This is a genomic window from Paenibacillus monticola, assembly GCF_009664975.1.
Taxonomy (GTDB): domain Bacteria; phylum Bacillota; class Bacilli; order Paenibacillales; family Paenibacillaceae; genus Paenibacillus_AQ; species Paenibacillus_AQ monticola.
Map to the genome: position 1 here is coordinate 576,714 of NZ_WJXB01000001.1, position 57,671 is coordinate 634,384.

Consider the following 57,671-nt stretch of genomic DNA (forward strand, 5'->3'; position numbering starts at 1 on the left):
TCCTATAATGATGCGGAACTGATCATTCTGGAGAGCCAAGCGTCTCTAAATCAAGACGCTGAGGTCAGGTATGAAGGCAAGCGGAGGTTTGTTAAACGTCTGCGGGAGTTGGAAGCTGCGGGCATTCCGGTCGCTGCTCTGCCACTTGTTGACGGTGGAACCTATATCATTACGGGTGGATTAGGCGGGCTGGGTCTTATCTTTGCCAATTACTTAACTACTAAAGTATCCTGCAATCTTGTGCTTACCGGCCGTTCTGTGTTGAACGAAACGATCAAACAGCGGTTAGCGGAGATCGGTGGACCGGGAGTGCAGCCGTTTTATATTCAGGCTGATGTGACAGACAAAGAGGATGTACGGCGGCTGGTTGCTGAGGTCAAGGAACGTTTTGGGCATATCGACGGCTTGATCCACAGCGCTGGCAATATTCGGGATGCGCTGCTAATAAACAAAAGCCGCCAAAATATGGAGGACGTCATTCAGACGAAAGTGCATGGAACTCTAATTCTGGATGAAGCTCTGCAAAAAGAACCATTGGCTTTCTTTGCGCTTTTCTCTTCCATGGTCGCTTTGCAGGGTAACGTTGGGCAAAGCGACTATGCTTTTGCAAATAGCTTTTTGGAACACTATGCGGATGTAAGAACAAGCTCGGGAAGACCCGGTAAGACGGTGGTGATTCACTGGCCCCAATGGGCCGAAGGAGGGATGAAGCCAGACGAAGTGACGATCAGGCACCTCAAGCAAGCAGGGATTTCTCCACTTGGCACGAAGCAGGGAATCGAAGCCTTTGAGCTTGCTTTGCAATCGACCGGCAGTCTGAATGTAGGAGTATTGTCTGGAAACCGCAGCCAGATTCGAGAATCCTTAGACCGCTTTAACGGTAAGGGCATCTTTGTACAGAAACCATCGAAAGCAACTGTCGCGACTGCCAGCAATACTTCGAACTTGAAGCATAAAGCAGAACAATTGCTTAAGGAAGCCGTTGCGGGTGTCGTGAAACTTCCTGTAGCCAGAGTCGATATCCGGGAAAGCTTCGAAAGATACGGTCTGGATTCCGTGATGAGCATGGATTTGACACGTGAACTGGAGCGGGTGTTTGGCGAGCTTCCCAAGACATTGTTTTTTGAATTCCGTACGATTTCAGATTTGGCTGACCATTTCGTCGAAAAATATGCCGATGCGCTGATAGTCCAGGGTCAGGTAACTGAGATACAGGGAAGCACAAAGCTAACTTCAACAGCACGCGGAACCGAAACGCTGCTTCCAGCAGCGCGATATCTGAAGGATATCCCGGCCTTACAATCTACCAAAGAAATAGCGGTATCTCAGGATATCGCCATTATTGGATTAAGCGGTAAATATCCGATGGCGGACACGTTGGAGCAGTTTTGGGCGAATCTTAAAGACGGTAAGGACTGTATTACTGAAATTCCGGCGGATCGATGGGATTATCGGCAGTATTATGATCCCGATAAGGATCGTAAGGGAAAGTCTTACAGCAAGTGGGGCGGTTTTATCAATGATGTGGACAAGTTTGATCCGCTGTTTTTTCAAATCTCCCCCAGAGATGCCGTATTTATGGACCCGCAGGAGCGGCTGTTTCTGGAAACGGTATGGCGCGTAATCGAAGACTCGGGTTATTCCCGCCAGCAGCTGGATAAGCATACCGTCGGCATGTTCGCGGGAGTGATGTATGGACAATACCAATTGCTGGGTGCAGAGGAATATGCCAAAGGCAATGATGTTGTTGCAGGCTCTTCACATGCGTTTGTAGCTAACCGGGCCTCTTACTTTTTTAATTTCACCGGCCCGAGTATTGCGGTAGATACGATGTGTTCTTCTTCCCTGACGGCCATTCATCTGGCTTGCGACAGCATCCGGCGGGGGGAATGTGAGCTGGCGGTAGCGGGCGGCGTGAACCTGAGCATCCATCCACATAAATATTTGCTGCTGAGCCAGAGCAAGTTCACTTCCAGTGATGGCAAGTGCCGCAGCTTTGGTGAGGGTGGCGACGGATACGTACCCGGTGAAGGGGTAGGAGCTGTATTATTAAAGCCGTTGCAGCAAGCGATTATGGACCGGGATAACATTTACGGCGTAATCAAGGGAACGGCGCTGAATCATGGCGGCAGGACTACCGGCGTAACTGTGCCTAACCCGATCGCGCAGGGAAATGTCATCTCCGATGCCCTGACCCGGGCCCATATTGATCCGTTGACGGTTTCTTACATTGAAGCTCACGGCACAGGTACAGCATTGGGAGATCCGCTGGAAATCAACGGACTGGTGAAAGCCTACGATGGCGACCCCAAAAAATCAACTTGTGCCATTGGGTCAGTCAAATCCAATATTGGTCATTTGGAGTCTGCTGCCGGGATCGCCGCTTTGACCAAAGTACTGCTGCAGCTCAAACACAGACAATTGGTCCCTTCGCTTCATGCCGATATTCCTAACGCTCACATCAAATTCGAGGATACCCGCTTTAAGGTGCAGCGGGAATTGGCGGAATGGGGCGGAGACGATGTAGATGGAATGGCTGCTCCGCGAAGAGCGGGAATCAGCTCGTTTGGCGCAGGTGGCTCCAATGCGCATCTGCTTGTTGAGGAGTTCATCCCTTCCAGCGATTTTGCTGGAGATAATATCCTTTCACCGCAGATAATTGTACTCTCTGCGAAAGATGCAGCCAGACTTCAGCAAAGTGCGCGGCAACTGCGGGATTATCTGGTCCAGCTGCAGGCTGGTCGGCAACCGGGAACATTGATCAGCTTGCAGGATATTGCCTTTACCTTACAGGTAGGGCGCGAAGCGATGGCTGAAAGATTAGCCATGGTGGTTCATTCCGTGGAAGAAACGGTCCAGCGCTTGAATCAGTATGTGGAGGGCTCGGCGAATATCTCGGAATGGGTGACAGGCAGCCTCACTGAAGTTGATTCTCCGTGGAGAATGGGGACGGATGAGGAAGACGGGCTATATATACAAAGTGTAATTAACGCTGGGAACTGGGATAAAGTCAGCCGGTTATGGGTAAACGGAACGGCTATCGAATGGAGCCTTCTTCATGGAAACGCCTCTCCGCGACGGATTTCCTTGCCTGGACATCCGTTTGAAGTCAAGCGCTATTGGATTGAGCAAAGCGGACCTAAAGTTAGTAGCAGCCATGCTTTTTTACATCCGTTAATTGATTCGGTAGAGGCGCATCTGAGTGTGGGGGAAGGTATTGTCTTTCAGAAATCCTTCGATGCGGGGCATCCTCTCTTGAATGATCACCAGGTTCTTGGACAATCAATTCTTGCAGGTGCGTGTTATTTGGCGATGGTGCGCGCATGTGCGGGCATCTTGGCGGAGAATCCTGAGGTGAATCTGAGTTTCTCACGGGTGGTATGGAGAGAGCCGCTGCTTGTATCAGGCCAGTCGCATAAATGCCAGATCACCTTAAAGACACAGGAGAGTGGCGGTTTTCTTTATGAAATCACCAGCTTGCTTGAGGGAAGAACAGTGGTTCATTGTACTGGCAGCTACTCTGTACAAGAGGTGGACAGCAGCGCTGCAGGTGGAAGTAATGGTCAGTCCATTGAACAATGGCTGCCAATCGAAGAGATTAAAGAGCAAAGTGAAGAGCGCATAGCTCAGGACGCATTATACCGGAACTTTTCAGATTCAGGCTTAAATTATGGCCCCCGTTATCAGACGGTGGAGCACCTATGGTGCAGCACTTCATCAGTACTGGGTCGGATCAGCTTAAACAGCGTGAATGATGAACTGGGTCAGGAGACGCTGCATCCGTCTGTTCTGGATGGCGCTTTGCAGACCATCGCCGGGTTTGCTTTTGCAGGTCCCATTGAACAGCGGACAATAGCGATGCCTTTTTCAATCGAACGGGTGGACATGATATCTCCGGTTGGAAAGAGCGGATACGCTTATGTGCAGAAAGTAGCGGAAGACAAGTATCATATCGCGATCACAGATGATGCAGGCAGGGTATGCATTAAGCTTTATGGTGTTACGGTCAGGGAACCGAAGAATCAAGCGCAGAAAGAGCCAAGCTTTTATTATGTCCCGGGCTGGAAGGAAGCTATTGAAGTGGAAAATTGTCCAACAGTACCGCGCAAGGGAGGGATTCTCATTGTATCGTCACCAGAGGATGTGACAGCGGCACTGGCCTTGAAAGGATATTATTCCGGCCTTATGCAGGAGGGAACTGTACCGCTAGTGGTGCAATTGGACTCAGGACTGGAACGTGCTTCTACTAATGAACATTCGGAACGTCAAGAAGTAAGATCCCTTGATACCAGGGATGCTTCAGAATTGGAGAAGGTACTGCGTACGTTCCGAACCTCTGGTCTGGCCACAGTGTATTTCTTGGCAGGCTTGCATCATCGCTCTGAGAATGCTGAAAGCATCCGGGAAACCGAGATCGCTGAAGAGCTGGGTGTTATCTCCTTATTCAGAATGCTGAAAGCATTGTCGGCACAAGACTATGCGTCAGAACCTATGGAGATTAAAGTGATTACTGCCAATACCTTCAAAGTGGCAGCTAATGACAAAATCAGGCCGCAATATGCTGCTTTGCACGGTTTGATCAAGTCGGCAGGCAAGGAATTCCCGCAGTGGCAGCTCAAATATATTGATCTTGATCTAGCCGAGGCCGGTCATGAGCGTTATATTCCATCGTCAGCTTGGATCTCCAGTGTTGTTTCCGAACCCCAACAGTCAGGTGATGAAGTGGCGGTTCGGCAGGGGCGGCGATATATTCGTACGCTGGTTCCGGCTGCCTTGTCCAAGGATAACCACACGCTATTCAGGGACAACGGTGTCTATCTTATTTTGGGAGGAGCCGGCGGAATTGGACTTGAGCTGAGCCGTTATCTTGCCGGGAAGCTGCAAGCTCGAATTGCTCTTGTGGGTCGGCGGAGGCTTACTAATGAACTGGCGGAACAGCTTCGAGACATCGAAGCTTTGGGCGGCGAGGTGCTTTATATTCAAGCCGATGCGATGAATCTCGAGGATATGCGGCAGGCCGTTCAGCGCACGAAGCAGAGCTTTGGAACGATAAATGGCGTCATTCATTCGGCGATTGTGTTGGAAGACCGGACACTGGTCAACCTGGATGAGCCGACGTTCAGGAGGACGCTCGGACCCAAGGTAAGCGGAAGTGTGATTCTGAATGAGGTCGTCAAAGCTGAACCGTTGGATTTCATGCTCTTTTTCTCTTCGGCCCAATCGTTCATCGGCAGCAGGGGACAGAGCAATTATGCGGCTGCCTGTACGTTTAAAGACGCTTTTGCCCAGCATTTGAATGACGTCAGATCCTATCCGGTCAAGATAATAAATTGGGGGTATTGGGGCAGTGTTGGTGCCGTCTCTGGTGAGGGTTACAGCAAGCGCCTGGAGGCCCAGGGCATATTCTCCATACAACCGGCAGAAGGAATGGCGGCGATTGAACAGATTCTGACCTCTCCGTTTAGTCAAGTGACTTATGTAAAAGCAGATGCAAATGCGGTGCGGCAAATGGGTGCTGTAATGGAACAGCAATATAAGGTGCTCCCGCAGCAGTTTGCTTCCGTGCTAACGCAGGGGGAAGATTTGCTGCCCGCTGTTCAGCCTGATCAACTGCTGTTAAACCGCCAGCGAGAGGCTTTGAGCGAGCTTGAAGCATTGGCTATAGATCTGCTTGTACGTTCACTTCGGCTGCTGGGTTGGGTCGCCGTAAGAGGACAACAGTTCGAGCAACATGAATTAAGAACCCGGCTCGGCATAGATTCCCGTTATTTCCGTCTCTTTGACAGCATCATCGCCATGCTCAGCGAGCGGGGGCTGCTGGAACAAGCGGGGACGTCGCTAATCTGGCGGGGGAGTACTTATGCGCAAACGGAGGATTCTTCGCTGGACGAACAGAAATTAGCCTCCAGACGGGACCAGCTGCTGGACGGCTATCCTGAGTTCGGTGCTTTTACACGATTGCTGTGGGCGTGCCTTCAAAGCTATCCGGGCATTCTGAGCGGGCGCGTTAATCCTGTAGAGATTATGTTCCCCAAGGGGTCCAAATCGCTGGTGGAAGATATTTATAAAGGTCATTATGCCGCAGATTATTATAACCGCTTGGTTGCGGACACAGTAGAGCGGTTTGTGCAGCTGCGCAGCAAAGAGCATACTGGCAGACCTATCCGTATTATGGAGGTCGGTGCAGGTACAGGGGGAACTAGCCGCTGGGTATTTGAGGCTCTAAAATCATGTCAGGCCCAGGTTCAATATGTATATACGGATATTTCACCGGGCTTTCTTGCACATGGAAGACGGGAATATGCGGATCTGTACCCATTCATCGAATTCACTCTATTTAATGCGGAGAATGATCCACAGCCGCAGGGTTTCGAGCCAGGAAGTATAGATCTTGTTGTGGCTACGAATGTACTTCATGCCACCAAGCATGTCGGGAACACGCTCCAGCAGTTAAAAAATCTGCTTAAACGGAACGGGCTAATTGTCATCAACGAACTGACTGCAAATCAAATCTTCTCCACTCTTACCTTCGGTTTAACCGATGGATGGTGGCTGTTTAACGATGCCGGGCACAGGCTGCCTGGGTCCCCTTTGCTGAGCGTTTCCTCATGGAGCAAACTCTTAGCCGAGCACGGGTATACAAGCGTAAATGTGCACGGATTCACCGATACCCAGCCGGAACGGCTGGAGCAAGCTGTTATCATAGCTGAAAGCGACGGTGTTATGCAGTTAAGCGCGGAGATTAAGCGTGTGACACCTTTGGCTCCTCTATCAAAGGCGGAGGGAAAGGAAGCGTCGGGCAATATCCTTAAGGATCGCAATGATCGCAATGATCGCGATGTCCGCGAGGAAGCCCTGTTGTATGTAAAGCGGGTCTTTGCAGAGGTATTGCACATGAACGAGGCGGATTTTGACATTCAGGCTACATTCGAGACCTACGGAGTCGATTCGCTTGTCGTGATGGACATCAACAAACAGTTTGAACAGCAACTGGGAACGCAGTCATCGACCCTTCTTTTCGAGTATAAAACGATTGACGCTTTAGCCGGGTTCTTCAGTACTAAACATGCTCAGTATTTCACGGGTCATCCGCCCCAAGATGCTCGGGAGAAGGCAAAGCAGCCGCTTTTGGAACAAGATCCTGCTCAGCTATTCAGCGATTATCACCACGAAGATGCTGTCAGCGCCGAACCTGTAACTATATCGACTGAAAATGAGTCGAAGAGCTCACCACAGGACATAGCGATCATAGGCTTAAGCGGAAAATACCCTGGAGCGGAGACGCAGGAGCAATTTTGGGAGCTATTGCGGCGGGGAGACAGCGCGATTCGGGAAATTCCCCATGAGCGTTGGGACTCTTCCTTGCAATTTAGCCCGGACCGCCATGAAGCAGGCAAAAGCTACAGCAAATGGGGCGGATTTATTGAGGGTGTAGATACCTTCGATCCGTTTCTTTTCAACGTCACACCAGCGGAGGCGGAAACGATGGACCCGCAGGAAAGACATTTCCTGCAAACCGTCTGGTCGCTCTTTGAGGATGCCGGATATACAAGCACAAGAAGGGCAAAGGATGAACATCGGGTCGGTGTCTTTGCCGGGGCGATGAATTCGCATTATGAGTGGCTTGGCGGGGCGGCTACAGCAAGCGGCAGCAAGACCTTTGCCCGCTCCTCCTACTGGTCCATAGCCAACCGGATCTCATACTTTTTCAACCTTTCGGGGCCCAGTATGGCTATTGACACCGCCTGTTCTTCATCCCTGACAGCCATTCATTTGGCCTGCGAGAGCATCCGTCGGGGAGAATGCCACACGGCAGTTGCGGGAGGCGTTAACCTAATCCTGCATCCGATGCATTATGAGCGGTATTCCATGATGAATATGATCTCGGGGAACGACGAATGCCGAAGCTTCGGCGAAGGCGCGGATGGCTTTGTGGATGGAGAAGGGGTGGGAGCGGTACTGCTGAAGCCTCTGGAGGAAGCCATCGGCGATGGAGACTATATCTATGGAATCATCAAAGGGTCGACAATCAATGCCGGAGGCAAAACAGGCGGTTATTTAGTGCCTAACCCATCTGCCCAAGCGGGTGTTATCCGTGAAACGCTGCTGAAGACGGGGATAGAACCGCAGTCTATCAGCTATATCGAGGCGCATGGAACGGGGACTGCCCTAGGAGACCCAATCGAAATTGCGGCCTTGAGCGAAGTGTTTGGAAAAGCCGACGGGATGGTGAAACATTGCGCGATTGGCTCCGTGAAGTCAAATATCGGGCATCTGGAATCTGCATCAGGGATGGCCGGATTAACCAAGGTATTGCTGCAAATGAAATACAGATTGCTTGTGCCTTCCCTTCATTCCGGGCAGATGAATCCCCGGATTAACCTGGAGGGAACGCCCTTCACGGTGCAGCAGAAGCTGGAGGAATGGACAACCCCGCAGCAGGAGCAGGACGGAAGGATCACAGCATTTCCACGAAGAGCCGGACTCAGCTCCTTTGGCGCGGGCGGGGCTAACGCCCATTTAATCATTGAAGAATATGATAATCGCGTTAGTCGGAAACAGGCTGCAGTTGAAGAATCTGGAGTGCCGCATGCGATCATCCTATCTGCAAAAAATGAAGAGGGATTAAAGCGGTATGCCAGCAGTCTTGCGGATTATCTGCGGCAAGCTTTACAAGCAGAGCTGATTACTGACAGTAATCAAGCCGGAGTATTGGCCGACCGGAGAGACATTCTAACGCTGCAGAATATTGCCTATACATTACAGCTAGGCAGAGAGGCAATGGAGGAGCGTCTAGCTTTTGTCGTGTCCGATAGGGAGCAGTTGCTCCAATATCTACAGCATTACATCGAAGAATCCAATCCGCCTGCCGGAATGTATTCCTCGAATATCCGCAAGGCCAAACCGGTTACCAGCAGACCGACCGGAGATCTGCATGTATCTCAGTGCATCCGGGAGCGAAGACTTGATGAACTTGTTCAGTTATGGACGGAAGGTGCAGCCGTACCTTGGGAAGAACTGTATGCTGCGTTGGTGGGGGCGAATCAACCCATCTTCATCACTCTTTCGCCATATCCTTTTGCCAAGGAACGTTATTGGATACCTGATTTTGATGTCAATTCCATCTATCAAGATAACAACAAGCAGACCCGACAGACTGTGCTGGGCGAAGAAGATTTGCTTAAGCTGTTTACTGAGGTTAGCCAAGGAACACTTGACCTAGTTCAGGCTGAACAACGGATAGGAGGCGCGGCTCGTGGATAAACCGGATATTCAGCACATTCTGCAAATGATCCAGAATAAAGAAATATCTCCCGAAGAAGGCGTTAAACGTTTCAACAACCTGCCTCTTATGGATTCACTCGCCGAACAAACCATTGGCGTGAGCCGGACGGATGTGGACAGCAGTCTGCTGACAACGCATATTGAGAAGCTGTTGAAGGAGCTTTTCGGGCAACTGATCAAGCTCCCGGTATCGAGACTTGATCTCGACACGAGTTTTCAGGACTATGGTGTCGATTCGGTGATGGTGAAGCGGTTTAACGATTTGCTGGAGCAGCAGGTTGGACCGGTCTCCACAACAATGTTGTTCGAATACCGGACGCTACGGGAATTAGCGGCTTCTTTGGCCGTGACTCACAGGGGTCCACTGGCAGAGCTGTTCAGCCTTCGTGCGAATCATGAGGCAACGGAGCAAAACGCTAAACAAGCCAATCAGGCGATTAATCATACCGCAACCTTGGCAGTACCGGAAGAAACGGGCTCTATAACCGGGAATGTGGCCATTATTGGAGTTAGCGGACGATATCCGCAAGCAGCAGACCTCTCCGCCTTTTGGGATAATCTCAAGGAGGGTAGAGACTGCATCGGCGAGATCCCGGCTGAACGCTGGGATTATCATTCCTATTATGACCCAGACCCAGAGGCTGCGCTTAAGGGGAAAATGTATTGCAAGTGGGGAGGATTTGTAGAAGACGCCGACCGTTTTGACTCGTTGTTCTTCAACATTTCACCCAAGGAAGCAAGCATTATGGACCCGCAGGAGCGCCTGTTCCTGGAGACGGTGTGGAGCACGCTGGAAGATGCGGGTTATACCCGGGAAGAAATCGCTGCGCGCATTCTGGAGCGGCAGCTCCCGGGTGTAGGCGTATTCGCTGGTGTCACTACGAATTCGTATCAATTATGGGGACCGGAACAACTGCAGCAGGGAGCAGCTTCCTTATCTACCTCGTTCCCTTGGTCTATAGCCAACCGGATCTCTTATTATTTTGATTTCACGGGGCCTAGTATTCCTGTGGATACCGCCTGTTCCTCCTCTTTGACGGCCATTCACATGGCTTGCGAGAGTCTGGCTAAAGGTGAATGCAGTATGGCGATTGCCGGTGGGGTAAACCTGTATCTCCACCCGCTGAAATATATAGTACCCAGCCAAAAAGGGATGCTGTCTGCCAGCGGGAAATGCAGTAGCTTCGGGGTTGACGCAGATGGGTACGTGCCGGGAGAGGGCGTAGGCGCGGTGCTGCTTAAGCCTTTGGAGCAGGCCGAACGGGATGGCGATTATATTTATGGCGTCATCAAGGGAACCGCAATCAATCATGGGGGAGCGAGCAACGGATATACTGTACCCAGTCTCAGTGCACAGGTGGAGCTAATTCGGGACACGCTGCGGAAGGCTGACATCGATCCACGGACGATTAGTTATATTGAAGCACACGGAACCGGCACCACTCTGGGGGACCCGATTGAAGTTAATGCCCTTACCAAAGCATATGGTGAATACACACAGGATCGTCAATACTGCTCCATCGGTTCGGCCAAGTCGAATATTGGTCATCTGGAGGCAGCGGCGGGAATTGCGGGTTTGACCAAGGTTTTGCTGCAAATGAAGCATGGGCAGTTGGTGCCGTCTCTGCACGCAGAAGTTACGAATCCGAATATCCGGTTTGAGGAGTCTCCCTTTTATGTACAGCAGGAATTGGCGGATTGGCAGCCGCTGCTGGATGTGCAAGGGAAGATGTCCCGTATCCCACGCCGTGCAGGAGTCAGCTCCTTCGGTGCAGGAGGTTCCAATGCCCACATCATAGTCGAAGAATACAACGCTATGAGACTGCCGGTGAACACGGGAAGTGCTGAAACGCATATGCATATCGTGCCATTGTCGGCCAAAAATGAGAAACAGCTGCTGGACTACGCGCAAAGGCTGTTTCAATTTTTGGAACGGAAGAAAGCAGCAGAGGTTCATGTGACTGAACTCGAAGCCGTATTCATGGAGAGATTGTCTTATACGTTGCAAACATGCCGCGAACCGATGGAATTCAGAGTTGCTCTGTTAGCGGGTAACCTGAGGGAGCTAAGCGACAAGCTGCAGTCTTATATCAATGGAGACATCTATGAAGAGGGCATCCTGCAGGGCAATGTCCGCCATTCAGCTTTAAGCAAGCTGCCGCAAGACGAGGAGATGAACGGGCTGGTTCGCAATTGGGCAAACAAAGGCAAGCTGATCCCAATCGCTGATTTTTGGGTGAATGGCGGAACTGTGGATTGGCGCGGATTAAGCGGTAAAAGAGTGCAGAAGCTCCCGCTTCCTGCCTATCCTTTTGCCGGTGAGCGCTACTGGCTGCCTCAGCCAAGCAGCAGCCCGGTGCGGTCGCTGGGAACACAGAGATTGCATCCACTCGTCCATAACAATGCTTCGACGCTGCTGGAACATAAATACACCACCATCCTTGAGAACAAGCAGCCAATTGTCTTCGGCCATGGGCTTATTGCGGGTTTTGCTTTTGTAGAAGCCGGGCTTGCCGCAGGTGAGCTGGCAGCAGAGCAGCATATCCAGAGCATACGGAATATTCAGTGGTCTGAACGTGCAGCCCATAACGGGGATGTCGAGGAGCTGTTGATCCGGATTTATCCTGCCGGAGAAGAGCTGCAATTTGAGGTAGCCACGAAGGATAACCAGGCCGAGGAAGCTGTACTTTCCCAAGGAGTACTGCTGTTGAATTCGTCCTCCTCAGGATCTTTTGGCAGCCAAGCTGCCCTGGATCTGCAGAGAATTAAGCAGCGCTGCGGGAAGTCCTGGAAAGGCGCACACTGCTATGATCGGTTCCAGACAGCCGGTATGGAGTACGAAGCTTCATTCCGTTCCATTCAAGAAATGGTTATAGGGGAGAATGAAGCGCTGGCACAGCTCAGCTTGCCAGCCGATCAGTTGGGTTTCACCCTTCAGCCAGAGCTGATGGACGGCATTCTGCAAAGTATTGCAGTATTGCTTAGTGCCGGTGATGAGAACCAGCTCTTTGTATATAGTCCGCAGCATCTGGGCCATTTGGAGCTTATTGGGGTCTTGAAGGATTCATGTATGGTCTATGTTGCGAAGTCTTATGAAGATAGAACCGCTACCCGCCAAAGTGATTTAATCTTCGATATTCAGCTAACGAATCTGGATGGGGAAGTACTGCTTCATTTGGAGCAGCTGCAGGTGAAACGATTGGAAAACAGCCAAATTTCCAGTCTGTCGAGCAGCGTAAATGTCCGCAGGGAGAGTGCAGCACCTGACGATGCCGCACTCTCTTCTCTCCTTTGCTGTACCGAAGCATGGGTGGAGCGGAAACTGGATAGAGCTGTACGGTCATCCGGCGTGACAGGTCATGTTCTGCTCTTTGATGTGGGTACCGAGGGTTTCGAGTATCTGCAGAGCCGCCTGCTCAGCGAGCGCCAGACTGGCCGGCAGCTCAGTCTGGTTATTCCCGGTACAGCCTATCGTGAACTGGGGAATGGCATCTATCATATTCGTCCGGATCAGACTGCTGATTACGTGGCCTTGTTCCAAGCTTTACGGACACGCGGAGCTTGGCCCGTCACCGTGCTGCATCTCTGGTCATGCAGCGGTATAGAGGATGGGAAGCATGACAGTGGCGAGAGCTTGCAATGGCAGCTGCAAAGAAGCCTTTATTCCCTGTTCTGCATCGGAAGGACTTGGCTGCAAGGGGCAGGAGAATCCTCAACGAAGCTGATTTATATGCATACATCCGGCAGCGAAGGCGCCCAGCCTGCCTATGCAGCAATAAGCGGTATGGTCAAAAGTGTAATGATGGAGAAGCCCGGCTGGTTATGGAAAACGGTTGAGGTTCGTTCCGAGCGTACGGTTGATAACCGATACGCCCAAGAGGGGGAATTATCCACCGCAGGGGTGCGGCTGTTAGATATCGCCTGGCAAGAGGCGGAAGAAAGCTCACCTGCCTCAACCGACATCCGCTATGCCGGGGCGCTCCGCCAGGTTAGAGTCTTCCAAGAAGCTTCTTCGGAGACGGAGAGCGAGAATGCACTCTTGCCATTAAAAGATGGAGGCATTTACCTGATTACGGGCGGACTGGGTGGACTGGGTCGGATTATCGCCTTGTCTCTGACCGGGTTGGTAAAGCAGCCCAAGCTTGCGCTTAGCGGCCGTACCAGCCTGAATGCAGATGGAGAAAAGACCATCCGCGAGTTGGAAGGGCAAGGAGCGGAAGTTTTTTATGTTCAGGGAGATGTATCAGACAGACAGCAGACGCTGAACCTGTTAGCTGCAATCAGAACACGTTGGGGAGAAGTGAATGGTGTAATCCACTGCGCCGGTGTGAACAGGGACTCCCTGCTGCAGCGGAAGACAGATGCCGAGATCGAAACGGTGCTTGCAGCGAAGGTGCATGGCACCCTTCATTTGGATGAGGCGACTGCGGGCATGGGTTTGGAACTCTTCGTATTGTTCTCTTCTATTGCCGGAATTGCCGGCAATAGAGGACAAAGCGATTACGCTTACGGAAACAGCTTTATGGACCATTTCGCCAAGGCGCGCTCATTGCGCAGCGGCGGACGGACCTTGGCGCTAAATTGGCCGCTGTGGGAAGAAGGCGGCATGCAGCTGCAAGCCGCAGAGAAGGCAATGCTAAGAGCCATGTCCGGTTTGGAGCCCCTGCCGACAGTCCACGGCCTTCAGGCCTGGGAGACGGCTTTGCGGCTGGACGGCACGCAGTATGCCATTTTTTATGGAGATCGGGAGCGTATCGTCAAACTGCTGGAAAGTACACATGAAAGTACAAAGATGCTCAGCCATAAGCCAGTCATTGCTGCACCGGCAGAGGTCGACTCAGGACGCTTAAGAGAAAGCACCGAAGAGCTGCTGAGAACAATCTTCGGTGAAGTCATCGGCATGCCGGCAGCCAGAATCGACATAGATACCCATTTCCAGGATTACGGCGTCGATTCGGTAATGGTCAAGCAGTTCAACGCGTTGCTGGAACGGAAAGTCGGTCCGGTCTCCAAGACGCTGTTATTCGAATACCGGACGATAAGAGAATTGGCCCGATATATAATGGCTAATCACAGTAGCATAGTGGCAGAAACAAAGCCAGCTCTATTCAATAGCATTAGCAATAAGAGCGCGGGCTGGGAGAAGCTTAGTCCTTTAAGAGAGCAGCAGGCTAAACAGCCTGACCGAATCCGCGAGTCGATCCGGTCGTTCCAGACCTCCCGCAAGGAGAGCCCGCACCGGTCGGGCGATGTTGCCATAATCGGCATCAGTGGAAGATATCCGCAGGCAGCGGAGCTGTCCACTTTTTGGGACAATCTGAAAGCCGGTAAGAACAGTATCAGCGAGATTCCCGGTGATCGCTGGGATTACCATTCCTACTTTGATGCCAATACGGATGAGCTGCCAGAAGGGAAAATGTATTGCAAATGGGGCGGCTTCGTTGAAGGCGTCGAACGGTTTGATCCGTTATTCTTCAATATTTCCCCGAGAGAAGCCGAGAATATGGACCCGCAGGAGCGCATATTCATTGAGACGGTTTGGAGCACTTTGGAAGACGCAGGTTATACAAGAGGCGGGATCTCCCAAAGGATTCGCGAGGAACATTTGCCGGGGGTGGGCGTATTTGCCGGGATTACTACGAACTCCTACCAGTTGCTCGGTCCGCAGGAGTGGAGTAAAGGCAACATGATTACCCCAAGCTCTTTTCCGTGGTCTATTGCCAACCGGATCTCTTACTTATTTGATTTCAATGGTCCAAGCATTCCTGTGGATACGGCCTGCTCTTCTTCGCTTACGGCCATTCATTTGGCTTGCGAGAGCCTGTCAAAGGGAGAATGCAGTATGGCGGTTGCCGGTGGCGTCAATCTCTATCTGCATCCGATGAAATATGTAATGGCTTCCCAGCTCCGAATGCTATCTGCCAAGGGCCGGTGCAGCAGCTTCGGGGCTGAAGCAGATGGTTATGTGCCTGGAGAAGGCGCGGGCGCTGTACTGCTGAAGCCTTTGGAGCAGGCTGAACGGGATGGAGATCATATTTATGGTGTCATCAAAAGCACTTCAGTCAACCACGGCGGGGCTACCAACGGTTACACCGTCCCTAGCCTGAACGCGCAGGCTGATCTGGTAAAGGATGCCGTTCGCAAAGCTGGAATTGATCCGCGGACGATCAGCTACATTGAAGCCCACGGGACGGGAACCGTACTGGGTGATCCGATAGAAATCAACGGTCTGACCAAGGCATTCAGGGAATTCACCACAGATTCGCAGTATTGCGCGATTGGCTCTGCCAAGTCGAATATCGGACATCTGGAAGCCGCAGCCGGGATAGCAGGACTGACCAAGGTACTGCTGCAAATGAAACACAAGCAGCTTGTACCCACTCTGCATGCCGATGTGACCAATCCCAATATCAGCTTTGAAGAGACACCGTTCTACGTACAACAGGAGCTTGTGGATTGGCTGCCAGTGCTGAATCAGAACGGAGCTGCACACCCTATTCCGCGCCGGGCGGGCATCAGTTCCTTCGGCGCAGGTGGGTCGAATGCGCATATCATCGTAGAAGAATACAACAATGATAGACAGGTTGACGAAATCTCAGCCGGGGAAGATGCGCCGCTCTATATCGTACCGTTATCGGCCAGAAATATTGAAGAGCTGCAGGTGTATGCCCATAAACTGGCCGCCTTTGTGGATCAGAATCCGTACAGTACTGCTGCCGCAAGCGTTGAAGAGCATGTTACTGTCCGTAATGCAGAAATCGGTGATGAAGCAGCGGTCATAGCTGCTCTTTCCGAAATTACGAGAGAAGTATTCGGAATAGAGCATCAAGATATGCAAAGAGATGAACCTGTAGCCGATTACAGCAGCGATCCTCTAGTTCTGTCCGAATGGCTGAGCCGGATCAACCGTACCTACCGAAGAGAGCTGGATCACACGGTTTTGGATCAATATCCTTCTCTTCAGTCGTTGGGAGAATACCTGTATACAACAGATAAAGCAGCAATAGAGATTAAACACAGCTTGCAGGAAATTAAGCCAAGCGGAGAAAAAACTGCGAATCGTGCCGCTGTACTTGAAGATCTGGCGTACACCCTGCAGACAGGAAGGGAGGCTATGGCGTACAGAGTAGCCTTGGTTGTGCGGAATCTGGAAGAGCTGTCTGCTGGTCTGCATGCCTATATTCATGATATACCTTCCGTAAATGTACATTACAGTGAGTCATTACCGGCAGGAAGCGCAGCAGAAACCTTACTTAAAGGCAGCATCGGCGATATCGTCACCGCTGAATTAATCAAAGGCAAAAAGTTCGCTGATATCGCCCAGCTATGGGTAGCCAACGTAAACCTGGATTGGAACAAGCTATATAACAACAGACATCCGCACAAGATACCGCTGCCATCTTATCCCTTCTCCGGCAGCCGTTATTGGGTGGAACTCACCGACGAAGCTGTGATTAGTAGAAGCGCAGCCGAACAGAAGAATAACGAGCTTGTTAGAATGGGGGGTGACGGTAAATCTTTTGCCGACAGCAATCATAATTCATCACTGTCAGAGGGGCTGCTGTACTTTCCGGGCTGGTCCAAAGCCCCTTTAAAGGATGAACCAAGAAGCGCAGCTGCAGCAGTGCCGCAGCATATCGTTATTGTCTCGGCACGACAAGGAGAGCTGATTAGCACTGCATTAGCAGAAGTTCATAGTCGTGATAACGTTGTATCGCTTATTATGGGGGATTCAACGTTTCCGCGATCCGCACCTGACCGTACCGGACTTGTGTGGGACATTGATCTTACAGATTCAAGTGCCTTTGAACGCTGCATCGGCACTTTACAGAAGATTGATCGTCTTTATTTTATTAATATCAATGCAGCGGCTGAACCTGATGAGGCCCAGGAAGCGCTGAGAATTAGCCAAGAGGAAGGGGTATTGGCTTTATTCCGGCTGTTCAAGGCGCTTGATAAATTCGGCTTTGCCGAAGAGGAAATGACGCTGAAGGTCATCACCAACAATGTGTGCAGTGTTCATCCGTCAGACTCGGTTATTTCTTACGGTGGAAGCATTCATGGCTTCATCTATTCCATGACCAAGGAATTCATGAATCTCAGCATCAGTTGTGTGGATGTTGATATCGCTGAGCTGGATGCCCTTCGTTATTCTGGTGAGAACCAACTCATGGATGACATCTTGAACGAACCGCCTCATCCGATCGGCAAAGTGACAGCTTTGCGCCAGAAACAGCGGTTTATACCCACGATGTACCCGCTCTCACTGCCGGAAATTACTAAGACACCTTTCAGAACCAAGGGTGTCTATTTTATTTTGGGAGGTGCAGGCGGCATCGGGATGGAGCTTGCCAAATTTCTGGCGAAGAAGGTGAGTGCCCGGGTGGTCCTTGTTGGCCGACGCGAGCCTGGCCCCGATCATCTGCAGAAGATCAAGGAGATTGAAGCTTATGGCGGCGAAGCCCTGTACTTAAGTGCCGATGCAACGAGTCTTGTCAGCATGCGGGCCGCAGTAGCAGAGGCGAAGTCGCGATTTGGCGACATTCACGGGGTTGTACATTCAGCAATTGTATTACAGGACAAAACATTGCCGGGCATGGATGAGGAGTCCTTCAGAAGAGCGCTTGCTCCGAAGGTGCAGGGCAGCGCGGTGCTCGCCCAAGCCTTCGAAGATGAACCGCTGGATTTCATGCTATTCTTCTCATCTGCCCAGTCTTTTACGGGCAATCCGGGCCAAAGCAATTATGCGGCCGGTTGCACCTTCAAGGATGCCTATGCCCAATATCTTAGAAATAAGTTGCCTTATCCGGTCATTACCTACAATTGGGGATATTGGGGGACCGTCGGCGTTGCCGCCTTCGACAATTACCAGGAACGATTCGCCTCGCAAGGCGTCGGTTCGATCGAACCGGAGGAAGGCATGTTTGTGGTGGAGCAGGCGCTGGCCTGCCGTGTCGGTCAGGTTGTACCGCTGAAGGCGGATGAGCAGGTGCTGGAAGCCTTCGGGTTTGAGCTTCAGTACCGGATTGAGCTGTGCGCAGAGGAGGCACCGTCCATGCTGGAACGCTGGAGATTGGAGGCTGCGACTCCTTTTATTAGCTGGTATGTACAGGAACGCTTGAATACCAAGCCGCACCTGCTTGTGGGTAAAAGCGATGGAATGAACTTTACTGCCCGGACTCAGACCGAAAAGGAAAGCCGTCCAGTTCTGCTAAACCAGTCTCAACGGGACAACGCAGAAGGCCGACCGTCCATCAATGAATTGGCAACCGACTATATCAAGACTGTATTTGCCCAGGTACTCAAGCTGAATAAGGGGGATATAGACCCCAAGGCCAGCTTTGAACGGTATGGAGTGGATTCAATCATGGTAATGGAGCTGAACAGGCATTTCAAAAAAGATTTCGGCAAGCTCCCGTCAACGCTGCTGTATGAGCATACAACGGTTGAACAGCTTGCCCGTTATTTCGAGCAGGAGCAGGCATCCGGCCTGCTGCAAATTAATGGGGAGCCGGAAGAAAGCCGTCCCAACCCTTCCTGGGCCGAAATTGCCGCTGGCGGCAGCACCGCTCAGGAGGAGTTGCCTGAAGCGGTGCTGCCTGAAGAATACCTGCGTGATGCTTCCGCCGATGCAGGGGAATCCGAAGTAGACAGTCTGGTTGATGAAATGTCCGACGATGAAGTGGATGCCCTGTTGGAACAGTTATTGAAACGTTGAGCTGGCAATTTGGACTGAACATTGCAGAGGCAAAATTGAAGCGGGAGTTGAGAGTATGGAAAGCAGTCTGAAGGCGCATAATCAAGGCTCCAAATCGGAACGTGATAAAAAAAGAAAACTGCTGAAGCAGCTGTTGCTTGAACGTGAGCCGTATGAAACCGATATCGCCGTGATCGGAATGAACGGAAAGTATCCTGATTCGGCTAATCTGGAGGAGTTCTGGAGCAATTTGAATGCGGGAAAGAATTGCATTCGCGAGGTTCCCAAGGAACGCTGGGATTGGAGGGAGCACTACGATCCGAGTAGAAAGGACAAGCAAAAAAGCTATACCAAATGGGGCGGGTTTATTGAAGACATCGATAAATTTGATCCCTTGTTTTTTAGTATTTCTCCTTTTGAAGCCGCAGGCATGGACCCCAATGAACGGCTCTTTCTGGAGACGGTCTGGTCTACTCTTGAAGATGCGGGCTACACAGGAAAAGAGCTTGCCGCTGCCAATCATAAGGTTGGCGTCTTTGTCGGCAACAATAATTCCAGCTATGAATGGCTGAGTGGTGAAGCGTCAGCCCGGGGGATATTTACGCAAGCCCATTCCGCCTATTGGTCGATCGCCAACCGTGTTTCCTACTTTTTCAATTTTCAGGGTCCCAGCCTGGCGCTGGATACGGCCTGCTCCTCCTCTCTCACCGCGATTCATCTCGCTTGCGAGAGTCTCAAGAGAAAGGAGTGCAAATTGGCGATCGCGGGCGGAGTTAATCTGATCCTGCATCCGGTTCACATCGCTAGACTATGCTACTGGAACATGGTGACTGCGGATGACAAGTGCAAAAGCTTCGGGGAAGGCGCGGACGGCTTCGTGGATGGCGAGGGCGTAGGAGCCGTACTGCTGAAGCCTCTGGCAGATGCGGTGAAGGACGGGGACCGTATATACGGAGTTATTAAAGGCTCCGCGATCAATTCCGGCGGCCGAACGAACGGCTATACTGTTCCGAATCCCAATGCACAGGCGGAGGTGATTCTCGATGTGTTGAACAAGACGGGCATCGATCCGCGCACGATCAGCTATATTGAGACACATGGCACAGGCACCTCAATGGGCGATCCCATTGAGGTTGCAGGTCTTAGCAAAGCGTTTAACCAATACACCCGTGACAAGCATTTTTGTCCCATCGGGTCTGTGAAGTCATCCATAGGACATCTGGAGTCTGCGGCAGGAATTGCCTCGTTCACCAAGGTGATGCTGCAGCTGAAGCATAAGCAGCTTGTACCCTCTATTCATTGCGAGACTTACAATCCCGCGATCGATTTTACTGAGACGCCATTTTATGTTCAGCGGGACAGCACAGCCTGGGAACAGCCGTATATTGACGGCCCGGATGGACGCAAGTCTTACCCGCGGCGCGCAGGCATCAGCTCCTTCGGTGCAGGCGGCACCAATGCCCACCTGATTGTGGAAGAATATCAAGCTGACGTTCAGAACCGTTCCGGCGGCAGGGGTCATAAGGGTCCAGCTATTTTTGTGCTGTCTGCCAAGACCACAGACAGACTTCAGCAGCAGGTAGGGAATCTGCTGAGCTATTTGCGCAATAACCGCCCGGACACATCCGTTGAGCTTGAAGATATCGCCTATACGCTGCAGACCGGAAGAGAAGCCTTCCCCGAGCGCTTGGCCGTAGTAGCCTCCGATGTAGAGCAGTTAATGGATGCCTTGGCAGCCTTTCATGACTCTTCAAGCTTAACGGGATCAGCTTATAGCGGCAGCGTAAAGACAGCAAGTGCAAAAGGCTCCCTCAGCAGCGGAAATGCAGGCAAAGCATTTATGGAAGCAGCCATAAAGGAACAGGAGTGGGAGCAATTGGCCCGGATGTGGACCCTGGGGGCCGATGTGGATTGGCATGTTTTGTACACACACCATACTCCATCCACCCTTTCGCTGCCGACGTATCCTTTTTTGCGGGAGCGCTACTGGATTGATGAAGGGACGGCTAAAGCAAACCTGCCGCATATGGAATATACAGCTGGAGTTGGAGCGCCATTCAATGTTGCATCAGCTGTTATTGGATCTGGAGCACCAGCAGCCATTGCCGGGGAAGTAGAGGCTGAACAAACCCTACATTATTATGCACCCAAGTGGGTGCTTTCGCCTTTAAGTTCCGTATCTTCAGCCCCAGCCGTACAGCAGGGACAACCAGCATCAGTACTACTGGTTTATCCGGTCAATCATGGAGGTTTAGTCCGCGGCCTTACTGACTTTCATCAGGACTGTGACGTTCGCAGCATTGTACTGGGAACGGTCAACCGGCAAATGGATCTCCATACGTGGGAAGTCGATATCTCCAGTGCCGACGGACTCTTTGGCTGTATGGAGCGGTTCCCGGCGTTTGATACCGTGTATTTTATGGGTGGCATTCAGCCAGAGCCTTATGCACTGGATGATTTCGGACAGTCGGAGTTACTCCATAAGCAAGGAGTACTTTCTTTATTCAGGCTTGTCAAAGCCCTGTCCAAGCAATTGGAGAGCCAGGATCAGGAAATCCGACTCAAAGTAGTGACAAGCAATCTGCATGATATTCTGCCGGGAGAGTTGAATCAGCGCCCGTTCACAGGCGGGCTCACCGGACTGGCAAGAACGATGTCCAAAGAGTATCCTCGCATCAAGATCAGTAATGTGGACATCTCCATGCTCTCCCGAGACAGCCAATGGAGCAAGGATGAGCTGGCTCTGATTGTACGTGAACTTGCGGAAGCGCCGTTAGTTAGAGATGGGGAAGAGTCCGCTCTGCGAAGCGGTAGACGTTACGTCCGCAGACTGTTTCCGGCTGTACTGCCTACGACCTCCGCAGATCCTTATGTAACAAATGGAGTGTACGTCATTATAGGCGGCTTGGGTACGATAGGTTATGAAATGGCCCTGCATCTGGCAGGCACAGTCCATGCCCGCTTGGCCATTATCGGCAGAAGTGAGCTGGATGCCGGGAAGCAGCAAAGAATATCTGCGCTGAAAGAACTGGGCGCAACTGTGAATTATGTCAAAGCAGATGTTTCGCAGGTGGACAGCCTTGCCCAAGCTTTTGCCGGAATCAAGCAGAAATGGGGCAGCATCCAGGGCGTGTTTCATTCGGCAATGACCTATGGAGAAGAGCGCCTGGATGGGATGAGCGAAGAGACGCTGCAAACTGCCGTTGCTCCCAAAATAGCCGGAAGCTTAGCGCTTTATCATGCCTTGAAGCATGAAGAACCGGATTTTGTTGTCTTTTTCTCCTCGGGCCAATCCTTTACCGGCAATGCTGGCAGAGGCCATTATGGGGCCGGGTGCAACTTTCAGGATACCTTTGCCGCCAGTTGGAATCGGGAGGCCCATTATGACGTCAAGGTCATTAACTGGGGATTTTGGAGGAACAACGACCCGGAGCTGCGTGACGAAATCCATCAGACACTGTCCCAAATTGGTATTTATCCCATCTATCCCGCCGAGGGGTTGCAGGCAGTCAAACAGCTTATCACCAGCGGTGCCGGGCAGATTTTGGCTTTCAAAGTAAAGCAATTTGTGCTCGATTTAATGAACGTTGATATGCAGGAGAAGATCAATTATGGCAGCAGCCAAGAGAATGACGGCTTTGACAGGATCAAGGAGCTGGCAGCTGGCATCGTGCCTCCGCAGGATAACATTGAAGATGCCGAAGCGGCGATGGCAGCGATCAATGAATACTCGTTGTTATCTGCCTTTCAGCGTATGGGTGTGTTTAAACACAGCGGAGAATATTATTCCAAGACCCGTTTGTGCGGGCACTTAGGCGTAACCCGGGGATATTCGCGCCTGTTTAGCGCCTTGCTGAACATTCTCAAACGGGGCGGTTATCTGGAAATCTCGGAGGATGTCATCCGCTGTACTGATCAAATAGCTGCCCCTAAGACCATACGGGAATTAGAGCAGCTTGAAGCGAGAAAAGAATATCTGACCTTTGTCTACCCAGAAGTAAAAGCGCTGGTTGAGTTGGCATGGATATGCCTGAACAATGCTCCGGCTCTGCTGCGGGGAGATATCAGCGCTGCTGATTTCATGTTTCCGAATTCGTCCATGGAGCTGGTTGAGGGGGTATACAAGGGGAATGCGGCAGCCGATTATTTTAACGGGCTAATGGTGTTGGCGGTCACTGAAGTTGTGGAATCTGCTCTGCCGCAGCTGCGTGAGGGTGAACAACTAAAGATTATCGAGGTTGGAGCAGGAACGGGAGGAACCAGTCAGTTGGTGTTGAAGGCTCTCGCGAAATACGGCGAACGGATCAGTTATCTCTATACCGATGTCTCCGGAGCTTTTATTCAGCACGGCAAAACCGTGTTTGGCCCAAGCTATGACTTTATGGATTTTAAAGTATTGGATGTGGAGAAGGATGTTCGGCAGCAAGGTTTCTCGCAAGGGGAATATCACTTGGCCATCGCTGCCAATATCCTGCATGCTACTGTCAATATGAGCGCCACGCTCGAAAACGTGCGGCCCCTGTTAAAAGAAAACGGCTGCATCATTCTTAATGAAGCGACAAAGGTGAATGACTTTCTAACGGTAACCTTCGGCATGCTGGAGGGCTGGTGGCTGTATGAGGATGAGGCCGACCGGCTGGAGGATTCTCCGCTGCTGAGCGAAGAACTCTGGGCCAATACGCTTGTCTCTGCCGGATATAGTTTGCCAACGGCTCTGGTTGAAGCCAGCAGCAGCAAACGGGGCTTGTTCCAAAATATTATACTCGCCCGCAGAAGCGAGGGTCTGAAGAAGGTGGAGGGTTCGCAGAAACAGCAGCTGCCGGGTATTCAAGCCACTGCCAGCACCGGCGGCGGAGTTGGAAGTCACAGTGCCCAAACCTATGTGTCAGGTAAAGAAGTTAACGAGCTCGATGTGCTTCAGCAAGCCGTCAAGGAATTGATCTCAGGAGTTATTCAAATCCCGCCGGACAGGCTTGATTCGGAGCTTCCGCTGGTGGATTACGGTGTTGATTCTATTTTTGCGGTCAAAATTGTCGATCTGATCAACGAGCAAATGGGCTTGCACCTGAAATCAACGGTGCTTTTCGACCATCCAACGCTCAAAAAGCTGACGGGCTATATTTTTCTGGAAAAGGAGAGGGATATTCAACATGCATAATGAAGAATCCGCAAATATCCGTGAACTGATCCGCAGCAAGCAAGTCTCTGATGAGGAAGGCTTTAAGCTGTACCAGAAGCTGATAGCCCGAACGAAATCAACGGCGGTGTCAGGCAAGTCGAAATCACAAGCACCAGTAGACAACAATAGTAATGAAAAGGATATCGCAATTGTCGGCTTATCCGGTGTTTTCCCGAGCGCCGGGGATGTCGAGCAATTGTGGGAAAAGCTGGTGAATGGCAAGTCCGCCATCACCGAAATCCCCTCCTCCAGATGGAAGCTGGAGAAGTTCTATCATCCGGATCCCTCAACCGTCAACCGGAGTTACTGCAAGGACGGGGGGTTCATGCCGGATGTGGATAAATTCGATCCCTTTTTCTTTAACATTACACCGAAGCATGCCGAAATCATGGATCCCCGGCAGAGAATCTTTTTGCAGGAGGCTTATCGCGCGTTTGAGGACGCTGGATATTCAAGCCAAGCGCTGGAGGGCCAGCGGTGTGGGGTGTTCGTGGGCTGTGAAGGAAGCAGTGATTATTTCACAGGCATTAATCCCGAGGGAATTGAGCTGAGCTCACACTATTTCCTGGGGGATTCCAACTCGGTGCTGGCTTCCCGGATCTCTTATTTTCTGGACCTGAAAGGACCGAGCATCACCATTGACACCGCCTGCTCTTCCTCTCTGGTAGCGATCCATCTGGCCTGTGAGAGTATCCGCAGCGGCGACTGCAGCATGGCGATATCAGGCGGGGTCACTTTGATGACCAAACCGCTCGGTTATTTATTGCTTAGCCGGATGGGCATGCTGTCTCCGGGCGGAACCTGCAAAGTGTTCGATAATTCGGCCGATGGGTTCGTTCCCGGTGAAGCAGCGGGTGTCGTGGTACTTAAGCTGCTAAGTGATGCGGTCGCTGACGGGGATTATATTTATGGTGTTATCAAGAGCTCAGGCATTAATCAGGATGGAAAAACGAACGGTATCACTGCTCCGAGTGCGATTTCCCAGACCGCTCTGGAGACGGAGGTCTACGAAAAGGCAGGCATTCATCCAGAGAGCATCAGTTATGTGGAGGCCCATGGGACAGGCACAAAGCTGGGTGATCCCATTGAATTCAGTGCTTTAACGGATACGTTCAGAAAATTCACCGACAAGCGGCAGTTTTGTCCACTCGGTTCCATTAAGAGCAATGTAGGACACACCGGAGCGGCTTCAGGCGTGACCGGGCTGATTAAGATTTTGCTGGCGCTCAAATATGGTACCATTCCTGCATCGCTGCACTACTCGGTACCTAATGAGCATATTTCCTTTGCAGACAGCCCGTTCTTTGTAGTTGCAGAGCCATTGCCCTGGAGCCGCGGAATGGACGGAACGCCGCGCAGAGCGGCATTAAGCTCCTTCGGACACAGCGGCACAAATTGCCATATGGTCATCGAAGAGGGGCCGGTACGTGAACATGCTTCTGCATCCTTTGCTCCAAGTTATCTGATACCTCTGTCCGCCAAGACGGAGGACGGGATATTGCGTATCATGCAGGAGTTGTTGACCCGGCTGGAATCCGGCAGGCTGCAGCATACCCTTGCGGAGATTGCCGGCACACTCCAGACCGGAAGAAGTCATTTTGCGAAACGTGCAGTTCTCTTTGTCCAAGACACTGCCGAGCTGAAGCAGCAATTAAAGCGCAGTATTCAAGAATGGGATAAACGTGCAGCAGCGGTCACTAACAAGAAAGACTTCCCTGGGAGCGACGGGGTACAAACATCCCACGCACTGGAGGATATCTGGCTGGGACTGCGGGAAACACGGCAATCAGACAGCCTTGCTTACAAGCAAAATCTGGAGTGGCTTGGCGAATGCTATCTGGATGGAGCTGCTGTTGAATGGGAACGGCTGTATGCAGGGAGCATACCTGGCCCTGTGCCGCTTCCCGGCTATCCGTTCGCCAAAGAGCGCTACTGGATGACGGAGGCAGACGCTAATGACCCTGTTTCTGAGCCGAAGCCAGCCTACACTTTTCTGGAGAAACGCTGGAAGGAAGCAGAGCTTGAGACTGTAGCAGCGGGAAACCCGCAAAAGGAACAGATGCAGGGAACCGTGCTTGTTTTGATAAATAAAGAGTCGGAAGCTATAGCAATAGCTTTGCAGCAGCAGTTACCCCATGTGAGAACCGTAATTGTCCGTGATCTTGGGGCAAACCCTCCCTATGCAAGTGTCGGAACTTCCCCAGCTGCAAGCGGCAGGGGTGTTTTTGATTTCAATATCTTCAGCGAAGGTGCTGACGCTGCGGGAAATCTTGTGAAACATGTGGAACGGGAAGCCATAACCGCTATAATCGACCTGTCTGATTGGGGCATAGGGCAAGATGGAGCGGGAGTTATGGGGCGGATCGGCTTACTCCAGCAGGTTATTAAGGATTCATATCCTGCACCGGGAGAACGCCGGACTACGCTGCGGCTGTTCCATCTCACACAAGGCTTGCAGACGTTCGAGAACGATAAGCCTGCTCTGGCCGGGGCGCAAATGGCGGGCTGGGTACGAATGCTGAGTGCGGAATACAGCCATGTGCAGGCCAAAACCCTTGACATGGAGATGGGAAGTCCCGATCCTACAGCTTTAAGCACAATTCTCAACCGCGAATGGCACAGTCCCGATATCCACAGCGAGCTGTGTTATCGGAATCAGCGGCGGTACGCGCCCTATTTGCAGGTGCAGGCGAAGAATGCAACCAAGACAATTGAACGTGGAAGCCACTGGATTGGCGATAAGGCTAAAACAGTCGTGATTACCGGTGGAACGCGGGGGCTGGGAGCACAGCTGGCTGCATCCCTGGTCAAACAGGGCGTGCGCAGACTTGTGCTGATGGGCGTAAGTGCGCTGCCGCCAAGATCGCAGTGGGACAATCTCGTTGCAGATTCCGGGGATTCCGCCGAGAAGATCCGCAGTATCCGTGAGCTGGAGCGTAACGGAGCTGAAGTAGAGCTGTATACCGGACCGCTGACGGATGAGGCTTCATTGATTCGCTTTTTTGCCGGAATCCGGCAGCGGTGGGGTGCCATCGGTGGAGTCATTCACTGCGCCGGTCGAAGTCATCACCGCAACCCGGCCTTTATCCATAAAACGGCGGAGGATATCTTGGATGTTTTGGCTCCGAAAGTAACAGGACTGCAAGTGCTGGACCGGGTTTTTGCCAAGGATGAACTGGGCTATTTCATCTTGTTCTCGTCGATATCGGGGATTGTGCCAACGCTTGGAGCAGGCGTCAGTGATTACGCGGCAGCCAATGCATATATGGACTATTTTGCCTCCTGCCGGCGCGGACAGGGGGACCGGAAATATCAGGCAATCTCGTGGACCCATTGGCGCGGAGCAGGCATGGAGGGTTTGGAAAGTCCGGCGTATCAACGGCTTGGACTGCGTACGCACTCGGTAGAAGAGGGACTGGAGCTGCTGGACAGCGTGATGGAGAGCGGCTTGGCATCCACCTTGCCGTGTGCAGCAGAATCCGCAGCTTTCGATCCGGCGGAATGGCTGAAGATTAAGCGAATACAGCCGGAGGCTGACAAGCAACCAGCGCAAGGGCTTCCTCCTGATAGCAGGAAGCAGGAACAGCAGGATCAAGAGAGACGGGCTACGGAATCTGGAGCTTCCGGGAAGATGCTGCCTGCGCTTAAGGATTTATTTTGCCGGGAATTAAAAATTCCGCTGGATAAGCTGGAGCCGAATATCCCGTTTGGTGATTTCGGGGTCGATTCGATTCTGCTGGCGGAACTGGTCACTCGGATTGAGGAGATGATCGGGCAAAGCCTGGAGCCGACAGTTGTGCTGGAGCATCCGACACTGGCCAAGCTTGCGAGCCATTTGGAGACGTTCGCGATGCCTAAAGCTGCTGAACAGAAACTGGAAATCAACGTGCCGGACATCAAGACACAGGAGAGCGCCTATTCCTCCGAACCGCGCGTTATTCATCTGCAGGAAAGCTTGGCGAAGGAGAACTTAAGCCAGAAGATTGCTGTAGTGGGCATGGCTTGTCATTTTCCCAGAGCGCCGGACAAAAATGCTTTCTGGGATCTGCTCACCGAAGGGCGGAGTGGGATCACTGAGATACCGGCAGGTCGCTGGGATGTGGACAAATACTATTCGCCGCAAGCGAGCCCGGGCCGCAGCATGAGCAAATGGGGGGGGTTCATTGAGGATATCGAGCAATTTGATCCGCAATATTTCAACATCAGCAAGGAGGATGCTCCATATATCGACCCGCTCATGCGCCAGTTCATGGAAGTAAGTGCGGAGACGCTGAGAGATGCCGGATATGAAACCAAGGAACTTTGGAACAAGAAGGTCGGCGTTTTTGTTGGGGCCCGTGCCGGTGCATTTTCGCCCAAATTGACCAAGGTAACCAAAAAAAGCATTATCGGCATCGGGCAGAATTTTATCGCGGCGCATATCTCGCATTTGTTCAACTTTAGGGGGCCGAGTCTTGTGATCGACAGTGCCTGTTCCTCTTCACTGGTCAGCCTGCATCTGGCTTGCCAAAGCCTGCTGCTGAATGAATGTGAAGCGGCGCTTGCTGGGGGTGTGGATATTCTGCTGGATGAGAAGCCTTATCTGATCTTAAGTGAGGGTGGAGCGTTATCTCCAGATGGGCAATGCCATACCTTCGCTGAGAGTGCTAATGGATTTGTACCTGGAGAAGGATGCGGTGCGGTTTTGTTGAAACGGCTGGAGCAGGCGATAGAGGACGGGGATCAAATCTATGCGGTGATCGAAGGCTCCGCTGTGAATAATGACGGCCGTACGATGGGTATTACAACACCCAATGCTGAGGCGCAGGAAGAGGTCATTCGCGAGGCCGTGCACAAAAGCGGGGCTGACCCTGCAACAATTAGCTATGTTGAAGCGCACGGAACAGGCACAATGATCGGTGATCCGATTGAGCTGCGGGCCTTAAGCAACGTATTCAGATCCTATACGGAGGAACGGCAGTACTGTGCCGTGGGCAGCGTGAAATCCAACATCGGTCATTTGCTCTGTGCAGCGGGAATCGCCAGTTTCATTAAGGTCGTCCTGTCCTTGAAGAATGGACAGCTTCCGCCAACGCTGAATTGCCAAACGCCAAATCCGCGCTTTAAATTTCAGGAATCTCCATTTTATCCGAACACCGCGCTCAAGGCATGGGAACCGCGCCAAGGCTACCGCAGAGCAGGCATAAGCTCATTCGGCTTCGGAGGCACCAATGCCCATCTGATTGTGGGCGGATATGATGTGAAATCGGCACAGAAGTATAACGCTGCCAGAGCCCCACTCCCGAAGCTGGAATATAACCGCAGCCGGTACTGGCCCGAAACACAGCCTAGCGTTCACTCCAGACCCGGGAAATTATTAATTTTGGAGAAAAGCGGCTCATATAATTAATGATTAATGCAACGAACTATAGGTGTGAGGGGGATATGCATGGAGATCAAAGATTTTAAATACGTCACCGTAATCGGGAATGACGACTACGTGGTCAGTGACCACCGGGTTCATGGTGTGCGTATCATGCCCGGCGTAACCTTTCTGGACATGCTGCTGCGGATCTTGAAGTCTGAGGGCATTGATGAGTCAACGGTTGAACTGCGCAATATTATTTTTCAGGAAGCCATCGCCACCACGGAGGATTACGACCGCAGAATTGAAGTGAGTCTCGTAAACGAACACAGCAGATTGACCCTTACAGTAAAGAGTCAACGGATAAGCAGCCGGTCCGCTGAAGGTGTAGACAGTCCATGGGATACCAACTTCCTGTGCGAGCTGCATATAACAGTGCCGGCTATTCCCCGCATGATTAATATCAATCAGCTGAAAGCGGATGCTGTTGCAGTAAGGGATCTGGATGAAGCTTATGCCTATGCGCGCCAGGTTAACATTACTCACTATGAGTTCATGAAAGGCTTGGGCCAAGTCTACGAAGGCCAAGGATATATCCTGGCAGAGGTTCACTTGAGTCCTTTGGCGGCAGAATACAGCGATTCTTTTTATATTCATCCGGTGTACCTGGACTGCTCTACCCTGGTGCCTGTTCTTTTTATGTTGAAGACCAAGACGCTTGCCGATATCAGCGAGCAGCAGGACAAGCCGTTTATTCCAATCTTCGTGGAGTCTTTCCGCGCAGCAGGTGAAATACTTGATAAAGCATACGTATGTGTGCGGGAGGATGGCATCAGCTTGTCAGCCTCCAAGGATATTATTTATTTCGATATTGAGCTGTACGACGGGCAAGGAAATCTGGTCGCTCTGTTTCAGCGGTTGGCTTCCAAGCAGATTCGTTCGGAAGGGTTAATGCACAAGCACGAAGAAGTGGCAATACCTCAAGTACAATCACCGCGCAGCAGCATAGAAGTACAAAGGCATATAACCATTCTTCCCGAACCACAGCTGGAACCACAGCTGGTGGAAGAGCAGCAGACAGTCAGGCTTCAGCGCCTGGAGCAAGAGATTCAGGGAATGATTGGCGAAGTAGCCGGAGTAGCAGCGCGCAGTATCAGCTTGGAAGAGGGCTTTTATGATCAGGGGCTGGACTCTTCCCAATTGCTGCTGCTGGTGCGGAAGCTGGAAGACCGGTTGCAGATGCAGCTCTATCCTACCCTGTTATTTGAATTCAGCAATATTAAACAATTGGCGTTGTACCTGGCCGAGAACAGCAAGGAAAACTGGAATGTTTCCAGTAGTCCGGCGCAGCAGGTGTTGCAGAGTAGTGAAGCTAAACGTTTTTATTATAGTCACAATTGGGTGCAAGCTACATCGCTCCCAGAAAAACAACAGGTAGAGGGAAGACTGCTGATTTTCACGACAGGTGCTGCACTTGGCAGCAGTGTTGAGCGCGTTCTCGCCGCACGTATGTCTGCTTCTACCATAGCTGTTCATCCCGGAGCGGGCTTTGAACAGGTAGATGACTACGTGTACCGGGTACGTCCTGGCAGTCGCGAGGATTACAAAGCTTTAATACAGCATTTGCACAACATCCAGCAGCTCCCGCAGTTCATTATTCATCTATGGGAAAAGAGTACTGTCGCAAACGCAGACATGCAGAGTCTGATTTCGGACAACCTGGAGTACGGGCTGTATTCGCTGCATGCGCTCACGCAAGCACTGCTTGAACAGAAGCTTCAGCAAGGCGTAACACTTATTTACGCGTTTATTAACGATGGAAAATTACAGACCACTCTCGACTCGGCAATCTCCGGTTATATGCGCTGTGTGACTCGGGAAAAGAGTGATTTCAGATATAAAACCCTAGAAATGGGCGCAGGAAGTGACTTGTCCGGACTTGCCTTGACCGAAATTCTGCTGCGGGAGCTGACCCCGCAGGCGATGAATGAATCGGAAATCAAGTATGTCAGCGGTCAGCGTTATGCCAAGCATTACCTTCCGTTTGCAGAATCAACACAGAATCCTGACGCTGTCGCAGATTCGGGCGCTACACTGGGGGCGATCATCAAGAAGCAGGATACTATCCTGATCACTGGCGGGTTGGGCGGGCTGGGCTGGATTTTTGCCAGGTATTTGGCGGTCCATTATCAAGCGAAGCTAATTCTGGCCGGCAGATCGAAACCGGGAAGTAAAGAAGACAAACAGCTTAAAGAATTGGAGTCGCTGGGTGCGGAGGTTCTATATGTCCAAGCCGATATAGGTATCCGCCAAGAGGCAGAGCAGTTATACAGGGCCGTCAAACAGCGCTATGGACAGGTTAACGGGATTATCCATTGTGCCGGAATTGTGCAGGATGGTCTCGTTATCCAGAAGGACAGAGCTGTAATAGAGAAAGTGCTGCGGCCTAAGATTCAGGGAACCCTGCTGCTGGATGAGCTGTTTCAGGAAGAACCACTGCGTTATTTTGTGCTGTTCTCCTCCTTTTCAGCGGTTGCGGGCAGTCCTGGTCAAGCTGACTATGCCTATGCCAACTGCTTTATGGATGAATATGCAGAACATAGACAAGGAACCGCGCGTCCCGGAAAAAGCCTGTCGATCAATTGGTCCCTCTGGAAGGAGGGTGGCATGCAGATTGATGTATTCTCCCAGGAGCATATGACCGCGACTACGGGCATCGTTCCTCTGGACACAGAGAGCGGTCTGCGGGCTTTTGAAGAGGCGCTGCTGTCGTCCTATTCCCGTGTGATCGTGCTGGAAGGCGATGAACACAAAATCGCAGGCGTTATGCCTGCTTATGAGCAAGCACGGGAGGTCAAGCCCGCCGCGGAGAAATTGCAGCAGCAGGAGCAAACGAAGCCAATCGAGCGGACAGATTTGCCCCATTCACTTCACTCATCAGCAGACGAAATGGCCATTATTGGCTTAAGCGGCCGGTATCCGATGGCAGAGAACGTGGCTGAATTCTGGGAAAATATCAAAGGCGGAACAGACTGCATCACCGAGATTCCCAAGGAACGCTGGGACCTTGCTAAAGATTTTGATCCGGATATTCATAAGCAGGGCAAGTCTTATACCAAATGGGGAGGCTTCATGGACGACGTGGATAAATTCGATCCGCTGTTCTTTAATATGTCGCCCCGGGAAGCAGAGTACGCCAGTCCGCAGGAGCGGTTGTTCCTGCAGACCGTCTGGCATGCCGTAGAGGATGCCGGGTATACACGCAACGAATTATCCAAGCGTAAAACCGGGGTATTTGTAGGGGTCATGTGGGAGCAATATCAACTATATGGAGCAGAACAGTCCATGTATGGGAATGTTATGGCGCTGAGCTCCTCCTACGCCAGCATTGCTAACCGCGTATCGTATGTTTTTAATTTTTGCGGACCTAGCCTGGCGATCGACACCATGTGTTCTTCTTCACTATCAGCCATTCACTACGCCTGCGAAAGCATCCGCCGCGGAGAATGTGAGGTTGCTGTGGCCGGAGGTGTGAATGTAGCCGTACATCCCAATAAATATATCCTGTTAAGCCAAGGCAAATTTGCCTCTACCGACGGCAAGTGCCGTAGCTTCGGAGAGGGTGGCGATGGTTACGTGCCGGGTGAAGGCGTCGGTGCCGTTATTATAAAACCTTTGCAGCAGGCGCAGGCGGATGGAGACCAGATCTACGGGGTGATTAAATCCAGTTCCATCAACCATGGTGGCAAGACGAGTGGTTTTACCGTACCTAGTCCGGCTTCCCAGTATAGTGTAATTGCGGACGCGATTAAAAAAGCTGACATTGATCCACGCTCGATTTCTTACATTGAGGCGCATGGAACAGGCACCTCTTTGGGTGATCCTATCGAAATTGCCGGACTTTCCAGAGTGTTCAGAGAGTACACGCAGGACAAGCAATTTTGCTCGATCGGTTCGATCAAATCTAATATAGGGCATCTGGAATCCGCTGCGGGCATCGCCGGAATTACCAAGATCCTGCTGCAGTTCAAGCATCAGGCCCTGGTGCCGTCCCTGCATTCGGAAATCCTGAATCCCGGGATTCCGTTTGAAAGCTCACCCTTTTATGTGCAGCATGAACTGGCGGAGTGGAAGCAACCGGTCGTACGCTCTGGAGAAGGAGGAGCGGTTACCCGCTATCCACGCAGAGCAGGGATCAGCGGATTTGGCGCCGGTGGAACCAATGTGCATCTCATTCTGGAGGAGTATCAGGCTCCACAAGTCCGCCAGCCGTACGACAAGGAGAATGAACCGCAGATCATTCTGCTCTCCGCCAAAACCGCAGAGAAGCTGAGCGAAACCGCCAGCCAGCTTCTCCTTTATCTGCGTCCTGAGCCAAAGGAACAGGAGCCTCTACTACAGCAGGAGGAAGAAGAACGAACAGTAGCCAGTATAGATGAAGATAACTGGCAGCTGCAGATCCGACTAGACGTGTCAAAGCTATTGGCTGATGTCCTGCAAGTAGATGTGAGAGATATGCTGGAGGACGAGAATCTGCTGGAATATGCAGCCTCACCGCTGGACTATTCTATTTTGTTTCAGCAAATTGCAGCCAACTTTCACTTGGAGCCGGATCAGGAACGTTTCCGAAACCATCTGACGTACTCTCAGCTATGTGATTATATTATGGAGTTGAAGAAGCACGGGGAGCACAGTCTCAAGGAAGCCAGCGGAGGAGATATATCTGTTCAATCCTCTTTGTTGGAGGATGCCCCGGTTTCTTTATCGGACATCGCCTATACTTTGCAGACGGGAAGAGAAGCGCTCACGGAACGAATCGCTTTTGTGGTCTCCAGTATAGAGGAGTTGTTATTGAAGCTGGAAGACCTGGTGGCAGGTACGTCGAAGAAAGTGGATATTTACCGGGGCCAAGTGAATTCCGGCCATTCAGGGCTAGGATTGCTGGTCGATGGAACTGCTGGAGAACGCTTTCTGGAAGCCGTTGTGCAGAATCAGGAGCTGTATAAGCTGGCTGAGCTGTGGACGCTGGGAGCCAAGATTGATTGGAACATTCTTTACAAAGGGCATCGTCCAAGACGTATTTCACTGCCGGGTTACCCCTTTGCCAAAGAACATTATTGGGTCCCGGTGGTACCCGCAGATTTCCTGAAGCATGCACAATTGGCAGCCTCACAAGTGCTTCACCCGCTGGTTGACAGCAATACCTCTACATTCTCGCAGCAAAAATTTGCGAAGCGGTTTAACGGGGAGGAGGGTTGGCTAAGGGATCATGTTCTGAATCAGCAAAAGCTTTTGCCAGGAGCGGCCTATTTGGAAATGGCTTGTGAGGCAGTCCGTAACTCTATAGATACCCGGTTCCCGGTGCTTCACAATATTGTGTGGGCCAGACCGCTCATCGTGAACTCTGAGCCTGCGGACATGCAGATTTATCTGTATCCCGAGGAGCAAATGGCCGAATTCGAGATTTTTACGGAGGAACAAGGCCGTAAAATTGTCTACGCCCAAGGGCACGCGGGTTTTGCCGGAACGCAACTGCCGGAGCCGGAAGCTGTGGATCTAGGGGCTATACAGGCACGCTGCAACAGATACGTAACGGGCCAAGACCATTATGCCGAGCTGGATAGCAAAGGCTTCCGCTACGGCAGTCTTTTTCAGACGATTACCCATCTATACTGCGGCGATACAGAATCACTGGCTTTATTGGAGCTGCCTCAGGAGGCTGGAGAGGAATTCAGCCGTTATACCCTGCATCCTTCCCTGATCGATGGAGCCTTTCAATCGGTAGCCGGTCTGGAAACGGGGGAACAGCCGGAGGCTTTTTCTATGCCTTTTTCGCTAGGTGAAGTCAGAGTATGGAGTGAACTCCCACGCCGTTGTTATGCGTATTGTGTGCTTGCTGACGGTCAGAGTCATTTCGGCAAAGGAATTAAGAAATACAATGTGGCGATCTTGGATGAAGCAGGACATACACGAGCCTTTTTGAAGGATTTTGCCGTTAAGGAATTCGCCCTTTCACCAGCCCCGGAGCCTTCGTCAACGGATCTGTTGTCCTTACTCCAAAAGCTGGAGACGGGCGAGCTAACTGCACATGAAGCGGAACAACGAATGGAGGTTCTTAAATCGTGATTAACAATCCAGAACGCAAACATATATTGGAATCCATTCAGGCGGGCCGGATCACGGCACAAGAAGGTTTGGAACGTCTGAAGACCCTTTCTTCAAATGAAGTACACTACTTCCAAAGTTATTGGGAGGAAAATGCGCTAACCCCTTCTATGCGCACTGAGCCGAAGACTATCCTGATTTTTGGCAACAGGGGGGTGCTATCCCGGAGTATCGAACAGGAATACCGCTCGGTTGGCAGCGAAGCGATACTGGTTGTTGCGGGTGAAGATTTTGAAGGGGAACCTAGTGATGCCTACTGGGTAAATCCTGAACAGGCGGAGCATTACGATTTTCTGTTAAAGGCTTTGCAGCAACGGGGGATTATTCCCGAGCATATTCTTTGGTTATGGCCTGGTGAAGATTTATCGGAACACGGGGACAACAAGAATTTGGCTGCCGAAGCATTGCTGGCGCATAGCATCAAAGCGTTAACTCTGTTCAGCCAGTCGCTGATGAAGCAACATCCCAGAGGAGATTTCCGGCTGCTGTGTGTATACAACTCGTTGACCAGTGCGTATCATCCATTTCAAGCTGCCATTAGCGGCTTCATCCGCAGCCTTCGCCAAGAGAACCCGCGCTTCATCTATAAATCGGTAGCTTTAGCTGCACCTAATGCCAAATTGGACGGTCGACAAGTCCGGCACATCGCGGAGCAGGAATGGTCTGTACTAACAGATGAGGCCATCGAGGTCAGCTATGAGGGAAAGAGCAGATACACTCAGGCTGTGCGGGAAGTTGAACTGCAGCAGCTACAGCCCCAAGAGTCCCCTTTTAAACAAGGAGGCTCTTATTTAATTACGGGCGGACTAGGCGGACTGGGATATCTATTAGCTTCCCATTTGGCCCGCAAGGTTCAGGCTAAGCTGATACTCACCGGCAGATCTGCCCTGGATCAGGAGAAAACGCGTAAATTGGACGATTTACAAGCCTTGGGTGCGGAGGTGTTGTATATCCAGGCGGACGTCTCTATTTATGAAGACGTTAAACGTGTTGCCGATGGAATCAAGCAGAGGTTCCACAGCCTGCAGGGAGTTATTCACAGCGCCGGAAATCTTAGAGATGGGCTTATTTACGGCAAATCCAGCGAAGATATAGACGCTGTAGTTCGCCCCAAGGTACTGGGGGCACTCCATCTGGATCAGGTATTCAAGGATGAGAACCTCGACTTTTTTGCCTTATTCTCTTCAACGGCTGCTTTAACGGGCAGCATTGGTCAGACTGACTATGCGTATGCGAATCGCTTTATGGATCATTTTGCTGACTTCCGGGCCAAACATCGTCCGGGCAAAAGCTTGTCGGTAAACTGGCCGCTATGGAAAGAAGGCGGGATGAGCGCGGATCAGAGCATGATTAACCAGTTATCTGCTAATGGAATTGACCTGCTGGGGGAGCAGGAGGGTCTCTTGGCCTTCGAACGCTGCTTGAATACAGAGCTGACCAGTATGGCCGTTCTGAAGGGTGATCCGCAGCGGATGAAGTTATCCTTTGGCGTGAAAAGAAGCCCAGCCCCCGCGCCCAGCCAGCCAGTGCAGCTTCCGCCAGCGCAACAGCCAGCAGTACCTGAAGGCAGTCCACAAGAAGCACAGCAGCAAGAACGAACGGCAGTATTGATCAGAAATAATATTGCCGAGGTGCTGCGACTAAGCCCAGAGCGTATCAGTCTGCAAGAGCCTTTCGAAAGTTATGGCATCGATTCGGTTGTCATTATGGAAGTCACCCGAAGATTGGAGCAGCTATATGGGCCTCTCTCCAAGACTTTGTTTTTCGAATACGGAAATATCAGGGAGCTCACTAGTTATTTCTTGGCCAATCATCCGCTTCCAACAGTGCTCATTGATGCAGTTATGTCTGCCCCTAAGCCTTTGCAGCCGGAATCGTTAGCCAATATTGCTATTCCCGTTACGGGCAAATCCCGCAGGCTCGTCGCAGCCGCAGCCGCTGCCGCAGGGCAGGGAGATTTGCAAGGACATGTAAAGCATAAGAATACCGGAGGCGATATTGCCATTATCGGTCTGGGCGGCAGATATCCGCTGGCGGCCAATGTGGAGGAATTCTGGAACAATCTGAAAACAGGCCGGGATTGCATCACCGAAATTCCCCAGGATCGCTGGAATCATGGACAATACTTCAATCCTGAGAAGGGAGTAAGAGGTAAAACCTATAGTAAATGGGGCGGCTTTATACGTGACTACGATAAATTTGATCCTTTGTTCTTTCATATCTCGCCGCGTGAAGCAGAGTTTATGGACCCGCAGGAGCGCATCTTTCTGGAAGTGGCCTGGGAGACGATAGAAGACGCAGGGTACACCCGCAGCAAGCTGAAAAAGGGCAAAACGGGCGTCTTTGTGGGTGTGATGTATGGACAATATCAACTGTATGGCACGGAGTATTTCAGTCAGGGCGAAGGCATCGCTTTAAACTCATCCTTCGCTTCCATAGCGAACAGAGTGTCCTATACTTTGGATCTGAATGGTCCAAGCATAGCACTGGATACGATGTGTTCTTCCTCACTGACTTCCATTCATTTGGCTTGTGAGAGTATCCGCAGCGGCGGATGTGACATGGCTCTGGCTGGTGGAGTAAACCTGAGCATACATCCGCATAAATATTTGCTCCTCAGTCAAGGCAAGTTCGCCGCGAGTGATGGACGCTGCCGCAGCTTCGGGGAAGGTGGAGACGGCTATGTTCCCGGAGAAGGAGCCGGAGCGGTGCTGCTGAAGCCGCTTGAACAAGCGATTCAGGACGGTGATCTTATTTATGGCATCATCAAGGGCAGCTCGCTGAATCATGGTGGCAAAACGAATGGTTATACCGTTCCGAGTCCCGCAGCTCAAGCCTCCTTAATTAGCGAGGCCATGCATAACGCGGGTGTAGAACCGAACGAAATCTCTTATATTGAAGCCCATGGAACAGGCACCTCCCTAGGAGATCCCATTGAAATCAACGGATTAAACAGGGCATTTGGCGGATCTGCCGGGTCTATTCGGGAGATGGGGCACTGCGCTATCGGGTCAGTGAAATCGAATATTGGACATCTCGAGTCTGCAGCGGGTATTGCCGCCGTTACGAAGGTGCTGCTGCAGATGAAGTTTCGGACACTGGTACCCTCCATTCATGCGCAGAGTCTGAACCCCAACATTGATTTCCAGAACTCGCCTTTTCGGGTTCAGCGTACTTTGGAAGCCTGGGATCAGCCGGAGAGCAGCTTGCCGGACAACGCCCGGGAGCCACGGAGAGCCGGTGTAAGTGCTTTTGGCGCAGGCGGATCCAATGCCCATCTTGTTCTGGAAGAGTATCCGCTCAGACCGAATGTTCTGCGCAACGCTGCGCCGCAAGTCATAGTTCTATCTGCACGAACGGAATCCAGTTTAAGAGCTTATGCAGAACGTCTGCATGAGTATATTCAAAAATGGTCTATCAGCGCCGGAACGTCTGCATTACAAGATTCTGCGGATCTCGGGCAATACCGGAAGGGTGTTGTGGACATTGTAAACGAAGTCTGGAATATCAACATTGGTGACATCAACCTCGATGATCCTCTGGTGGATGTGCTGACTGATGTGGTTAAAACCACGGAAACCACTGTGGCTATTCAGAAGAAATTTGGTGTATCTTTACCGCAGAATACGCTTGAAGATTTCACAAGTTTGGAGGCCTTGGCTGCTTACCTGTGGGAAGAATCTGAACGACAAAGTGCTGCGGCAAGCAGGCTGACAGCGGTCAGAGATTATGGGAATGACGATATTCCGGCCATCGCGGATATTGCCTTTACGCTGCAGATCGGTAGAGAAGCTATGGAGGAACGCCTCGCGTTTATTGCCACTACACCTCAGGAGCTGCAAGAACTGCTGGGTAAATGGCTTGCGGGAGAAGAACATACAAGTGTTCTATTCCGGGGCACCGTAAGATCCCTTTCTGGCAATACATTGTTTGAGGGGGAAGATGGCAAGGCCTTTGTGGAGCAAATGATCCGTAAAAAGAACCTGTCCAAACTGTGTCAACTATGGACAACCGGAGTGGATATAGACTGGGATTTGCTGCACGAGCCCGCTTCAGCCCAAAGAATCAGTCTGCCTACCTACGCTTTTGCCAAAGAACGGTATTGGCTGCCGGATATGTTTGCACAATCTCCAGAGGTGAACATTCACAGCCAGGAGCTTCCGCAGTCTTCCTATCACCTGCTGGAAAAAGCCTGGGAGGAAGCAGTGATTGACCGTGTTAACTCTGCGAGGGAACAGGCTGAGCCGATTAAGGGAACCGTTATTGTCCTGGCGGGCCCTGATCCTACGGATTCAGCGGCCGTCTCCTTGCTGAAGCATCTACCGGATGTGAAGACGGTTATTGTGCATCAGCGGCAGAAAAGCGACTCTGGCAGCTTGGCATTCGACTTTAACCTCTTCGGAGAGGGTATCGCTGCAGCAAAGACCCTTATGGAGCGGGGAAAATCCATTATTGCCGTAATCGATCTCTCAGATTTCCACACAAGAGAGCATGGAGCTGGGCTTATGGGCCGGATCGGCCTGCTGCAGGAGCTTATTAAGGATAGCTATCCTGTACCGGGAGAACATCGGACCACACTTCATTTATTCCATATAACGCAAGGCTTGCAGCCCTTTGCGAACCCTGCGCCTTCACTGGCCGGAGCGCCAATGGCAGGCTGGATACGGATGCTGGGAGCAGAATACGGACATGTCGAGGCCAAGACGCTGGATGTAGATGAGGGCAGTGCTTTAAACGAAATTATTACACTGGAGTGGGCAAGTCAGGACCGGCAGAACGAGCTTTGTTACCGGAACCAGCGGAGGTACGCACCTTATTTGCAGGCACAGTTGCCGATGATGGCACAGGCGCATAAACGGCAGGGTCACTGGACCGGAGATACATCGAAAGCCGTTGTTATCACCGGAGGCACACGCGGACTGGGTGCACAGATGGCCGCTTATCTGGTGAAGCAGGGTGTGCGCAAGCTGGTTCTAATGGGAGCTAATCCATTGCCGCCAAGGCAGCAGTGGGACAGTGTGGCTGCCGGGACGGCTGAAGCAGCTGAGAAAATCCGTAGCATCCGCGAGCTGGAACGCAGTGGAGCTGAAGTAGAACTGTATACCGGACCGCTGACCGACGAAGCTTCCTTAAAGCAGTTTTTTAGCAGCATAAGGAACCGTTGGGGAGCTATTGGCGGAGTGATTCACTGCGCGGGACGGAGCCATCACCGCAATCCGGCCTTTATTCATAAGACGGAAGAGGACATTATGGATGTGCTTGCGCCCAAAGTAGCAGGTTTACAGGTATTGGAGCGGATTCTTGCAGAAGATGAGCTGAATTACTTCATTCTGTTCTCATCCGTCTCTGGAACAGTTCCGCGCCTGGGGGCGGGTGTCAGTGATTATGCGGCAGCTAACGCCTACATGGATTACTTTGCCCAGTATCAACGTGCGCAAGGGAAGCAGAACTATCATTCCATCGCGTGGACGCATTGGCGCGGCGCGGGAATGGAAGGCATGGAAAGCCCGGCCTACCAGCAGTTGGGACTGCGCACGCACACGGTTGCTGAAGGCATCGCGCTGCTGGAGCGCGTCATGGAGAATGGCGCTGCCTTCAGCTTGCCGTGCATAGCGGATGCGGCGAGCTTCCAGCCCGGCAACTGGCTGCGGGCAAAACAAGCGCAGCCGCTTAAAGAAGCCCGTAAGCCAATGCACCAGGTTACAGAAAGCTCTAATTCATCCCCGGCACAAGCCAATATAAAAGGGAACCGAACCGCTGGCAGCCTCAAGATGCTGCCAGCACTGAAAGAGCTTTTCTCAGAGCAGCTGAAGATTCCTTTGGACAGACTGGATGAACATGTATCTTTCGGGGACTACGGGGTGGATTCCATTCTGCTGGCAGAGCTGGTCAAACGGATCGAGGAAATGATCGGGGAAAGTCTGGAGCCGACAGTGGTGCTGGAGCATCCGACCTTAAGCAAGCTGGCGAGACACCTGCAGACATTTGCAACCTTGGCTTCTTTCGATTCTTTGGAAGACAAAATTAGCGAAAGTGATTTTATTTATCCAGATGAACGCACAGATCGCACGGTGGTAAGCCATAAGATCGCGGTCATCGGAGTCGCTTGCCACTTTCCCGGTGCACCTGACAAGGAGGCCTACTGGAGGCTGCTCGCTGAAGGACGAAGCGGTATCCGGCAAGTACCGGCCAGCCGCTGGGACATAGACAAATATTACTCTGCGCAAGCAAGCCAAGGCCGCAGCATCAGCAAATGGGGCGGGTTTATCGAGGATATCGAACAATTCGACCCGGAATATTTCAATATCAGCAAGGAGGATGCTCCATTTATCGATCCGCTGATGCGCCAGTTTATGGAGGTGAGCGCTGACACCTTAAGGGATGCAGGATATGAATCAAAAGAGCTATGGAATAAGAAAATCGGCGTCTTTGTCGGTTCCCGCTCGGGAACCTTTGCCTCCAAGCTGAAGCAAATCCGCAAAAATGACATTATCGGCATTGGGCAAAATTTCATCGCGGCTCATATCTCGCATTTATTCAACTTTAAGGGTCCGAATCTCGTTATTGATACGGCCTGCTCCTCTTCGCTGGTCAGTCTGCATCTGGCAAGTCAAAGCCTGCTGCTGGGTGAATGTGAAGCGGCGCTTGCTGGAGGTGTGGATCTTTTGCTGGATGAGAAATCTTATCTGATCTTAAGCGAGGGTGGCGCGTTGTCTCCGGACGGTCAATGCCATACCTTTGATGAGAAAGCCAACGGATTCGTGCCGGGAGAAGGCTGCGGCGCAGTTCTGTTGAAGCGCTTGGATAAAGCTCTTGCCGATGGGGATCAGATTTATGCGGTAATTGAAGCTTCGGCGGTGAACAACGATGGCCGCACGATGGGGATCACCACTCCGAATGCCGAGGCGCAGGAAGCTGTGATTCGGGAGGCCTTAGAGAAAAGCGGGGTAGATCCTGATACGATCAGCTACATTGAAGCGCATGGGACGGGCACCATGATCGGCGATCCGATCGAGCTTAGGGCGTTAAGTAATGTTTTCGGTTCCTATACGGAGGAACAGCAATACTGTGCGGTGGGCAGTGTGAAGTCGAATATCGGGCATTTGCTCAGTGCAGCAGGGATTGCCAGCTTTATTAAGGTGGTTTTGTCCCTAAAGAATGGCCAGCTGCCTCCGACGCTGAATTGTCAAACGCCGAATCCGCGGTTTAAGTTTCAGGAATCTCCATTCTACCCGAACACCTCGCTTAAATTATGGAACCCACGCCAGGGTGTCCGTAGAGCGGGTATTAGTTCATTCGGTTTTGGAGGCACCAATGCCCATTTTATTGTAAGTGAGCCTGGAGCTTATCCAAGAGCTGAGAATCAGACGGTTAGACAGCCGTTATCACCCGCAGTTTTTAATAAACAGTATTATTGGATCGATGAGCTCGCTTTGGACGAGGTGGCCACTCCGTTGGCCCAAGTCGGTGCAGCCACGGAACTTGAGGTAGAGCTGCCGGACAGCAGCGAATGGGTACTTGAAATCGTTGACGAGACACTGTAGTGATCAGCTCGACCAAGGAGGCCACTCATGGATTTTAAAAATAATTATAAATTCACCATGTTGATGAAGCACGACAATCTGTTCGTCAGGCATCACCGGATCAACGGCCAGCATGCTGTTCCCGGTGCAGTTTTCCTCGACTCCATATTTCGGGCGTTAACCTCCAGAGGCTTCGATCCGGCTTCCTTGGAGCTAAGAGACATTCTGTTTCTGGAGCCGGTAATGATCAGTAAAACGATGGACAAAGCGGTCCAGATTGTATTGGAGCGTACTGCGGAGGATTGGAGTTTCAAAGTACAATGCCGAGATGAGAAAAATGGGAACGTCATGGATCCCGGATGGAAAGATGTGCTGGAAGGAAAGGTATGCCTGAGCGGCGAGCCGGAAATCTATAAGATAGACATTCCGCAATTAAAAATCCAGGCCACCCAGGTAGAGAATATCGAGCGCTCCTATGCTCAAATGCGCAAGGCAGGATTGTGCCACTATGATTTTATGAAGCTGCAGGGAGAGGTTTACATGAATGCCTCCTACCTGTTGGCAGAGGTTTCGCTAAGCAGTCTGGCCGAGCGTTATTGCCACCAGTTTTTTATTCATCCAGCTTTTCTGGATGGGGCTTTTCTCGTTCCTGGAGTGGTGTCCGCCGATTCGGAAAGTGCTGAGCAGCCCTTCATTCCGATGTATGTTCAATCATTCAGAGCTTTTGGCCCCATTCGCGGCAAGGGCTATATTCACATTAGCGAGGACAGTGTCAAACGCAGTCCGGCACAAGACATCATTTATTTCGACGTTCAGCTCTATCATGATAATGGAGAAGTCGCTGCCTACTACAAAATGTTCGGTGCCCGCCGGATCGATTTCACAGACCGGAAGGGTGGAGCAAAGCCTGCGGGTGACCCGATCCTGTCCGAGATGAAGGGAGGTACCGAACCTGCTGTTATACCAACGCCGGCAAATACTGCCAATCCAGCGCTGGTTATTGTTCCTGCTGCATCCAAAAGCGCCACGCGCAGCCATATCGAAAAGATGCTGGCCGAGGCAATTTCCGCAATCACCGGCAACCTGCCGGCAGAGACGAGTCTGACAGATGATTTCTACAGTCAAGGACTGGACTCCAAAAACCTGCTTACCCTTGTGGGCAAGCTGGAGGGTGAGTTTGGTATAAAGATGTATCCGACGCTACTCTTTGAATATACCAATATCAAAGCTCTATCCCAATATATTGAAAAAGAGCAGCGAAACACTGTGAATCAAAACGTCAAAGCGATAGCCAATAAAAAAGCTATTACGGAGTTGTCTCATTCTGTACATGGATCAGAAGCGTCTGCCAATATTAAGGTAATGGCCGTCAACTCACTGCGCCATTCCCAAGCTGTCGTTAATTACTGGAAGCAAATGAGAATTGGTAAAACACCGGACCGGGAAGGAGTGCTGTTAAACAGGGAACAACTGGAGCTCATTCTGGATTGTGACCCTTCTTTGCTGGTACATTTGACGGTTCAAACCAAGGAAGACACCGCAATCGAGATGGCTGTATCCGGCCAGGGAGAGACTGTTCTGCTCATCCCGGGATTCGGATTCACAGCTTCCCAATGGGTGTCGCAAATGAAAGAGTGGTCTTCTTCTTTTCGTCTGATCGCTATCCATATGCCCGGCACAAGCCTGAGTGAGAGCACTCATGATTTGTCCATGGAAGGAATCAGCAATACCTTTATGGAGGTGGTGGAACAGCTGAGCCCAAGCGGACCCATTCATATTGTCGGCTCCTCCTGGGGTGGCATGCTTGGACAATATATTTCGGCACTTCATCCTGAAAAGGTCGCTTCTTTAACCCTGGCGGGCAGTTTTGCTCAAGGCGTGGAGAAGCTGTATGAGATTGATATGAGAGAGCGGCTGCGACAGGATTTTGACAATCTGGGGCGCAGTAAGGATTATTTGAAAGTGCTCGACAGCGAATTCGTCAATTATGCGATTCTGTCTGAGTTTGGAGAGCATATGGGGAACTCTACTTCATCTGTGAAAATACTCAGTATGATCAAGACGCCTACCTTGATCGTTTCCGGAAGAAAAGATATGGTGTTTGATACGGATGAATCCCGCTTCCTTCATGAACGCATTCCACATTCAGAGCTGCTTGAGATTCCGACTGCCGGACATTTGCCCAATATCACACACTCGAAGCTATTCACTGAGAAAGTACAGGAATTTATTCAATCAAAGAGTATTCGAACTCGAGAAATACCTCTACTGAATTACTAACCTTAGGGTTTCAAAAAAACTGGCAACACCCCCAAGAACCACAGCTGGATAAATAATCCGGGGCTGTGGTTCTTTTGTTATGCAGACGTCTGTGCCATGATAGCTATGGGGGCGATTGCAGGATGTTTAAGGATTTCGAGCTTATAGCCGGACGTCCGGTATATATTCAAGTGAAAGATTACATGAAACGTTTAATTATAAAGGGTGCCCTGCAGGGTGGGCAAAAGCTGCCCTCCACACGGGAGCTCAGCATATTGCTAAAAGTTAGCCGCAATTCCATCATTGCCGCCTACACAGGGCTTGAGGATGACGGCTTCGCTTATACGGTGCAGGGGCAAGGGAGCTATGTTGCACTAGAAGCTAACGCTTCGGTCAATGCGGCGGACTCCTCTTGGAGCATGGATTGGAAAGCACGCATGAACGGGCATGCCCGACTGGCGGAAGAGCTGGATATCATGAAACGCGGAATACGCGCGGCGAAGGGAACGATCTCTTTTACCAGTATTGCTCCAGATGAGAGCCTGTTTGATCTCGATAATGTGAAACGGGCTTTTATGGACCGCATGTCCGTGGAGGGAAACGTTCTGCTGAATTACGGCTACGCCAAGGGGTATAAGCCATTAATAGATTATTTGCGGCAGTATATGGAGCACAAGGGCGTGGATATGAAGGGCAAGGATATTCTGATTACGAACGGGTTTACAGAAGGTTTTGATATCGTATTATCTGCCTTAAGCACGGGGAACAGCTCGGTGATCTGCGAGAATCCAACGCATCATACGGCGATTAAGAACCTCAAGCTGCATGGCTTTGATATTACGGGAATTGCTATGGAGCGGGATGGAATCCATCTGGGAAATCTGGAGCAGGCTTTATCGGAAGGCTCCTTCGATTGTGCTTATCTTGTCCCTTCTTATCATAATCCCACCGGGATCGTGATGTCTCCTGAGAAAAGACAGGGCCTGATGAAGCTGATGGCCAACTATAAGATACCGGTCATAGAGGATGGATTCAACGAGGAATTGCGGTATTCAGGGTCGCATGTGGCGCCATTAATCGCAACGGCGGGTGCCGGCAATAGTGTCGTTTATCTCGGGAGCTTTTCCAAGGTGCTTTTTCCGGGATTGCGGGTGGGCTGGGTGCTGGCGGATCAGGAGCTGATCTATTATCTGGAAAGCATCAAAAGGGCGCGCAGCATTCATACCTCAACGCTGGATCAGTCCATCCTTTACCAATATCTATACAACGGCAATCTGGAGAAATATTTAAAAAAAGCCAAAGCGGAATATAAACGGAAATACGAGCTAACCCTGCAATGCTGTAAGGATTATATTCCGTATACGACGTTGTCGGGGGACGGAGGATTGCATCTTTTTGTAACGTTTCCGGAGGGCTTTAATACCAGAGTGCTGCTTACTGCCTGTCTTGCGCAGGGGGTTATTTTTACAGCGGGAGATATCTTCTTCACAGATGGCAAAGGTCAGCATACGCTGCGGCTGGGTTTCTCCAGAGTAGCGGATGAGGATATCCGCAAGGGGATTGAGATTATAGGCAGGACGGCACGGCAACTAATGGGATGAAGGGGTGCGGATGATGATGAAGGTAGGCGTAATTATGGGCGGCGTTTCATCCGAAGCTGAGGTGTCGCTGAACACAGGCAGAGAAATGCTGAATCATTTAGATCCGGCCAAATATGAAATCACTCCGATCGTGTTAACGAAGCGCGAGGAGCTAATTGATGAAGTTAAAGGCATAGACCTTGCGCTACTGGCGTTGCACGGAACGTATGGCGAGGACGGTACCGTTCAGGGGACATTGGAAACGCTGGGGATTCCATATACAGGGTCTGGAGTACTGTCCAGCAGCCTGTGCATGGATAAGCATCTTTCCAAAAAACTGTTGCAGAGCGAAGGTGTACAGACACCCGACTGGTTGTGTTGGAGCAGCATGGAGGAATTCTCGCCGGAGGCTGTGGAACAGCTGGGCTATCCGGTTATGGTGAAGCCATGCTCAGGCGGTTCAAGCATCGGAATGGAAAAGGTGAGCGGTGGGCAGGATCTGCTGAGCGCTGTGCAGAAGGCTTTTGACTATGATCAGTCGATTCTGATCGAACGTTACATTCAAGGCCAGGAAATCACCTGCTCCATTCTGAACGGAGAGCTGCTGCCTATCCTTGGGATCACTTCGGCACAAGCCGAGTGGTTCGATTATAGTGCCAAATATAAGGATGGTGGAGCCGTGGAGCAGGTAATTAAATTATCCCCTGAGGTAGATGAGCGGGTGCGTGCTGCGGCCTTCACCTCCTACCATACGCTGAAATGTTCTGTCTACGCGCGGATTGATATGCTGCTCAGTGACGGCATTCCTTATGTGCTGGAAGTGAATACCCTGCCCGGGATGACGATGACCAGTCTTCTGCCCAAAAGTGCGCAAGTCGCAGGGTTAAGCTTCAGCAGTTTGCTGGACAGAATTATCATGTGTTCATTGGAAGAGCGGAGTAAGGAAAAAGGGGGATACGTTTATGCTAAGTGAACATATTTCCCCACGGGTAAGAGATATTCCCCCTTCAGGAATACGGGCTTTTTTTGAGCTTAGCGCAGGCAATAATGATATCATTTCTCTCGGAGTAGGAGAACCCGATTTCGCCACACCGGAGCATGTCAGAGCGGCATGTATTGGCGCGTTGAACAGAGGGGAAACGAGATATACACCGAATGCTGGACTGCCGGAGTTAAGAGAAGAAATCGCGGTTTATCTGCATAATAGCTTCAATCTCTATTATGAGCCTGCTGATGAGGTTATTGTAACGGTGGGGAGCAGCGAAGCGCTGGATCTGGCACTGCGGGCATTCATCGCGTCAGGCGACGAGGTGATTATTCCTTCACCCAGCTATATTGCCTATTCTCCGATGGCCCATTTGAATGGTGGAGTGATCGTGGAGGTTGAAGCAGCGGCAGAGCAGGGCTTCAAGCTTACTGCAGAGGCTTTGCAGAAGGTTATTACTCCTCGCTCCAAGCTGCTGATGGTGAACTTTCCGAATAATCCGACAGGGGCGGTGATGACCTATGAGGACTGGCTGCCAATCGCGGACATTGCCAAAGCTCATAATTTAATCGTCATTTCAGATGAAATCTACGCCGAGCTTACTTATAACGGAAAGCACACAAGTATTGCTTCGCTTCCCGGGATGAAGGAGCGGACGATTGTGATCAGCGGCTTCTCCAAAGCGTTTGCCATGACCGGCTGGAGAGTGGGTTATGCCTGCGGCAACCGGGAACTGCTGGCGGCTATGCTGAAAATCCATCAATATACGGCCATGTGCGCACCCGTGCTCGGGCAGATCGCTGCTATAGAGTCCTTGCGGAACGGACTTCCAGATAAGGATGTCATGAAGGAATGTTTTGATCAGCGCAGAGGGCTGCTTATTGCCGGACTTCGCAGCATCGGATTGCCTTGTCATGAGCCGCACGGTGCGTTTTATGCCTTTCCTTCAATCGCGCATACCGGGTTGAATTCAGAGCGGTTCGCCTTGCAGTTGCTACATGAAGCGGGGGTTGCTGCCGTGCCTGGCCATGTCTTCGGTGCGGGCGGTGAGGGGTACATCCGCGTCTCCTACGCGGCTTCAATCCAGAAGCTGACCGAGGCGCTGGAGCGCATGGAAGGGTTCATGAAGGTAAAAATGTAATTGTAAGATTACTGGTTTTCACCTATAATCCTTAAAGGAAGAAATAGGGATATGCTATATAATTGGCCTTTGGCCGCAGCAGTTGGGAGGCCCCGCTCTTTCGAGATGGGGCTTTTTCTTTTATCTTTGGAATAGACAAATACTTAGGCATGAAACAGGAGGATATACTTATGATTTCAGCGATTGAAGAAGTAACAGGAGTAATTGCCCCACCCGATGAACAAGCGACACTGCAGGCTGTGCTCCGCCTGAACAACCTGACCAAGCCGCCAGGCAGCCTTGGGCAGCTGGAGGCACTTGCTGTACGGCTGGCTGGTATTTCCGTAACGCCGCAGCCAAGCTACACGAAACGCATGGTGGTAGTAATGGCTGCTGACCATGGCGTTTGCAGCGAAGGCATCAGTGCTTTTCCGCAAGAGGTTACGCTGCAGATGGCCCACAATTTCCTCAGCGGTGGAGCGGCAGTAAATGTACTGGCTCGTCAAGCTGGCGCAGAGGTGAAGTTTGTGGATATTGGGATTAACGGGGACCTCACTCATCCGGATCTGATTGACCGTAAAGTACGCCTAGGCACAGATAATATGGCACAGGGACCGGCCATGAACCGCGATGATGCGCTGCGTGCAATCCTCGTGGGTGTAAAGGTAGCACAAGACGCGGTGAGCAGTGGGACAGAGATTTTTGTCACTGGTGAAATGGGTATCGGCAACACCACGGCAAGTGCGGCAATTCTCTGTGTTCTGGGTAATGTATCCCCTGAGACGGCTGTAGGCCGAGGAACCGGTATTACCGATGAACGCCTGCTACATAAGATAGCCGTAGTAGAACGGGCTTTGAATGTGAATCAGCCCGAAGCCGCGGACGCACTGGATGTGCTGTCCAAGGTTGGCGGATTGGAAATTGCCGGTCTGACCGGCTTGATCCTTGGTGCGGCAGCCAGCCGGACACCCATTATTCTTGATGGCTTTATCTCGGGAGCAGCAGCGCTTGTGGCAAAGGCATTGGCACCGGAATCGACCGCTTATATGATTGCTTCCCATGTCTCGGGAGAACAGGGGCATAAGTTAATGCTGGAGCGGCTTGGACTTGAACCGCTGCTGAATCTTGGACTACGACTCGGTGAAGGAACTGGCGGAGTGCTCAGTCTACATCTGATTGAAGCGGTATGCCGCATTATGAGCGAGATGGCCACTTTTGATAGTGCAGGAGTATCTGGAGCAGAACAGAAATGAGCATTCTTGTAACGGGAGGCGCACGCAGCGGGAAGAGCAGGTTTGCCGAGAGGCTGACCCTGTCGCTGGCCGGGCGGGCGCTGTATGTAGCTACCGGACAAGCTTTTGATGAAGAGATGAAGGAACGGATAGCCCTGCACCAGCGCCAGCGCGCGATGGGGGGAGAAGCCTGGACAACGGTCGAGGAACCTCTGGATGTACCCGGTCTGCTGGAACGATACTCCGGCAAGGAGACGGTACTGGTGGATTGTCTGACCCTTTGGCTGTCCAATGTGTTGCTTTCTGTTGAAGATGCTAAAGATAGACAGGTGCTCGTTGAGCATGAAATTACCAGACTGGAGCACAGTGTGCGCTCTTTTCAGGGAATCCTTGTTATGGTCACGAACGAAGTAGGGGACGGTATTGTGCCGGAGTATGCACTGGGGCGGCTGTATCGTGATTTGGCTGGGCGCATGAATGCGCTTTTGGCTCGGCACTGTGCTCAGGTATTTCTGGTTACCGCTGGTATTCCAATTGAGCTGAAGAGTAGGGAGTATCTGTTATGAGCGCGCGCAGAGATGCGGTCGCTTCCGCTTTTCAGTTTCTGTCGCGTTTTCCAGTAAAGAACGACCCAGGCTTCTCCCGTGACTTGCTGCGCCGCAGTGTTGTTTATTATCCGCTGGTAGGAGCAGCCATCGGGGGAAGTGTTGCGGCAGGTGCTGCTGCTGCCATATTGCTGCTGCCGCCTATGCCAGCTGCCGTAATCACCCTCATTCTATGGGTGGCACTCACCGGGGGGCTGCATCTCGACGGCTGGATGGACAGCGCCGACGGGCTGCTCAGCTATCGGCCACGGGAGCGGATGTTAGAGATTATGAAGGACAGCCGTGTAGGAGCCATGGGCGTGCTGGCCTGCGTGTTGTTGCTGCTGATGAAGGCCTCCTTGCTGTCCGCATGGCTTGATGGCGGACAGTATTATGAGCTGCCGCTGCTGCTGCTGCCGCCGATCTGGAGCCGCTGGTTCATGGTGCGGGCGATGGTTCGCCTGCCCACCGCCCGCGGCGATGAAGGCCTGGCCGCGAACTTCGCCGGCCTGGGCCTTATGCATGAGCGCCGCGCGTTGGCGCTCGCGGCGCTGCTCTCGCTGGCCGCCGCCGCTGCGCCGCTAGCGCTCGGCGCAGGCTTGGCCGCATGGCCGCAGCATCTGGCGGCAGCTGTGCTGCTGCCGGTGGCTGCCCTGGCCTGCGGCACCTGGGCTGCGCGCCGGGCGAGCAGCCGGATCGGCGGGCTCACCGGCGACATCTACGGCGCGCTGAACGAGTTGCTGGAGACCGTGCTACTGCTAGCGCTGGTGTTGCTTCAGCATAACCTGATGTAATATAGCCCATTGAATCGGGCTAGGGGAGAGTGGGTCACTTACTCTTCTCTATCTCTATAGCAACCTGCAGGAAGAAAGCGAGGAGAGTTACACATGGAAGATAACGATGCAACATCAGCCAAGTCCAAGGTAAAGCCTGCGGCTGTACTGATGATACAAGGAACGGCCTCCGATGTGGGCAAAAGCTTGGTTACTGCTGCCCTGGGTAGAATTATGACCCAGGATGGATACCTTGCATCTCCTTTTAAATCACAAAATATGGCACTGAACTCCTACGTCACTGTTGACGGCAAAGAAATCGGTCGTGCCCAGGGGATGCAGGCGGAAGCGTTCGGCATAACGGCTACCACGGACATGAATCCCATTCTGTTGAAGCCTTCAGGTGAGATGACTGCCCAAATCGTTGTGCACGGAGTACCGCATGCGGCGCTGAGTGCACGGGAATACCGTGAGGAATTCTTGCCAGAAGCCAAAAGTACAGTGATGGATGCACTCGATCGGCTGCGTGAAACTTACGAGGTTGTGCTGATGGAGGGTGCGGGCAGCCCGGCCGAGATTAATCTAAAGTCACGGGATATTGTGAATATGAATCTGGCCGGCTGGGCGGATGCCCCAGTGCTTTTGGTCGCCGATATTGACCGTGGTGGCGTATTCGCCTTTCTGGTGGGTACACTGGAGCTATTAGAACCGCATGAACGGGCCCGTGTCAAAGGCTTTATTATCAATAAATTCCGCGGTGATCTCTCCTTGCTGCAGCCTGGACTTGATTGGCTGGAACAGCGTACGGGCATTCCTGTGCTGGGTGTGCTGCCCTTTCTGCCACAGCTTCGGATTGAAGCAGAGGATTCCGTAGTACTAGAAGGAACGTCGGGTCAACATCGTGCTGATAAAGACAAAGAACTAGACATAGCCGTGATCCGCTACCCGCGAATTTCTAACTTCACAGACTTTGATCCGCTGGTCGATGAACCCGATACCTCCGTGCGTTATGTGACGCGTGCAGAGGAGCTGGGGATGCCAGACGTTATTATTTTGCCGGGAACGAAGAATACGGCAGCCGATTTGGCTTATCTAAGAGAACAAGGTTTTCCAGCAGCGATTACGCTTGCGTTGAAGGATGGGGCGCATCAGCTGGTCGGAATTTGCGGTGGCTATCAAATGCTGGGGGTCAAGCTGCTCGATCCAGATGCGGTAGAGAGCAGTGAACCGAAAGAAACTGCAGGTCTGGGATATCTTCCGCTGTCAACTGTGTTTCTACCGGAGAAGACTACGGTGCGTGTTAATGGCGGACTGGCCATGGATCATCCCCTTCAACTGCATGGCAACTTCTTGGAGATGGCATCAGACCTCCCAGTTGCCGGCTATGAGATTCATATGGGCACAACTACGAACCATGGTGAGGCTTCGGTGCGCAGTCTGTTCAATCTGACCGAACCGGAAGGGGCGATACAGTCGGAAGGCTGGGGTACGCTGGATGGAAAAATATGGGGGACCTATCTGCATGGTCTGTTTCATAACGACGTTCTGCGCAGAGCCTGGCTGGATGGATTACGGGTAGCCAAAGGACTAGAGCCGCTAGAGCTGACCTTTTCAGCGGCTGATCTTCGCGAGCAGGAGTTCGACCGTCTGGCTGCTGCCGCGCGGGAGAGCTTGAACATGAGTGCTATCTATGAAATTATGGGTTTATCTAAAGAATCAAGCTAGCCCAAACAGGAATGAGGAATCTCAATGGCAGTCGCGGTTCTGCTGTTTATTATTGCAGGTCTTGCTGAGATTGGCGGTGGGTACTTAGTCTGGTTATGGCTAAGAGAATCGCGTCCGCTTTGGTATGGTTTGGTGGGGTCTTTGATTCTGATCGGTTACGGTATTATTCCCACCTTGCAGAAGTTTCCTTCTTTCGGAAGAGTGTATGCAGCTTATGGTGGTGTATTTATCGTACTTGCGGTGTTATGGGGTTGGCTTGTCGATAAAAAGGCGCCAGATATTTATGATTGGGTTGGGGGCATAATCTGCGTGATTGGCGTATCCGTTATGCTGTGGGCTCCAAGACATTAAGGAACATCATTGTGAATATCAATTGTTAAAAGAAAATAAAGTTGTAGACTGGGAACGGCATTAAGCTCCCGGGCAGGATGATGCAGGTAGATGTCTGATTTACATATATTAACAATGGTTAATAGGGGGCAGTCTGTGCAAGGAAGCGAATTGTATGTTTATCACATTGTCACTAGGAAAAAAATGGACCTTGGGCAGATAATTAGCTTTGACAAAAATAAAAGAAACACCTTATATCACTTCTTTTTTGAGAAGGAACAGATGAATTCCAAAGGTGAAGACTTTATTCAAATTTTGCATGATCATTATACAAATGACGGCTTAACGATGGATAAAGAGAATGCAGATGTAGCTATTAAATATGTGGGGCAAACAATCAGGGCTATTAGAGAAGTAATAGTTGAAATGATTAGACTGCAAGAATATCCTGAATATCCTTCACGATTGTCTTGCTTATATGCTGCGAAAAGCTATGAAGACGCTCTGAAATGGAAAGAACTTTTTGATTCTTACTATCGAAAAGTTTTGCAGATCGTAAAACTTCGGGTTATTGGGAATATTTTTGAAGGTGATGGTAATCTTTTACCAAAGGAAGATGGAATTCCTTTCTCCCGAAAAATCGAACAAGCCAGAAAATATTGGAAAGGCAATATAAATAACGAACTTCCTGAGCTGTTGATTAACGGAAAAATTGAAGTAGTAGAAATTATTGATGAATTCGCTACTTAATTTAAACAAAAGCGCTTGGAATAACGCTAAACGGAGAACGACAGCGTAAAAGGCAGACTGCTACCGCTATTATCCAGGCAAACTGAAGACATCAGAATAACAAACAAATAAAGGTGGTTCGCATGATTAAACATAGGTGGCTGTAGATCGGAACATTCATGGTCTTTTTTTGGTTCATGGGATCTTTGGCATTTGCGCATAACGTTGAAGCCGGAGATCAACGAGTGAGTATTCAGTTTGATTTTATTGGTGAAACAGGGTCGACTATGATTGTGCCAAAAGTAAGAGTGAACACGATAGAGCTTTCCACAGGAGAACGAAAGGAAGAGGTATTTCTTTTTGAAGACCAGGCGTTTAATCTGCCACAGGGGTTTCAAATGAAGAGCAGGTCTGAAGCGGAGAAGATCAAGAAGGATTCACCCCAAGAGGTGATTTTTCAATGTGGCGCCAAGAGCTACACGGTTAACTCCTCTGAGGGGGTAAAGGGATACGCCTTATATAATGGACAATCTTATGAAGATAAGGTGATAGATGAGTGGACTACACTCTGGGAAAACAAGGTTAATCGGGAGAGGCTGTATTTGTTTGATTATGCAACTAAAAAGTTAAGCTTATTAAAAGAAGCCACTTCGACAGAGAAGCTACCTCCGATTACTTATTCATACGTTACCGACATAAAAACAAAAAAGAAATACAAAGAAATGGACTATTGGGATTATATTTACTCAGGCACGAGTATAGGGGAATTGTTTTTAAAAGATGATTTATATGAATTCTCCGATCAGGCTTCCAAAACAACGAAATTGTTTTCTTTATCTAAAAATACATATATTACGACTATTCCTTTCAGTCAAGAAGGGTTAATTACTGAAAAAAACCTCCTGTTATGTGAGCGCGGCAATAATTGCTTCCAATCGGAAGAGAGCATTTCATTTAATGATAACGTGGTGTTTATGAGGGGCGGAAAATATTATGAAATCCTCAAAAACCATTCCATAAAAGAGATAAAGAAAATAAAATATGATTGGTCGCAGTACCAATGGAAAATTACGGTCAATAACCGTGTGTTCGGACAAAGAAGGATTGATGGCTGGGATTATCTTATTAGTACGGATGGTGACAAGATAAAGAAAATATCTGAACGATACACTTTTGTGCGTGATGTAACGGTTTCGCCCGATCATAAATATTTGGCTATCTTTGAAGCGGCCTATAATAAGGAGAAGTCGAATCATCTATACGAGAATGAGCAATTACGTATCTATGATATCAACAAGCAACAAGTGGTCCGGATTATTAAACTACCGTATCTTAAAATGGCACCTCAAGACATCATCTGGCAGTCTAATACTGTCCTTCAATATAAGCCGAACGCTGCCAGTAACGCGGTCTATATTCGAACTGTCAACGTAGAGATTCTTACTGGAATTATTACTAAGGATCTCTTGGAAGCTTACGATTTTAAGGATGAATATGCCATTAATGCATCCGATAATAGCAATTACTTTTCCTTCGTAAGGCCACTGGAGATCCGTTATCAAGGAAAGCCGATTAAGTACTCCAAACAGTCTTCTTTTGAAGGAGAGAATGGGCTAGTATATTGCTCGCTGAAGGATTTGGCTACCGGGATCGGTGCAGAGATTAAAGTCGAGCCAGGTGCGGTGAAACTCACCTTAAACGGAAAAACAGCTACCGTGGATTTAAAGGATAAACAAGTAATCACCTATGCGGGTACAGCCTATGCACCGATCAAAAGCATAGTGCTTAATTTAGGTTTGCAATATAAACGGAAAGATCAATTTGCAACCCAAATCAATCTGGAGTAGACAGAGGTAACCTGATTGTAAACCCAGACCCGGTTCGCAGTTCCCTCACTTGTTCCCCCGAAATGGCAGGGATTTGTTGAATTGTTAAACTAATGAGAAACGATAGCTCAATGAAACATCGGCAGTCCAGGACTTAATTTTCTCGCCCAAGGCTTACCGCAACGAGTATTCAAATCATACGAGTGGGTCTCGGATAGCACCAAAAAAAGAAGCAGTCTAACACTTTCGTGTGTAGGCTGCTTCTCTTCATGTATGGACTACATCTTGTTGATTGCAATACGCTTATCCAGTTAAGCTAAATTTTAAATTGCTGCACGGCTTCCTGCAGTTTCACTGCCTGTTCGTGCAGATCCTCTACCGTCTGGGAATGACCTTCGAGCTCTACACGTTGACGCTCGGAATTCTGTGTAAGCATATCCGCGCTAACCTGTGACTTGGCGGTAATTTGGGCGGTTTCCTCAACCGAAGCACTAACTTCTTCGGTTCCTGCCGAGATTTGTTGGGTGGCTGCTGATACAGATTGAATGCTGTGATCGATGCTTTGAATGAGAATCAGCAGATGATTGAAGGCATCCCCTGCTTCTGCTACCTTGCCTACACCAGAAGCAACTTCAGAATTCAAATGGTTGATCTCGGTAACAGAGCGTTCCATATCTTCTTGCAAACCCAGTAGGAAGTCGCGGATCTGTTCAGTAGAGTTCTTGGATTGTTCGGATAGCTTACGAACCTCTCCTGCTACAACCGCAAAGCCACGTCCATGCTCTCCGGCACGTGCCGCTTCAATCGAAGCATTAAGCGACAGCATTTGAATTTGTTTGGTGATTTCAGTAATACCTTGTACAACCTCACCGATTTGTAGAGAACGTTCATTCATAATCTTGAATTGTTTCAGCGATTGCTTGGAAGTTCGCTCAACTTGGCGCATTTGCTCAACTGCGATTTGGGCAATGTCATTGCCACCCACGGCTTTTTCGGAAGCTTCGCCAATCTGCTCAGTAACCTCGCCAGCAGCGGAAGCAATATGCTGAATACCCAGATTGATTTCATCCATCGCTCTTGAATTGTCTAGCGCACTGCTTGCGATCGCAACGCTGCCCTTGTCAATTTCTATAACCGATGAGGATGAACGTTCTGCCATATCATTCATGATAATTACACGTTCTTTCAAATCGTTGGAATTTGCAACTACAGTGCTTGAGGTATCTAGAACCTGGCTGATCATTTCCTTCAGCCGCAGGGTCATCGTCCGGAAGCTTTCGGAGAGCTGTCCTACTTCATCGGTACCTTTTATGGTTAGTTCTTGTGTGAAATCCC

Annotated in this window: 17 protein-coding genes and 1 pseudogene (2 of these 18 cut by a window edge); 17 read left to right on the forward strand and 1 reads right to left on the reverse strand. The window is 50.9% G+C overall.

What is annotated here, in order from left to right; genetic code table 11:
- The 17 genes and pseudogenes from GJB61_RS02485 to GJB61_RS02565 all read left to right on the forward strand — a co-directional run.
- Nucleotides 1–9,264 carry the 3' portion of an SDR family NAD(P)-dependent oxidoreductase gene (locus GJB61_RS02485; protein ID WP_195724204.1) on the forward strand. Its footprint begins 5,802 nt before the window's first position, so the window shows 9,264 of its 15,066 coding nt (coding positions 5,803–15,066); its start codon lies beyond the left edge, outside the window; the stop codon is at nt 9,262–9,264.
- The gene (locus GJB61_RS02490) at nt 9,257–19,003 is read left to right on the forward strand and encodes an SDR family NAD(P)-dependent oxidoreductase (protein WP_154116771.1); all 9,747 of its coding nucleotides are present in this window, start codon (nt 9,257–9,259) and stop codon (nt 19,001–19,003) included. The genes GJB61_RS02485 and GJB61_RS02490 overlap by 8 nt, the downstream gene beginning before the upstream one ends.
- Before the next feature lie 55 nt (nt 19,004–19,058).
- The gene (locus tag GJB61_RS02495) at nt 19,059–24,140 is read left to right on the forward strand and encodes an SDR family NAD(P)-dependent oxidoreductase (RefSeq protein ID WP_154116773.1); all 5,082 of its coding nucleotides are present in this window, start codon (nt 19,059–19,061) and stop codon (nt 24,138–24,140) included.
- On the forward strand, nt 24,133–29,550 hold the full coding sequence (locus tag GJB61_RS02500) for a type I polyketide synthase (RefSeq protein WP_154116775.1): 5,418 nt from the start codon (nt 24,133–24,135) through the stop codon (nt 29,548–29,550). The genes GJB61_RS02495 and GJB61_RS02500 overlap by 8 nt, the downstream gene beginning before the upstream one ends.
- Nucleotides 29,551–29,643: 93 nt before the next feature.
- A pseudogene (locus GJB61_RS02505) lies at nt 29,644–35,496 on the forward strand (SDR family NAD(P)-dependent oxidoreductase); the annotation flags it as partial.
- A gap of 131 nt (nt 35,497–35,627) precedes the next feature.
- Complete coding sequence (locus GJB61_RS02510; protein ID WP_154116780.1) at nt 35,628–43,214, forward strand: SDR family NAD(P)-dependent oxidoreductase; 7,587 nt, start codon at nt 35,628–35,630, stop codon at nt 43,212–43,214.
- Between the two features lie 27 nt (nt 43,215–43,241).
- Nucleotides 43,242–45,473, forward strand: a complete 2,232-nt coding sequence (locus GJB61_RS02515) for an alpha/beta fold hydrolase (protein WP_154116783.1) — start codon at nt 43,242–43,244, stop codon at nt 45,471–45,473.
- A 122-nt stretch (nt 45,474–45,595) separates the two neighbouring features.
- Complete coding sequence (locus GJB61_RS02520) at nt 45,596–47,053, forward strand: aminotransferase-like domain-containing protein (RefSeq protein WP_154116785.1); 1,458 nt, start codon at nt 45,596–45,598, stop codon at nt 47,051–47,053.
- A gap of 16 nt (nt 47,054–47,069) precedes the next feature.
- Nucleotides 47,070–48,005, forward strand: a complete 936-nt coding sequence (locus GJB61_RS02525; RefSeq protein WP_154117287.1) for a D-alanine--D-alanine ligase — start codon at nt 47,070–47,072, stop codon at nt 48,003–48,005.
- Nucleotides 47,995–49,158 (forward strand): aminotransferase class I/II-fold pyridoxal phosphate-dependent enzyme, encoded by a 1,164-nt coding sequence (locus tag GJB61_RS02530; protein WP_154116786.1) that lies wholly within the window; start codon nt 47,995–47,997, stop codon nt 49,156–49,158. Before GJB61_RS02525 ends, GJB61_RS02530 begins: the two co-directional genes overlap by 11 nt.
- Before the next feature lie 170 nt (nt 49,159–49,328).
- The gene (gene cobT, locus GJB61_RS02535) at nt 49,329–50,390 is read left to right on the forward strand and encodes a nicotinate-nucleotide--dimethylbenzimidazole phosphoribosyltransferase (protein ID WP_154116787.1); all 1,062 of its coding nucleotides are present in this window, start codon (nt 49,329–49,331) and stop codon (nt 50,388–50,390) included.
- The gene (cobU, locus tag GJB61_RS02540; protein WP_154116791.1) at nt 50,387–50,935 is read left to right on the forward strand and encodes a bifunctional adenosylcobinamide kinase/adenosylcobinamide-phosphate guanylyltransferase; all 549 of its coding nucleotides are present in this window, start codon (nt 50,387–50,389) and stop codon (nt 50,933–50,935) included. The genes cobT and cobU overlap by 4 nt, the downstream gene beginning before the upstream one ends.
- On the forward strand, nt 50,932–51,747 hold the full coding sequence (gene cobS, locus GJB61_RS02545) for an adenosylcobinamide-GDP ribazoletransferase (protein ID WP_154116793.1): 816 nt from the start codon (nt 50,932–50,934) through the stop codon (nt 51,745–51,747). Before cobU ends, cobS begins: the two co-directional genes overlap by 4 nt.
- 93 nt (nt 51,748–51,840) lie before the next feature.
- Nucleotides 51,841–53,451 carry a cobyric acid synthase gene (locus GJB61_RS02550; RefSeq protein WP_154116795.1) on the forward strand — a complete coding sequence of 537 codons (1,611 nt, stop codon included), beginning with the start codon at nt 51,841–51,843 and terminating at the stop codon, nt 53,449–53,451.
- 24 nt (nt 53,452–53,475) lie between these two features.
- Nucleotides 53,476–53,802 carry a YnfA family protein gene (locus GJB61_RS02555; RefSeq protein ID WP_154116797.1) on the forward strand — a complete coding sequence of 109 codons (327 nt, stop codon included), beginning with the start codon at nt 53,476–53,478 and terminating at the stop codon, nt 53,800–53,802.
- A 90-nt stretch (nt 53,803–53,892) separates the two neighbouring features.
- Nucleotides 53,893–54,531, forward strand: coding sequence for a DUF2441 domain-containing protein (locus GJB61_RS02560; protein ID WP_229521417.1), 639 nt, complete (start codon nt 53,893–53,895; stop codon nt 54,529–54,531).
- A gap of 176 nt (nt 54,532–54,707) precedes the next feature.
- On the forward strand, nt 54,708–56,357 hold the full coding sequence (locus GJB61_RS02565; RefSeq protein ID WP_229521418.1) for a hypothetical protein: 1,650 nt from the start codon (nt 54,708–54,710) through the stop codon (nt 56,355–56,357).
- 295 nt (nt 56,358–56,652) lie between these two features.
- Here GJB61_RS02565 and GJB61_RS02570 read toward each other — a convergent pair whose 3' ends face one another.
- Nucleotides 56,653–57,671, reverse strand: the 3' portion of a protein-coding gene (locus tag GJB61_RS02570) for a methyl-accepting chemotaxis protein (RefSeq protein WP_154116800.1). It continues 670 nt past the right edge of the window; 1,019 of the gene's 1,689 nt are visible here — the last part of the coding sequence; the start codon falls outside the window, past its right edge; its stop codon occupies nt 56,653–56,655.

Bases quoted from the DNA above. Each gene is read 5' to 3' on its own strand.
- GJB61_RS02495 (WP_154116773.1), top strand. From the start codon at position 19,059: ATGGAAAGCAGTCTGAAGGCGCATAATCAAGGCTCCAAATCGGAACGT.
- GJB61_RS02500 (WP_154116775.1), top strand. From the start codon at position 24,133: ATGCATAATGAAGAATCCGCAAATATCCGTGAACTGATCCGCAGCAAG.
- GJB61_RS02515 (WP_154116783.1), top strand. From the start codon at position 43,242: ATGGATTTTAAAAATAATTATAAATTCACCATGTTGATGAAGCACGAC.
- GJB61_RS02520 (WP_154116785.1), top strand. From the start codon at position 45,596: ATGTTTAAGGATTTCGAGCTTATAGCCGGACGTCCGGTATATATTCAA.
- GJB61_RS02525 (WP_154117287.1), top strand. From the start codon at position 47,070: ATGAAGGTAGGCGTAATTATGGGCGGCGTTTCATCCGAAGCTGAGGTG.
- GJB61_RS02530 (WP_154116786.1), top strand. From the start codon at position 47,995: ATGCTAAGTGAACATATTTCCCCACGGGTAAGAGATATTCCCCCTTCA.
- cobT (WP_154116787.1), top strand. From the start codon at position 49,329: ATGATTTCAGCGATTGAAGAAGTAACAGGAGTAATTGCCCCACCCGAT.
- cobU (WP_154116791.1), top strand. From the start codon at position 50,387: ATGAGCATTCTTGTAACGGGAGGCGCACGCAGCGGGAAGAGCAGGTTT.
- cobS (WP_154116793.1), top strand. From the start codon at position 50,932: ATGAGCGCGCGCAGAGATGCGGTCGCTTCCGCTTTTCAGTTTCTGTCG.
- GJB61_RS02550 (WP_154116795.1), top strand. From the start codon at position 51,841: ATGGAAGATAACGATGCAACATCAGCCAAGTCCAAGGTAAAGCCTGCG.
- GJB61_RS02555 (WP_154116797.1), top strand. From the start codon at position 53,476: ATGGCAGTCGCGGTTCTGCTGTTTATTATTGCAGGTCTTGCTGAGATT.
- GJB61_RS02560 (WP_229521417.1), top strand. From the start codon at position 53,893: ATGTCTGATTTACATATATTAACAATGGTTAATAGGGGGCAGTCTGTG.
- GJB61_RS02565 (WP_229521418.1), top strand. From the start codon at position 54,708: ATGGGATCTTTGGCATTTGCGCATAACGTTGAAGCCGGAGATCAACGA.